The organism is Mycobacterium paraense (assembly GCF_002101815.1).
Classification (GTDB): Bacteria; Actinomycetota; Actinomycetes; order Mycobacteriales; family Mycobacteriaceae; genus Mycobacterium; species Mycobacterium paraense.
Genome location: NZ_LQPM01000013.1, coordinates 449,758 through 506,436 on the forward strand (window position 1 = coordinate 449,758; position 56,679 = coordinate 506,436).

54 protein-coding genes and 4 pseudogenes (2 of these 58 cut by a window edge) are annotated in these 56,679 nt (G+C 70.9%); 32 read left to right on the top strand and 26 right to left on the bottom strand.

Annotated elements, in window-relative coordinates; translation table 11 throughout:
- Positions 1–197: the final stretch of an STAS domain-containing protein gene (locus tag AWB89_RS14195; RefSeq protein ID WP_085096459.1), read on the top strand. The gene continues 223 nt to the left of window position 1, outside the view; only the last 197 of its 420 coding nucleotides appear in the window; its start codon lies off the left edge, out of view; its stop codon occupies positions 195–197.
- Here AWB89_RS14195 and AWB89_RS14200 read toward each other — a convergent pair.
- Positions 168–956 carry an RNA polymerase sigma factor SigF gene (locus AWB89_RS14200; protein WP_085096115.1) on the bottom strand — a complete coding sequence of 263 codons (789 nt, stop codon included), beginning with the start codon at positions 954–956 and terminating at the stop codon, positions 168–170. The two genes, AWB89_RS14195 and AWB89_RS14200, sit on opposite strands and share 30 nt — an antisense overlap.
- Entirely contained in the window at positions 953–1,390 is a 438-nt protein-coding gene (locus tag AWB89_RS14205; protein WP_085096117.1) for an ATP-binding protein, read from the bottom strand. Before AWB89_RS14205 ends, AWB89_RS14200 begins: the two co-directional genes overlap by 4 nt.
- A 248-nt stretch (positions 1,391–1,638) precedes the next feature.
- On the opposite strand from AWB89_RS14205, the gene AWB89_RS14210 reads away from it, so the two are divergent.
- The gene (locus AWB89_RS14210) at positions 1,639–2,019 is read left to right on the top strand and encodes a hypothetical protein (protein WP_085174404.1); all 381 of its coding nucleotides are present in this window, start codon (positions 1,639–1,641) and stop codon (positions 2,017–2,019) included.
- A 22-nt stretch (positions 2,020–2,041) separates the two neighbouring features.
- A complete protein-coding gene (usfY, locus tag AWB89_RS14215; RefSeq protein WP_085174406.1) occupies positions 2,042–2,377 on the top strand; it encodes a protein UsfY in 336 nt (111 codons plus the stop codon).
- Between the two features lie 10 nt (positions 2,378–2,387).
- On the opposite strand, the gene AWB89_RS14220 is transcribed toward usfY, so the two are convergent.
- Complete coding sequence (locus tag AWB89_RS14220; RefSeq protein WP_085174408.1) at positions 2,388–2,771, bottom strand: hypothetical protein; 384 nt, start codon at positions 2,769–2,771, stop codon at positions 2,388–2,390.
- Positions 2,772–3,019: 248 nt separating this feature from the next.
- On the opposite strand from AWB89_RS14220, the gene AWB89_RS14225 reads away from it, so the two are divergent.
- Genes AWB89_RS14225 through AWB89_RS14240 form a run of 4 tightly spaced genes read left to right on the top strand, consistent with a single transcriptional unit; the run spans position 3,020 to position 9,419 of the window.
- Positions 3,020–3,685: a TetR/AcrR family transcriptional regulator gene (locus AWB89_RS14225; protein ID WP_085096125.1), complete on the top strand. Its 666-nt coding sequence runs from the start codon at positions 3,020–3,022 to the stop codon at positions 3,683–3,685.
- 42 nt (positions 3,686–3,727) lie between these two features.
- A complete protein-coding gene (locus AWB89_RS14230) occupies positions 3,728–8,305 on the top strand; it encodes an ATP-dependent helicase (protein WP_085174410.1) in 4,578 nt (1,525 codons plus the stop codon).
- 3 nt (positions 8,306–8,308) lie between these two features.
- The gene (gene nei2 / locus AWB89_RS14235) at positions 8,309–9,064 is read left to right on the top strand and encodes an endonuclease VIII Nei2 (RefSeq protein WP_085174412.1); all 756 of its coding nucleotides are present in this window, start codon (positions 8,309–8,311) and stop codon (positions 9,062–9,064) included.
- A 31-nt stretch (positions 9,065–9,095) separates the two neighbouring features.
- Entirely contained in the window at positions 9,096–9,419 is a 324-nt protein-coding gene (locus AWB89_RS14240; protein ID WP_085174414.1) for a DUF732 domain-containing protein, read from the top strand.
- Here AWB89_RS14240 and pstS read toward each other — a convergent pair.
- Both pstS and AWB89_RS14250 read right to left on the bottom strand, forming a co-directional pair.
- Entirely contained in the window at positions 9,414–10,523 is a 1,110-nt protein-coding gene (gene pstS, locus AWB89_RS14245; protein ID WP_085174416.1) for a phosphate ABC transporter substrate-binding protein PstS, read from the bottom strand. The genes AWB89_RS14240 and pstS overlap by 6 nt on opposite strands.
- A gap of 81 nt (positions 10,524–10,604) precedes the next feature.
- Positions 10,605–11,531 (bottom strand): extracellular catalytic domain type 1 short-chain-length polyhydroxyalkanoate depolymerase, encoded by a 927-nt coding sequence (locus AWB89_RS14250; protein WP_085096135.1) that lies wholly within the window; start codon positions 11,529–11,531, stop codon positions 10,605–10,607.
- 162 nt (positions 11,532–11,693) lie between these two features.
- Here AWB89_RS14250 and AWB89_RS14255 point away from each other — a divergent pair, with 162 nt between their 5' ends.
- From AWB89_RS14255 to AWB89_RS14265, 3 genes are all read left to right on the top strand, one after another.
- Positions 11,694–12,050, top strand: a complete 357-nt coding sequence (locus AWB89_RS14255; protein WP_085096137.1) for a DUF732 domain-containing protein — start codon at positions 11,694–11,696, stop codon at positions 12,048–12,050.
- Positions 12,051–12,170: 120 nt separating this feature from the next.
- Positions 12,171–12,479: a DUF732 domain-containing protein gene (locus AWB89_RS14260; RefSeq protein ID WP_085096139.1), complete on the top strand. Its 309-nt coding sequence runs from the start codon at positions 12,171–12,173 to the stop codon at positions 12,477–12,479.
- A gap of 82 nt (positions 12,480–12,561) precedes the next feature.
- Positions 12,562–12,774, top strand: coding sequence for a hypothetical protein (locus AWB89_RS14265; protein WP_085096141.1), 213 nt, complete (start codon positions 12,562–12,564; stop codon positions 12,772–12,774).
- A gap of 13 nt (positions 12,775–12,787) precedes the next feature.
- Here AWB89_RS14265 and AWB89_RS14270 read toward each other — a convergent pair whose 3' ends face one another.
- Together AWB89_RS14270 and mgtA are read right to left on the bottom strand one after the other, a co-directional pair.
- Positions 12,788–15,706 (bottom strand): arylsulfatase, encoded by a 2,919-nt coding sequence (locus AWB89_RS14270; RefSeq protein WP_085174418.1) that lies wholly within the window; start codon positions 15,704–15,706, stop codon positions 12,788–12,790.
- Positions 15,703–18,312: a magnesium-translocating P-type ATPase gene (gene mgtA, locus AWB89_RS14275; RefSeq protein WP_142282535.1), complete on the bottom strand. Its 2,610-nt coding sequence runs from the start codon at positions 18,310–18,312 to the stop codon at positions 15,703–15,705. Before mgtA ends, AWB89_RS14270 begins: the two co-directional genes overlap by 4 nt.
- Positions 18,313–18,511: 199 nt before the next feature.
- On the opposite strand from mgtA, the gene AWB89_RS14280 reads away from it, so the two are divergent.
- Positions 18,512–19,114 (top strand): DUF5994 family protein, encoded by a 603-nt coding sequence (locus AWB89_RS14280; RefSeq protein ID WP_085096147.1) that lies wholly within the window; start codon positions 18,512–18,514, stop codon positions 19,112–19,114.
- Between the two features lie 12 nt (positions 19,115–19,126).
- Here the strand turns inward: AWB89_RS14280 and AWB89_RS14285 are convergent, their stop codons facing one another.
- A complete protein-coding gene (locus AWB89_RS14285; protein ID WP_085174422.1) occupies positions 19,127–19,546 on the bottom strand; it encodes a CBS domain-containing protein in 420 nt (139 codons plus the stop codon).
- 163 nt (positions 19,547–19,709) lie between these two features.
- On the opposite strand from AWB89_RS14285, the gene AWB89_RS14290 reads away from it, so the two are divergent.
- Positions 19,710–22,031, top strand: coding sequence for a heavy metal translocating P-type ATPase (locus AWB89_RS14290; protein ID WP_085174424.1), 2,322 nt, complete (start codon positions 19,710–19,712; stop codon positions 22,029–22,031).
- On the opposite strand, the gene AWB89_RS14295 is transcribed toward AWB89_RS14290, so the two are convergent.
- The 6 genes from AWB89_RS14295 to AWB89_RS14320 all read right to left on the bottom strand — a co-directional run bounded on the left by AWB89_RS14295 (position 22,020) and on the right by AWB89_RS14320 (position 29,631).
- On the bottom strand, positions 22,020–23,153 hold the full coding sequence (locus AWB89_RS14295; protein ID WP_085174426.1) for a PPE family protein: 1,134 nt from the start codon (positions 23,151–23,153) through the stop codon (positions 22,020–22,022). The genes AWB89_RS14290 and AWB89_RS14295 overlap by 12 nt on opposite strands.
- A 69-nt stretch (positions 23,154–23,222) precedes the next feature.
- Entirely contained in the window at positions 23,223–24,356 is a 1,134-nt protein-coding gene (locus AWB89_RS14300) for a PPE family protein (protein WP_085174428.1), read from the bottom strand.
- Between the two features lie 196 nt (positions 24,357–24,552).
- The gene (locus AWB89_RS14305) at positions 24,553–25,356 is read right to left on the bottom strand and encodes an MBL fold metallo-hydrolase (protein ID WP_085174429.1); all 804 of its coding nucleotides are present in this window, start codon (positions 25,354–25,356) and stop codon (positions 24,553–24,555) included.
- Between the two features lie 211 nt (positions 25,357–25,567).
- Positions 25,568–26,428, bottom strand: coding sequence for a pseudouridine synthase (locus tag AWB89_RS14310; RefSeq protein WP_085096159.1), 861 nt, complete (start codon positions 26,426–26,428; stop codon positions 25,568–25,570).
- A complete protein-coding gene (locus tag AWB89_RS14315) occupies positions 26,425–28,149 on the bottom strand; it encodes a glycerol-3-phosphate dehydrogenase/oxidase (RefSeq protein ID WP_085174431.1) in 1,725 nt (574 codons plus the stop codon). Before AWB89_RS14315 ends, AWB89_RS14310 begins: the two co-directional genes overlap by 4 nt.
- Before the next feature lie 51 nt (positions 28,150–28,200).
- Positions 28,201–29,631: an NAD(P)H-quinone dehydrogenase gene (locus AWB89_RS14320; protein WP_085174433.1), complete on the bottom strand. Its 1,431-nt coding sequence runs from the start codon at positions 29,629–29,631 to the stop codon at positions 28,201–28,203.
- A gap of 84 nt (positions 29,632–29,715) precedes the next feature.
- On the opposite strand from AWB89_RS14320, the gene AWB89_RS14325 reads away from it, so the two are divergent.
- Positions 29,716–30,195 carry a gamma-glutamylcyclotransferase family protein gene (locus tag AWB89_RS14325; RefSeq protein WP_085096166.1) on the top strand — a complete coding sequence of 160 codons (480 nt, stop codon included), beginning with the start codon at positions 29,716–29,718 and terminating at the stop codon, positions 30,193–30,195.
- 201 nt (positions 30,196–30,396) lie between these two features.
- On the top strand, positions 30,397–31,227 hold the full coding sequence (locus AWB89_RS14330) for an alpha/beta hydrolase (RefSeq protein ID WP_085174570.1): 831 nt from the start codon (positions 30,397–30,399) through the stop codon (positions 31,225–31,227).
- On the opposite strand, the gene AWB89_RS14335 is transcribed toward AWB89_RS14330, so the two are convergent.
- Both AWB89_RS14335 and AWB89_RS14340 read right to left on the bottom strand, forming a co-directional pair.
- On the bottom strand, positions 31,224–32,393 hold the full coding sequence (locus AWB89_RS14335) for a M20 family metallopeptidase (RefSeq protein WP_085096168.1): 1,170 nt from the start codon (positions 32,391–32,393) through the stop codon (positions 31,224–31,226). The two genes, AWB89_RS14330 and AWB89_RS14335, sit on opposite strands and share 4 nt — an antisense overlap.
- Positions 32,390–33,574 (bottom strand): amidohydrolase, encoded by a 1,185-nt coding sequence (locus AWB89_RS14340; protein WP_085174435.1) that lies wholly within the window; start codon positions 33,572–33,574, stop codon positions 32,390–32,392. Before AWB89_RS14340 ends, AWB89_RS14335 begins: the two co-directional genes overlap by 4 nt.
- Before the next feature lie 173 nt (positions 33,575–33,747).
- Between AWB89_RS14340 and AWB89_RS14345 the strand changes: the two genes are divergently transcribed.
- The gene (locus AWB89_RS14345; RefSeq protein WP_085096172.1) at positions 33,748–35,214 is read left to right on the top strand and encodes a PPE family protein; all 1,467 of its coding nucleotides are present in this window, start codon (positions 33,748–33,750) and stop codon (positions 35,212–35,214) included.
- On the opposite strand, the gene AWB89_RS14350 is transcribed toward AWB89_RS14345, so the two are convergent.
- A complete protein-coding gene (locus AWB89_RS14350) occupies positions 35,211–35,828 on the bottom strand; it encodes a cutinase family protein (RefSeq protein ID WP_142280140.1) in 618 nt (205 codons plus the stop codon). The genes AWB89_RS14345 and AWB89_RS14350 overlap by 4 nt on opposite strands.
- Positions 35,829–35,928: 100 nt before the next feature.
- Between AWB89_RS14350 and AWB89_RS14355 the strand changes: the two genes are divergently transcribed.
- The gene (locus AWB89_RS14355) at positions 35,929–36,735 is read left to right on the top strand and encodes a purine-nucleoside phosphorylase (protein WP_085096174.1); all 807 of its coding nucleotides are present in this window, start codon (positions 35,929–35,931) and stop codon (positions 36,733–36,735) included.
- Positions 36,656–38,248, top strand: a pseudogene (locus tag AWB89_RS14360) (phospho-sugar mutase); the annotation flags it as partial. The gene AWB89_RS14355 and the pseudogene AWB89_RS14360, both read left to right, overlap by 80 nt.
- Before the next feature lie 4 nt (positions 38,249–38,252).
- Here the strand turns inward: AWB89_RS14360 and upp are convergent.
- Positions 38,253–38,876: a uracil phosphoribosyltransferase gene (upp, locus tag AWB89_RS14365; protein ID WP_085174437.1), complete on the bottom strand. Its 624-nt coding sequence runs from the start codon at positions 38,874–38,876 to the stop codon at positions 38,253–38,255.
- Positions 38,877–38,989: 113 nt separating this feature from the next.
- Here upp and AWB89_RS14370 point away from each other — a divergent pair, with 113 nt between their 5' ends.
- Genes AWB89_RS14370 through AWB89_RS14380 form a run of 3 tightly spaced genes read left to right on the top strand, consistent with a single transcriptional unit; the run spans position 38,990 to position 42,205 of the window.
- Positions 38,990–39,823, top strand: a complete 834-nt coding sequence (locus AWB89_RS14370; RefSeq protein WP_372515367.1) for an alkaline phosphatase family protein — start codon at positions 38,990–38,992, stop codon at positions 39,821–39,823.
- Between the two features lie 52 nt (positions 39,824–39,875).
- Positions 39,876–41,165, top strand: a complete 1,290-nt coding sequence (satS, locus tag AWB89_RS14375) for a protein export chaperone SatS (RefSeq protein ID WP_085174439.1) — start codon at positions 39,876–39,878, stop codon at positions 41,163–41,165.
- A 56-nt stretch (positions 41,166–41,221) separates the two neighbouring features.
- Positions 41,222–42,205 carry a VWA domain-containing protein gene (locus AWB89_RS14380; protein ID WP_085174441.1) on the top strand — a complete coding sequence of 328 codons (984 nt, stop codon included), beginning with the start codon at positions 41,222–41,224 and terminating at the stop codon, positions 42,203–42,205.
- A 4-nt stretch (positions 42,206–42,209) separates the two neighbouring features.
- On the opposite strand, the gene AWB89_RS14385 is transcribed toward AWB89_RS14380, so the two are convergent.
- Both AWB89_RS14385 and AWB89_RS14390 read right to left on the bottom strand, forming a co-directional pair.
- Entirely contained in the window at positions 42,210–43,217 is a 1,008-nt protein-coding gene (locus AWB89_RS14385; protein ID WP_085174576.1) for a VWA domain-containing protein, read from the bottom strand.
- Between the two features lie 51 nt (positions 43,218–43,268).
- A complete protein-coding gene (locus tag AWB89_RS14390) occupies positions 43,269–44,303 on the bottom strand; it encodes a cupin (protein WP_085174443.1) in 1,035 nt (344 codons plus the stop codon).
- 202 nt (positions 44,304–44,505) lie between these two features.
- Between AWB89_RS14390 and AWB89_RS28450 the strand changes: the two are divergent.
- The 4 genes and pseudogenes from AWB89_RS28450 to AWB89_RS14405 all read left to right on the top strand — a co-directional run.
- A pseudogene (locus AWB89_RS28450) lies at positions 44,506–44,664 on the top strand (GntR family transcriptional regulator); the annotation flags it as partial.
- 18 nt (positions 44,665–44,682) lie between these two features.
- Positions 44,683–45,120, top strand: coding sequence for a GntR family transcriptional regulator (locus tag AWB89_RS14395; protein WP_263993530.1), 438 nt, complete (start codon positions 44,683–44,685; stop codon positions 45,118–45,120).
- Positions 45,121–45,152: 32 nt separating this feature from the next.
- Entirely contained in the window at positions 45,153–46,298 is a 1,146-nt protein-coding gene (locus tag AWB89_RS14400; RefSeq protein WP_085174445.1) for an amidohydrolase family protein, read from the top strand.
- 83 nt (positions 46,299–46,381) lie between these two features.
- The gene (locus AWB89_RS14405) at positions 46,382–46,780 is read left to right on the top strand and encodes a DUF4189 domain-containing protein (RefSeq protein ID WP_142280135.1); all 399 of its coding nucleotides are present in this window, start codon (positions 46,382–46,384) and stop codon (positions 46,778–46,780) included.
- A 4-nt stretch (positions 46,781–46,784) separates the two neighbouring features.
- Here the strand turns inward: AWB89_RS14405 and AWB89_RS28290 are convergent, their stop codons facing one another.
- Together AWB89_RS28290 and AWB89_RS27980 are read right to left on the bottom strand one after the other, a co-directional pair.
- Positions 46,785–47,051, bottom strand: a complete 267-nt coding sequence (locus AWB89_RS28290; protein ID WP_277621914.1) for a DivIVA domain-containing protein — start codon at positions 47,049–47,051, stop codon at positions 46,785–46,787.
- Positions 47,037–47,162 (bottom strand): annotated as a pseudogene (locus AWB89_RS27980) (DivIVA domain-containing protein); the annotation flags it as partial. The pseudogene AWB89_RS27980 and the gene AWB89_RS28290, both read right to left, overlap by 15 nt.
- A 133-nt stretch (positions 47,163–47,295) precedes the next feature.
- Here AWB89_RS27980 and AWB89_RS14415 point away from each other — a divergent pair.
- Entirely contained in the window at positions 47,296–47,580 is a 285-nt protein-coding gene (locus AWB89_RS14415; RefSeq protein WP_085096189.1) for a GlsB/YeaQ/YmgE family stress response membrane protein, read from the top strand.
- Between the two features lie 40 nt (positions 47,581–47,620).
- Here AWB89_RS14415 and AWB89_RS14420 read toward each other — a convergent pair whose 3' ends face one another.
- The 3 genes from AWB89_RS14420 to AWB89_RS14430 are packed head-to-tail and all read right to left on the bottom strand — an operon-like array spanning position 47,621 to position 50,393.
- The gene (locus tag AWB89_RS14420) at positions 47,621–48,703 is read right to left on the bottom strand and encodes an adenosine deaminase (RefSeq protein ID WP_085174451.1); all 1,083 of its coding nucleotides are present in this window, start codon (positions 48,701–48,703) and stop codon (positions 47,621–47,623) included.
- Positions 48,700–49,998 carry a thymidine phosphorylase gene (locus tag AWB89_RS14425; protein ID WP_085174453.1) on the bottom strand — a complete coding sequence of 433 codons (1,299 nt, stop codon included), beginning with the start codon at positions 49,996–49,998 and terminating at the stop codon, positions 48,700–48,702. Before AWB89_RS14425 ends, AWB89_RS14420 begins: the two co-directional genes overlap by 4 nt.
- Positions 49,995–50,393 carry a cytidine deaminase gene (locus AWB89_RS14430; RefSeq protein ID WP_085174455.1) on the bottom strand — a complete coding sequence of 133 codons (399 nt, stop codon included), beginning with the start codon at positions 50,391–50,393 and terminating at the stop codon, positions 49,995–49,997. Before AWB89_RS14430 ends, AWB89_RS14425 begins: the two co-directional genes overlap by 4 nt.
- A 231-nt stretch (positions 50,394–50,624) precedes the next feature.
- On the opposite strand from AWB89_RS14430, the gene sdhC reads away from it, so the two are divergent.
- The 4 genes from sdhC to AWB89_RS14450 are packed head-to-tail and all read left to right on the top strand — an operon-like array spanning position 50,625 to position 53,974.
- Entirely contained in the window at positions 50,625–50,963 is a 339-nt protein-coding gene (sdhC, locus tag AWB89_RS14435; protein WP_241519317.1) for a succinate dehydrogenase, cytochrome b556 subunit, read from the top strand.
- Positions 50,960–51,427 (top strand): succinate dehydrogenase hydrophobic membrane anchor subunit, encoded by a 468-nt coding sequence (locus AWB89_RS14440; protein ID WP_085096199.1) that lies wholly within the window; start codon positions 50,960–50,962, stop codon positions 51,425–51,427. Before sdhC ends, AWB89_RS14440 begins: the two co-directional genes overlap by 4 nt.
- A 10-nt stretch (positions 51,428–51,437) precedes the next feature.
- Complete coding sequence (gene sdhA, locus AWB89_RS14445) at positions 51,438–53,192, top strand: succinate dehydrogenase flavoprotein subunit (RefSeq protein ID WP_085096201.1); 1,755 nt, start codon at positions 51,438–51,440, stop codon at positions 53,190–53,192.
- Positions 53,192–53,974, top strand: a complete 783-nt coding sequence (locus tag AWB89_RS14450) for a succinate dehydrogenase iron-sulfur subunit (RefSeq protein ID WP_085174457.1) — start codon at positions 53,192–53,194, stop codon at positions 53,972–53,974. The genes sdhA and AWB89_RS14450 overlap by 1 nt, the downstream gene beginning before the upstream one ends.
- A gap of 17 nt (positions 53,975–53,991) precedes the next feature.
- Here the strand turns inward: AWB89_RS14450 and AWB89_RS14455 are convergent, their stop codons facing one another.
- Entirely contained in the window at positions 53,992–55,056 is a 1,065-nt protein-coding gene (locus AWB89_RS14455) for a GGDEF domain-containing protein (RefSeq protein ID WP_085096204.1), read from the bottom strand.
- A gap of 37 nt (positions 55,057–55,093) precedes the next feature.
- Between AWB89_RS14455 and AWB89_RS14460 the strand changes: the two are divergent.
- The 3 genes and pseudogenes from AWB89_RS14460 to AWB89_RS14470 form a co-directional block, all read left to right on the top strand.
- A pseudogene (locus AWB89_RS14460) lies at positions 55,094–55,738 on the top strand (carboxymuconolactone decarboxylase family protein); the annotation flags it as partial.
- Between the two features lie 9 nt (positions 55,739–55,747).
- On the top strand, positions 55,748–56,479 hold the full coding sequence (locus tag AWB89_RS14465; RefSeq protein ID WP_085174461.1) for a helix-turn-helix domain-containing protein: 732 nt from the start codon (positions 55,748–55,750) through the stop codon (positions 56,477–56,479).
- 46 nt (positions 56,480–56,525) lie between these two features.
- Positions 56,526–56,679 carry the beginning of an alpha/beta hydrolase gene (locus tag AWB89_RS14470; RefSeq protein ID WP_085174463.1) on the top strand. The gene runs 938 nt beyond the window's last position, so 154 of the gene's 1,092 nt are visible here — the first part of the coding sequence; the start codon lies at positions 56,526–56,528; its stop codon lies off the right edge, out of view.

A 56,679-nucleotide genomic window follows, 5' to 3' on the forward strand; every position in this document is an offset into this window, starting at 1 on the left:
TCAACGTGACGTGCTCGGCGGCCCAGGTGCACTGGGCGATGGTGCCCAGCCCCGTGGTGGAGCGGTTGTTGCGCATCTGCGACCCCGACGGCACGCTCCCGGTGACGACGCCGCAGTCCGAGCAGCTGCTGAAGCCGGCCCGGGCCGACGGCTCGGGGTCGCGCCCGCTACTGCAGCTGGTCCCGCAGCCGCGTTAGCGACTTGGCCAGCAGCCGGGACACGTGCATCTGGGAGATGCCCACCCGTTCGGCGATCTGAGTCTGCGTCATCGACTCGAAGAACCTGAGCACCAACACCATTCGTTCCCGCTCGGGCAGCGCCTCGAGCAAGGGGCGCAACGCCTCCCGATCCTCGATGCGGTCCAGGCCGGCGTCCACGTCGCCCAGGGTGTCGGCGATGGCGCGGGCGTCGTCGTCGTCGCTGCCGCCACCGGTGTCGATGGACAACGTGTTGTAGGAGCTGCCCGCCACCAGGCCCTCGACGACCTCGTCGCGCTCCATCCCGAGCTCCGAGGCGAGCTCGGTCGCGGTCGGCGCCCGGCCCAGCCGCTGCGAGAGGTCGGCGGTGGCGGTGCCCAGCCGCAGGTGCAGTTCCTTCAGCCGCCGCGGCACCTTGACCGACCAGCTGTTGTCACGGAAGTGCCGGCGGACCTCCCCCATGATCGTGGGGACCGCGAAGGAGACGAAGTCCGATCCGGTCTCGACGTCGAAGCGGACGACGGCGTTGACCAGGCCGACCCTCGCCACCTGGACCAGGTCGTCGCGCGGTTCGCCGCGGCCCTCGAACCGCCGCGCGATGTGATCGGCCAGCGGCAGGCAGCGCTCCACGATCTTGTCGCGCTGGCGCTGGAATTCCATGGACTCGGCGGGGACGCCGGCGAGCTCACGGAACATGTCCGGGACGTCGGCGTACTCGTTCGGCCGCGAGACCGAACCGCCTGCAGCTCGCGCTGTCACCTGCTAGAGGCCGCCCGTCGCGCGGTCAGCGTGATACCGAAAACGCTGCCCGTTTCGTTGGGCTCGCGACCGTCGTGGAAGGTCTGGACTTCGTCGGCCAGGGAGGTCAGGACATGCCAGCTGAAGCTGCCGGGCGCCACCACGTCGTGGGTGTCGCACGCCGCGGAGGCCTCCACCACCAATTCGTCGTCGTGCGGGTCGACCACGACGACCAACGTGGCATCCGGTGTCGCCGAGCGGATCAGGCGGGTGCACACTTCGTCGACCGCGAGCCGCAGGTCGGCGACCGCGTCGAAGTCCAAGTCCTCGAAGGTGCCGATGGCACCGACGAGCGTGCGCAGCATCGCCAGGTTCTCCAGGCGTGCCGCGACATGCAATTCGACGGCGCGATGGCCGCGTTGACGCCTGTTGGCGCGCGAACCCGCATCGGTCATATGGTCTCCCGGCAATGTCGGCTCGACACTACTACTGCCGCGCAGCCCGCCGTCGACCGTCGGTTCCAAGCGGTTGGTCATGCGGCACGACCGGGATCGCGCTGGTCATGATGATCACTGGGGCGGTAGGCAGCAACGGTTCCGGCATTCATGGTTTAGAGCTGATACCCACTTGCGACGGCGTATAACCCAAGCAAGGCGCGTTAGCTGCTTAACAGTCGCGGCGCGAAAGACCTACACTTATCTGCATGAAGCAGGCTCTGCTTCGCGCAGTTGTGCTTCTCGCGTCGTGGTCGATCGGACTGCTGGTGGCGGCCCGGGTCGTTCCTCATGTTTCGGTGTCTGTGTCGGGCTTCGTCGTCGCCGTGGTGGTGTTCACGGCCGCGCAGGCCACGCTGTCCCTGGCGATCGTCAGGTTGCCGCGCGCGTACGCATCGCTGCTCCTCGGGGCCTCCGGCCTGGTGTTGACGCTCGTCGCGCTGGCGCTGGCCGTGGTCTTCACGCACGGGCTCACCATTCACGGCGTCGCCTCCTGGGCCGCCGCAATCGTGCTGGTGTGGCTGATCACCACGATCGGGGCGATCTCGCTGCCGGAGGTGCTCGCCCGCGATCCGGCCGTCCCGGCCTGAGGGGACGACGAAGGGAGGCGTTATGGGCGACAGGCATCACGACCCGACGGACCATTATCGGACCACGCAACCGCACGCCGGTTTCTCGATGAAGGACAACCTCTACTGGCCCGGGTTCATCCTGCTGATCGTCGCGTTGGGCGGGATGATCAGCACGACGGCCGCCGCCGCCTACGGCCACTACGAATGGCTCGCCACGACGAGCCTGGTCGCCGTGCTCGGCGTGATCGCGGCGGCGCTGTGGTTCGTCGTGGAGCATCGGCGGGTGGCCCGCATCGACGAGCAATGGCACCGCGTCGCGGATGCCGGCGCCGCACCGCGCCCTCGCGCCGCCAGCCAGGGGCCGGCCGGGTCCTGAGCTGCCCGAACTACAAAGCCAGCACCGGCCCGGCGATGGGCGAAACACCCAGGCCGAGCGCCGCCACCATCAGCGTGAACAAGAACCAGCCGGCGCCATGCCAACCCCACCAGGTGCCGTGCGCCTTCCACACCCGGTACGTGCGCAGGAAGGCCCACAGCCCGCCGGCAAACAGGATCAGCGGCCCACCGAAGGCCAGCATCGTGCGCTGCGGAGCGCCGCAGGCCACCGTATCCACGCCCGTCCCCGGGCAGGTGCTGACCCACAACGCCGCCAGGACCACGAAGCCGACACCGGCGGCCGCGGCCAGCACGGCAAACCGGATGGCGGCGTGCACCTCGCCGTCCTCCTGCCCCAAGCGGTCGCCGAATGACCGCTCATCCGCTTTGTGCATAGCTGCCCCTCGTATCCCACTGCCAGCTGCTTTTGGTCCATCGTTCGGCGCGCCGAATTAGTTACCGACCCCCGTCGCGGCGCTCACCAAAAGGCGAAAGATCGCATGGCTACAGATACCCGGCGCGAAACCACGGTAAACGGATGTCGCGCCCGGATGGCCCCGCCTGACCAGGGCGTTCGGTGCCGATCGGCCGGCAAGGCGCTGGTGTGGCGGCCGTCTCATTTCCTATGGGTACTATCTGACACATGCCGACAGCCAGGAGGCGGTTATCCCCCGAGGATCGACGCGCCGAGCTGCTCGCTTTGGGGGCAGAAGTCTTTGGGAAGCGACCCTACGACGAGGTCCGCATCGACGAGATAGCCGAGCGCGCGGGGGTGTCCCGCGCGCTGATGTACCACTACTTCCCCGACAAGCGGGCGTTCTTCGCCGCGGTCGTCAAGGACGAGGCCGACCGGCTGTACGAGGCGACCAACAACCCGCCACCCGCCGGCCTGACCATGTTCGAGGAGATCCGGATGGGTGTGCTGGCCTACATGGCCTATCACCAGCAGAATCCGGAGGCCGCGTGGGCCGCCTACGTGGGCCTCGGCCGGTCCGACCCGGTTCTGCTCGGCATCGACGACGAGGCCAAGAACCGCCAGATGGAACACATCATGTCCCGCATCGGCGAGGTCGTCAGCGGGATGCCGGACACCAACGCGCTGGAAGCCGATGTCGAGCGGGACCTGCGGGTGATCCTGCAGGGCTGGCTGGCGTTCACGTTCGAGATCTGCCGTCAGCGCATCATGGACCCCACGACCGACGCCGACCGGCTGGCCGATGCCTGCGCGCACGCGCTGCTGGATGCCATCGCGCGGGTGCCGGAGATTCCCAAGGAGCTGTCGGAGGCCATGGCCACCGCGCGCCTCTGACGGGGCCCGCACTTTGTCGGTGCGCATTGGCACCATGGTGAGGTGAGCACCCCCGCCGAGCCCCGCCCCGACCCGCTGGGCCGGTTCAGCGCGATCACGCGCGAGTGGTTCCAGTCCACCTTCGCCGCGCCGACCACCGCGCAGGCGCAGGCGTGGGACGCGATCGCGCGGGGCGACAACACCCTGGTGATCGCCCCGACCGGGTCCGGCAAGACGCTCGCGGCGTTCCTGTGGGCCCTCGACAGCCTCGCCGGGTCGGCCGAACGGCCGGCCGGCACCCGGGTGCTGTACGTGTCCCCGCTCAAGGCGCTCGCGGTCGACGTCGAGCGCAACCTGCGCACCCCGCTGGCGGGGCTCACCCGCATCGCCGAGCGCCATGGGGTCGCGGCCCCGGACATCAGCGTCGGCGTCCGCTCCGGCGACACCCCGCCCGCCGCGCGCCGTCAGCTCATCGCGCGCCCGCCCGACGTGCTGATCACCACCCCGGAGTCGCTGTTCTTGATGCTGACCTCGGCCGCGCGCGAAACCCTGGCGGGCGTGCAGACGGTGATCGTGGACGAGATCCACGCCATCGCGGGCGGCAAGCGCGGCGCGCACCTGGCCGTCTCGCTGGAGCGGCTCGACGAGCTGCGGGACGGGCCGCCCGCTCAGCGAATCGGGCTGTCGGCGACGGTGCGGCCGCCCGAGGAGCTGGCGCGGTTCCTGTCCGGGCAGTCGCCCACCACCATCGTCGCCCCGCCGTCGGCCAAGACCATCGAGCTCACCGTGCAGGTGCCGGTGCCCGACATGGCGAACCTGGCGAACAGCAGCATCTGGCCCGACGTCGAGGCGCGCCTGGTCGACCTGATCGAAGCGCACTCCTCGACCATCGTGTTCGCCAACTCCCGGCGCCTGGCCGAGCGGCTTACCGCGCGGCTCAACGAGATTCACGCCGAGCGGTGCGGCATCGAGCTGGCCGGACAGGCCAACCCGGGGGTCCCGGGTGGGGCGCCGGCGCACCTGCTGGGCAGCGGCCAGACCTACGGCGCCGAGCCGGTGCTGGCGCGCGCCCACCACGGTTCGGTCAGCAAGGAGCAGCGCGCCCTGGTCGAAGAGGACCTCAAGCGCGGGCTGCTCAAGGCGGTGGTCGCGACGTCGAGCCTCGAGCTGGGCATCGACATGGGCGCGGTCGACCTGGTGATCCAGGTGGAGGCGCCGCCGTCGGTGGCCAGCGGCCTGCAGCGCATCGGGCGGGCCGGCCACCAGGTCGGCGAGGTGTCCCAGGGGGTGCTGTTCCCCAAGCACCGCACGGACCTGATCGGCTGCGCGGTGACGGTGCAGCGGATGCTCGCCGGCCAGATCGAGACCATGCGGGTGCCGGCCAACCCGCTGGACATCCTGGCGCAACAGACCGTCGCGGCCGCCGCGCTGGAGCCGCTGGACGCCGACCGGTGGTTCGACACCGTGCGGCGGGCCGCCCCCTTCGCGACGCTGCCGCGCAGCGTGTACGAGGCCACCCTGGACCTGTTGAGCGGCAAGTACCCGTCCACCGACTTCGCCGAGCTGCGGCCGCGCCTGGTCTACGACCGCGACGCCGGAACCCTGACCGCCCGGCCCGGTGCCCAGCGGCTGGCGGTCACCTCCGGCGGCGCCATCCCGGACCGCGGGTTGTTCACCGTCTACCTGGCCTCGGAGGCCGAGAAGCCGTCGCGGGTCGGCGAACTCGACGAGGAGATGGTCTACGAGTCGCGGCCCGGTGACGTCATCTCGCTGGGCGCCACCAGCTGGCGGATCACGGAGATCACCCACGACCGGGTGCTGGTGATCCCCGCGCCCGGGCAGCCGGCCCGGTTGCCGTTCTGGCGCGGCGACGACGCCGGGCGCCCGGCCGAGCTCGGCGCCGCGCTGGGCGCGTTCACCGGCGAGCTGGCCGGACTGAAGCGTGCGGCGTTCGACAAGCGTTGCGGCGCTTTGGGTTTCGACGCCTACGCCACCGACAACCTGTGGGGGCTGCTGGACGAGCAGCGGAGCGCGGCCGGGGTGGTGCCCACCGACACCACCCTGCTGGTCGAGCGGTTCCGCGACGAGCTGGGCGATTGGCGGGTGATCCTGCACTCGCCGTACGGGCTGCGGGTGCACGGGCCGCTCGCGCTGGCGGTGGGGCGGCGGCTGCGCGAACGCTACGGCCTCGACGAGAAGCCGACCGCCTCCGACGACGGCATCGTGGTGCGCCTGCCCGACACCTTTTCCGATTTCGCGTCCGACGCGGGCACTGACGCCCCACCCGGCGCCGAGCTGTTCGTCTTCGACGCCGACGAGATCGACCCGATCGTCACGGCCGAGGTGGGCGGCTCGGCGCTGTTCGCCTCGCGGTTCCGCGAATGCGCGGCCCGCGCGCTGCTGCTGCCGCGCCGGCACCCGGGCCGCCGTTCGCCGCTGTGGCACCAACGCCAGCGCGCGGCCCAGCTGCTGGACGTCGCGCGAAAGTACCCCGACTTCCCGGTGGTGCTGGAGACCATCCGCGAATGCCTGCAGGACGTCTACGACGTGCCCGCCCTCGTCGCGTTGATGACGGGCATCGCCCAGCGCCGGGTGCGGGTGCTCGAGGCCGAAACGGTGAAGCCCTCCCCGTTCGCGGCCTCCCTGTTGTTCGGCTACGTCGGCGCGTTCATGTACGAGGGGGACACCCCGCTGGCCGAGCGCCGGGCCGCGGCGCTGTCGCTGGACAGCACGCTGCTGGCCGAGCTGCTCGGCCGCGTGGAACTGCGCGAACTGCTCGACCCCGACGTCATCGCCGCGACCGGCCGGCAGCTACAGCACCTGTCGGCCGACCGGGCCGCCCGCGACGCCGAGGGCGTCGCCGACCTGCTGCGGCTGCTGGGCCCGTTGAGCGCCGACGAGCTGTCGGCGCGGGCCGGGGGCGCCGACGTCGGGGGCTGGCTGGAGGGGCTGCGGGGCGCCCGGCGCGCGCTGACGGTGTCCTTCGCCGGGCGCAGCTGGTGGGTGGCCATCGAGGACATCGGGCGGTTGCGCGACGGGGTCGGGGCCGCGGTCCCGCTGGGCGTCCCGGCGGCCTTCACCGAGGCGGTGGCCGACCCGCTGGGCGAGCTGCTGGGCCGCTACGCGCGCACGCACACCCCGTTCACCACGGCCGAGGCCGCCGCCCGGTTCGGCCTGGGGCTGCGGGTCACGGCCGACGTGCTGGGCCGCCTGGCCGCCGACGGCAAGCTGGTGCGCGGCGACTTCGTCGCCGCGCCGGACCCGTCCGCGGCGCCCGGCGCCGCAGGGGGCGGCGAGCAGTGGTGCGACGCCGACGTCCTGCGCATCCTGCGGCGGCGCTCGCTGGCGGCGCTGCGCGCCCAGGTGGAGCCGGTGAGCACCGCCGCCTATGGGCGATTCCTGCCCGCCTGGCAGCACGTGTCGTCGCCGCAGTCGGGCATCGACGGGCTGGTCGCGGTGATCGACCAGCTGGCCGGCGTCCGGGTGCCGGCCTCGGCGCTGGAGCCGTTGATCCTGGCGCCCCGGATCCGGGACTACTCCCCCGCGCTGCTCGACGAACTGCTCGCCACCGGCGAGGTCACCTGGTCGGGCGCCGGGTCGATTTCGGGCAGCGACGGCTGGATCGCGCTGCACGCGAGCGATTCCGCGCCGCTCACGCTGTCGCCGCCCGCCCCGCTCGAGCTCACCGACGCCCACCGCGCGATCCTGGACACGCTGGCCGGCGGCGGCGCGTACTTCTTCCGGCAGCTGACCGAGGCCGGTGTCCCCGACCCCGCGCTCAAAGCGGCGCTGTGGGAACTGATCTGGGCCGGCTGGGTCACCGGGGACACGTTCGCGCCCGTCCGCGCCGTCCTGGGCGGCGCCGGAGCCCGCAAGCGCTCCGCGCCCGCGCACCGCACCCAGCGGCCGCCGCGGCTGAGCCGCTACAGCGTCGCGCACGCGCAGCAGCGCAGCACGGACCCGACCGTGGCCGGGCGGTGGTCGCTCGCGGCGGCCCCGGAGCCGGATTCCACGGTGCGCGCCCACTATCAGGCCGAGCTGTTGCTGACCCGCCACGGCGTGCTCACCCGGGGCGCGGTCGCGGCCGAGGGGGTGCCGGGCGGCTTCGCGACGCTCTACAAGGTGCTGAGCACGTTCGAGGAGGCGGGCAGGTGCCAGCGCGGCTACTTCGTCGAGTCGCTGGGCGGCGCCCAGTTCGCCGTCGCCTCCACCGTCGACCGGCTGCGCAGCTACACCGACGGCATCGACCCCGAACGGCCCGAATACCGGGCCGTCGCGCTGGCCGCCGCCGACCCGGCCAACCCCTACGGCGCCGCGCTGCCGTGGCCCGCCCCGGGCGCCGACGGCGCGCGGCCCGGCCGCAAGGCGGGGGCGCTGGTCGTGCTGGTCGACGGCGAACTGACCTGGTTCTTGGAGCGCGGCGGGCGGTCGCTGCTGACGTTCACCGACGACCCCGCGGCCGACCATGCCGCCGCCGTGGCGCTGGCCGACCTGGTCGCCGCCCGTCGCGTGGCGTCGATCCTGGTCGAACGCATCGACGGGGCGCCGGCGCTGCAGCCGCACGAGGGACCCGCCCGGGTCGCGGACGCCTTGCGCGAGGCGGGATTCGCCCGCACCCCGCGCGGAATGCGGCTGCGCTGAACCATGCCCGAGGGCGACACCGTGTGGCATACCGCCGCGATGCTGCGCGAGCACCTGGTCGGTCGCACGCTGACGCGCTGCGACGTCCGGGTGCCGCGGTTCGCCACCGTCGACCTGACCGGGCAGGTCGTCGACGAGGTGCTCAGCCGCGGCAAGCACCTGTTCATCCGGGTCGGGGAGTCCAGCATCCACTCGCATCTGAAGATGGACGGCAGCTGGCGCGTGGGTAACCGGCCGGTGCGGGTGGACCACCGGGCGCGAATCATTCTGGAGGCCAACGGCATTCGCGCCGTGGGCGTCGACCTAGGGGTGCTGGAGATCCTGGACCGCGACCGCGACGGCGACGCGGTCGCGCACCTGGGACCCGACCTGCTGGGCCCTGATTGGGATCCGGTGCGCGCCGCCGCCAACCTGGTGGCACGCCCCGACCGGCCGATCGGCGAGGCGCTGCTGGACCAGCGGGTGCTGGCCGGGATCGGCAACGTCTATTGCAACGAACTGTGTTTCGTCAGCGGACACCTGCCCACCGCGCCGGTCAGCGCCCTGACCGACCCGCGCCGGCTGGTGAGCCGCGCCCGGGACATGCTGTGGACCAACCGCTTCCGCTGGAACCGCTGCACCACCGGCGACACCCGGGCCGGCCGGCAGCTGTGGGTCTACGGGCGCGCCGGGCAGCCCTGCCGCCGCTGCGGCACCGGCATCCACTTCGACGACGGCGGCGAGCGGGTCGCGTACTGGTGCCCTTCCTGCCAGCGCTGAACTTCCCATCGCGGCATGCAATGATCTTCCGGTGTCATCGACCACCTGGATAGTGCGCGGGCTGGGCGCGGTTGTCACGCTGCTCGGCGTGGCGGCGCTGCCCTGCCCGGGCGCGTGCGCCGACGCGGTCGACAACGCGTTCGTCACGGCGGTGAAGAACAAGGGCATCCAGTTCGCGTCGCCGCAAGCCGCGATCGTCGCCGGCCACGAGGTCTGCGACGAACTCGATCTCGGCAAGCAGAAGTCGGACATCGCCAACGAGGTGATGACCAACAGCAACCTGGACGGCTATCGCGCCGGGTACTTCATCGGCGCCAGCGTGGCGGCGTACTGCCCGCGGTACCGCGCGTCATGAGATGGCGTCGACCGCGGTCGACAACCGCGGCTTGAACTCCTGCGGGATGGGGATGTACCCGTTGTCCGCCAGGCCGTCCTGCCCGGCGCCGATCGTGCTGCGCAGGAACGCCTTCACGGCGGCCCCGACCTGCGGGTCGGGATACTTCGAGCAGACGATCTCGTAGGTCGCCAGCACGATCGGATAGGCGTCGGGCTGATTCGGCCGGTAGAAGGAGATGGTGTCGAGGGCCAGGTCGTTGCCCTGCTTGATGAACCAGGCGGCGGAGATCGTCTTGCCCACCGAGTCCGCGCCGATCGCCACGGCGTCCGGACCGGCCGACGTGATGACCTTGGCCATGTTGAGATGCTGCGCCTGGGCGAACGACCATTCGTTGTAGGTGATCGCCCCCTCGGTGCTCTTGACGGCGGCGGCGGCCCCGTCGTTGCCCTTGGCGCCCTCGCCGACGCCGCCCTTGAATGCCTTGCCGGCGCCCTTGCCCCACGCGCCGTTGGACGCGGTGTCGAGGTAGCGCTGGAAGTTGTCCGTGGTCCCGGACTCGTCGCTGCGGAACACCACGCGGATCGGCTCGGCCGGCAGGCTCACACCGGGGTTCAGCGCCTGGATCGCGGGGTCGTTCCAGCTCGTGATGCCGCCGTTGAAAATCCTGGCCGCGGTGGGGCCGTCGAGGCTCAACCCGGTCACACCGTTGACGTTGAAGGCGATCGCGATGGGGCCGAACACCACCGGCAGGTTCCACGCGGGCGAGCCGCATCGTTGCTGCGCCCGCGCGTACTCGTCGGCGCTCAGCGGCGAGTCCGAGCCGGCGAAATCGGTCTGGTTGCCCAGGAATTCGCTGATGCCGGCGCCGGAACCGTTGGGCGTGTAATTCAGGGACTGCCCGGCGCAGGCCTGTTCGAAGGCCCTGACGAATCGGGTCATCGCGTTCTGCTGGGCGGTGGAGCCGCTGGCCCGCAGCGTCGGCTTGCCGCCGCAGGCGACCTTCGCCGGCGACGCGCTCGTCGCGCCTCCCCCGGCGCTGTGATGGTCGCCACCGCAGGCCGACAACAGCGCCGCGGCGGTGACCAGAACGCCGGCGAAGACGCCAAATCGATTGAACTTCAAGCGAATTCCTGCGAATAGACCGGATGAGACGATCGCCGCCATGAGGCATAGTAACAAGATCGGCCCGCCGCCGCCTCCGGGCTAATCGCGCGCGTGGGCGAGGAAAAACTGGGCGATGACCTCGGAGGCGTCCAGCGCACGCGAGGTGCGCCCGATGATCGCCTGGGGCAGATACTGTTTGCCTCCGGGCCACGTGTGTCCGCCGTTGTCGATCTGGTAGAAGACCACCTCGGTCGACGCCGCGCACGGCGCGGCGTCGTAGCGGTGCACGACGGTGCCGTCGCCGACGTTCGGCAGGACCTGCTGCGACGGATCGCCTTGGCAGCCATCGACCGAGCGCCACGCGTTCACCATGCTGTTCGCCGCCACCGAGTGGCTGACCCCGCCGCGGCCCCGCACGTCCCCGCCGTTGAAAGGCACCAGCGGGTCGGCGGTTCCGTGTGCCGCCAGCACCGACACCGGCCGCGACGGATGGCAGGCCACGCCGGTGCCCAGCGTGCCCGCCACCGGCGCGATCGCGGCGAAGACGTCGGCACGGTCGCACGCCAGCCTGTTGGTCATGAAGCCGCCGTTGGACATTCCGGTGGCGAAGACGTGCCCGGGCGCGATGTTGTAGTCGCTTCGCAGCTTTCCCGCCAGCGCGACGAGGAACCCGACGTCGTCGACGTGGTGGCGATCCGCCGGGGAGGCCCCACGCCCGTCGGCCCAGCTCTTGTCGTAACCGTCGGGGTAGGCCACCAGCAGGTGGTTGGCGTCGGCGACCGTGTCGAAGTCGGTCAGGCCCCGCTGCCCGGTCCCGGTGCCGCCGCCGCCGTGCAGGCTGAGCACCAGGCCGACCGGATCGCCCGGCGGCACGTGCAACGTGTACGTGCGGTCCATGCCGCCGGAACGCAGGGTCGCGGACAGGTCTTGGGCGGCGGCGGCCGCCACGTGCCGCTCACCGCAGCCGGCCACCGAAACCGCGAGTGCCGTCAGGACGGCGAGCGTCAGCCAGCGGGCGTACGGCATGCCGTCAAGTTACCGAGCGCGCTCGGACGACATAACCAATGTTGCGATGTTCGCAAGATCTACGATGATTGGACGATGCCAAGCTGTAACCTACTTGCAACGTTCTAGGTCGAACCTTCAGTCGTCGAACACCGGATCTTAGAACCCTTGGGGGTATCAAAAATGACGAGCGCCCGCAGCCGCAAGGCCCGCCTGCTGCTCCCGCTGCTGGCGGCCGGGTTCCTACCCGCCGTCGGGCTGCTCGGCCCGCTGGCCACGGCCCCCGCCGCGCACGCCGACGGCAACGACGACGCGTTCATCGCGGCGTTGCACGCCCACGGCATCGCCCACGACTCGCCCAAGTCGGCCATCGCGGCCGGCCATCTGGTCTGCCACCAGCTCGACATGGGCAAGACGCAGGAGCAGATCGCGACGGACGTCATGAACAGCAGCACCCTGGACGGCGACAACGCCGGGTTCTTCGTCGCCCTGGCCGAACGCGCGTACTGCCCGCAGTACGCGGACGTCCCCACGGCATAACGCGCCGTACCGCGCAACGTCGTCGGGTTTCTCTCGCCCTGATCGCAATTTGCGGTCGTTGCTCCTGTGCGAAGCTGTAACGTGCAACATTCGCGCAACGGGGCAAAGGGAGGACGGGACATGTCACGCGTGGGGGCCGCCCTCGTGGTCGCGCTGGCCGCGCTCGCGGCGTTCGAGGCGGCCCCGGTCGCCCGTGCCGACGCCGTCGACGACGCCTTTCTGGGCGCCCTGACCGCCAAGGGCATCCACTTCGGGGCCCCGGAAAAGGCCATCATCGCCGGCCACGAGGTCTGTGACGAGCTCGACAACGGCAAGACTCCCGCCCAGGTCGCCTCCACCGTGCAGTCCAACAGCGGCCTCGACGGCTATCACGCCGGCTACTTCGTCGGCGCGGCCATCCGGGCTTACTGCCCCGTGCATTCTTCTTAACGAAATCGAAACGCCGCGCTAGCGGATCCGCGACTTTGGGACCCCTAAAGTTTCCGGTACCAACTAGCGCGGAGACCAACGAGTGGTATCGAAAATCCTTGCCTGCGCCGCCCTCACTTTCGGGGCTGCGGTGGCGATCGCGGCGCCGGCCGGCGCCGATCCCAGCGTTTTCAACGACCTCAGCTGCAGCTGCCCGCAGACCGTCTCCAACGGCGGGGCCTCCGTGGCGGATCAGATCGATCGGGGCATTCAATCCGGCCTTGCCGGCGCGAATGTCGTTCGGGCCCAGCAGTAGTTGATCCGCGGGGTCAGCCCGCGGCGCCCCGCCCGACGGACTGGACGGCGGCGTGCTCGTGCAGCGCCCGCTCGGCTTCGGGCGCAACGGGTTTCAGGTCGAAGACGACGTCCTTCACCGTTCCGGTGAAGGCGTAGGGCGCCTTGTCCTCGTACTGGCGGTCGACCACCAGGCCGTTGTCGCGGCTGATGTCCATCCCGGCGTAGGACGTAAAGGCCAGCGGCACCGTCCTGGGCATCTCGCCCTCGCCGATGAGTCGGTCGCCGGCCCACAGCGTCACCTTGCCGCCGGAGCCCGGCACCGGCTGCTCCGATTCGAACAGCATCCGCACCGTCACCTCGCCGATCGGGATCGGCTCCGTGGACACCTGACGGTAGGTGTCCACGCCGAGCAGCGAATAGGTGTGGCGCAACCGCCGATCCTCGTCGACCCACAGGGCGAACCCGCCGATGAAGTCGCCGTTGGCGACAATCACGCCCTGCGCGCCGTCGTCGGGGACCACCAGCCGCGCCTCGATGGCGTAGGACCGGCCGAAGATGCGCGGCACGGTGCCGCGCTGGATGTTCTGCACGCCGCCCTTGAACGTGAACCGGGTGGTGGTGGGCAGCGGCGGCAGGCTGCCGAACATCACCGCGAGGCCACCCAACAGCGGCAGCACCCGGTTGCGTTCGGCCTCGGCCCACCACAGCCGCGTCAGCTCGGCGAGTTTGTCGGGATGCTCGGCCGCAACGTTTTTCGCCTGCGAGAAGTCGTCGGGCAGGTAGTACAGCTCCCACACGTCGTCGTCCGGGTCGTAACGGCCGGGCGCGAACCGCTGCAGAGTCTCCGGCGACAAATCCCACGGCGCCTTGTCCAGTCGGGTGCACGCCCACCAGCCGTCCTGGTAAATGGCGCGGCTGCCGAACATTTCGAAGTACTGCACCGTGTGCCGCTCCTCGGCCGTCGCCCCCGCTGGCTCGAAGGTGTGGGCGAAACTGACGCCGTCCATGTCTTCCTGCTCGAAGCCGTCGACGTGGGTCGGCTCGGGCAGGCCGATGGCCTCCAACACGGTGGGCACCACGTCGATGCAGTGGGTGAACTGAGACCGCATCGCGGCGTCGGGCCGGATCCGGGCCGGCCACGCGACCACCATGGGGTCGCGGGCGCCGCCGAGGTGGCTGGCCATCTGCTTGCCCCACTGAAACGGGGTGTTGTTGGCGTGCGCCCAGGCGCTGGCGAAATGCGGCGCCGTGTGCTCGTCGCCCAGCGCCTCGATGCCGCCGTACTGCTCGATGAGCTCGAGCTGATGGTCGGCGTCGAGAAGCAGCCCGTTCAGGAACGTCATCTCGTTGAAGGAGCCGGTGACGGTGCCTTCCATGCTGGCGCCGTTGTCGCCCCAGATGTAGAAGACCAGCGTGTTGTCGGACTCGCCGAGGTCCTCGATGGCGTCGAGCAGCCGGCCGACGTTCCAGTCGGCGTTCTCCGAGAACCCGGCGAACACCTCCATCTGGCGGGCATAGAGCCGTTTCTCGTTGTCGGACAGGCTGTCCCACGCGGGGAACAGGTCGGGCCGCTCGGTCAGCTCAGTGTCGGGCGGGATGACCCCGAGCTCCTTTTGCCGTTCGAACGTCTTGCGCCGGTAGACGTCCCAGCCCTCGTCGAACTTTCCGCGGTAGCGGTCGGCCCATTCTTTGAACACGTGGTGCGGTGCGTGGGTCGCGCCGGTCGAGTAGTACATCAGCCACGGCTTTTCGGCGTCCTGGGCCCGCACGGTGTGCAGCCACTCGACCGCCTTGTCGGTGAGGTCGTCGGGGAAGTAATAAGGTCGGCCGTCTTGAAGGGCCGAGCCCTGCGGCACCCCGATCACCGTGTTGTCCTGGGTGATGATGGGGTCGTACTGACCCGCGGCGCCGGTCAGAAAGCCCCAGAAGTGGTCGAAACCCCAGCCCAGCGGCCAGTTGTCGAACGGTCCCGCTGCGCCCTGGACGTTGTCGGGGGTCAGGTGCCACTTGCCGAAACCGCCTGTGACGTAACCGTTGTCGCGCAGGATGCGCGGCAGGGCGGCGCAGCTGCGCGGCTTGACCGACGAGTAGCCCGGGAAGGGTCCGGGGAACTCGCAGACCGAGCCGAAGCCCACCCGGTGGTGGTTGCGCCCGGTCAGCAGCGCCGCCCGGGTCGGCGAACACACCGCGGTGACATGAAAGCGGTTGTAGGTCAACCCGCTTTGCGCCACCCGGGTCAGCGTCGGGGTGCGGATCGCGCCGCCGAAGGTGTCCGGGCCGCCGAACCCGGCGTCGTCGATGAGCACGATCAGCACGTTCGGCGCGCCGTCGGGCGCCTTCGCCCCGGGAACGATCGTCCAGTCGCCGACGGAGTCGGCCATGGTGCGACCGATGGTGCCGCCGAAGCCGCGTTGCGGCAGTGGCAGTTTGGTGCGGTCGGGATTGAACTTCCCCATCGCCTCCTCCAGCGCCGCGCCCAGGCTCCGCAGCGTGGAATGGCTCAGCTCGGCAACGGATTTCATCGGCGAGCCGGCCAGCGCCTGCTCGACGGCCAGCCGGCCGCCCGCGGGCGTCACGGCGATGACGAGGCCGCTGCCGGCGGCCAGCGCCGCGCCGATCTTGTCGGCCAGCCCGCTCTTGATCCGGTGGTTGGCGAACGTGCCCGCCAGCGCCCCGGCCGCCGCGCCGACCGCGGCGGAAGCCAGCAGGGCCGGCGAGAACAGGCCGACCGCCAGGCCCGCCCCGGCGCCCCACGCCGCGCCCCGGCGGCCGAGCCGGTTCCCCGTGTCCACCAGGACCGGACTGCCGTCGGCGTCCTTGCCGACCAGCACCGCGCCGCGCAGCGGGACGTCCTTGGCTTTGGTCGCCTCGGTGAGGGCTTGGAAATCCCGGCGAGCCGAGTCGAGATCCTGGTAGCCGGCGACGATGACCAGCGCGTGCTCTTCGCTCATGAACCCGGAGCGTAGTGGAAGCGCGCGGCGCGGCGCCGGATGCGATGGGCGTCGCCCCGGGTGCGCCGCGGTTGCCCGTTGTGATTCATCGGCTCGGCGTAGAACATCAGCTTGGCGAGCTCCACCAGCACCAGGTAGATCGCGACGAATCCGCCCAGCACGGCGAAGAACTGCCACGGCAGCGGCGTGAAGCCCAGCGTGTGGGCCAGCGGTGAGATCGTCAGCGCCACGCCCACCGCGACCACCGTGAGGCTGGTGACCGCCAGCTGGACGCTGGGCCGGCTGCGGAAGAACGGCACCATCCGCGTGCGGATCGCGAAGATGATCAGCGTCTGCGTCGCAAGCGATTCGACGAACCAACCGGTGCGGAACTCGATGGCGCCGGCGTGCAGCACGCCCAGCATCAACCCGAACGTCAGGAAATCGAACAACGAGCTGATGGGCCCGAAGATCAGCATGAACCGGCGGATGAACGCGACGTTCCAGTGCGACGGGGCGTGCAGCTGTTCCTCGTCGACCCGGTCGGTCGGGATCGCCAATTGCGAGCTGTCGTAGAGCAGGTTGTTCAGCAGGATCTGGCTGGGCAGCATCGGCAGGAACGGCAGCAGCGCCGAGGCGGCGGCGGCGCTGAACATGTTGCCGAAGTTGCTCGAGGTGCCCATCAGCACGTACTTGATGGTGTTGGCGAAGATCCGCCGGCCCTCGGCGACGCCGGTGGCCAGCACGCCCAGATCCTTTTCCAGCAGCACCACGTCGGCCGCGTCCTTGGCGACGTCGGTGGCGCTGTCGACCGAGATCCCGACGTCGGCGGCGTGCAGGGCCAGCGCGTCGTTGACGCCGTCGCCGAGGAAGCCGACCGACCGGCCGTTGCGGCGCAGCGAGACGATCAGCCGCGCCTTCTGCTCGGGCGAGATGCGGGCGAAGATGGTGTGGTTTTGCGCGGCCTCGACGAACCCCTCGTCGTCGAGGGGCTCCAGCTCGGCGCCGGTGACCGTGCCCTTGGACACCAAACCGAGGTCGGCGCAGACCTTTTCGGCGACGCGTGCGTTGTCACCGGTGGCGATCTTGAGTTCGATGCCCAGCGCCGCCAGCTGCGACAGGGATTGGCGCGCAGCGGCTTTCGGTTCGTCGGCGAAGACCAGGAAGCCGGCCAGCGTCAGGTCGCGTTCGTCGTCGCCGGTGATCCCCGTCAGCTCGGGGGCGGGCCGGGTGGCGACGGCGACCACCCGGCGCCCCGCGGCGAACAACCCGGCGAGGGTCTCCCGCGCGACCGCGGCCGCCGCCGGACAACGGTCCAGCACCTGTTCGGGGGCGCCCTTGACCACGAGCAGTCGCGTTCCGTTGTCGTCGACCAACACCGACGACGCGCGACGCTCGTGGTCGAACGGCAGCATCGCCACCCTGCGCACCGCCTCGCCCACCAACTGTTGCGGCCGGGGCGATTCCCACAGCGCGGCGTCGAGCGGATTGGCGCTCACCCCACCGGATTCCGGGTCGACGTCGGTGGCCAGCAACCCGAGCCGCCGGACCGGTTCGGCGGGCTCGCCCGCGGGGTCGATCGCGTCGACCAGGCGGATCCGGCCCTCGGTCAGCGTGCCGGTCTTGTCGGTGATGAGGATGTCGATGTCACCCAGGTCTTCGATGCACACCAGGCGCTTGACGAGGACCTTCGCCTTGGCCAGCTGCCGCGACCCGGTCGCCAGGCTGGTGCTGACCACGGCGGGCAGCAGCTGCGGCGTGATGCCGACCGCGATCGCCAGCGAGAACAGCACCGAATCGATGATCGGCTTGGCCAGCAGCAGGTTGCTGGCCAGGATGACGACCATCAGCGCGATCGCGACCTGCAGCAGCAGATAGGAAAACCGGCGCAGGCCCACCTGGAAGTCGGTCTCGGGTTGCCGCTTGTCCAAACCCGCTGCGATGCGGCCGAATTCGGCGCTTTTACCGGTGGCGTACACCACGCCGGTGCCCTCCCCGGCGCTGACGATGGTGCCCATGAACGCCAGGTCCGTCGATTCGGCCAACTCGGCGCCGGGGGGCACCGCCTCGGGCGATTTCTCCGAGCCCATCGACTCCCCGGTCAGGATGCTCTCGTTGCATTCCAGGCCGCTGACGTCGATCAGGCGGACGTCGGCGGGCACGGCCTCCCCCAGCGACAGCCGGATCACGTCGCCGGGAACCAGGTCGGTGACGCTGACCGAGACGAACGTCGAGTCGCGCCGCACCAGCGCGTTGTGGTGCACCCGGCCGTGCAGCTCGGCGGCGGCGTGCTCGGCGCGGTATTCGTTGACGAAGCCCAAACCGATGCTGGCGGCGAGGATTATGCCGATGATGACCGCCTGCATGCTGTCGCCGAGGAAGTACGACACGATGGCGGTGCCGGCCAGCAGGATGAGCACCGCGCTGCGCAGCTGCCGTCCCAGCACCGCGAGCGCGTTGACGTGGTGGGTCCGCACCGCGTTCGGGCCGTGCCGCGCCAGCCGGGCGGCGGCCTCGGCGCTCGACAGGCCGCCGGCCGAACTGTCCAGCCAGCCCAGGACCTGCTCCACCGGAGCGCCGGCGACCTGCTTGGCCGTCAGCGCCGCCGAATCCAGCACAGTGGTCACGAAACCTCCTAAGCCCGCGTGGCAGCACGCCAATCATGGCGGCGACGGTGCCCGCGCGACAGGGGCTTAAGTCGTCTTCCGCGGGCCGCGAACCTACCGAAAGTCCCTGGCGCAACCTGCCGTTCACACTCGGGACACACCGCGGCCACCCGCGAGCTTCGAGTCGCGGGCGGGTCGCTTTGCCCGTAGCCTGAGCGCGATGGAGCACGAAAATCGGTTGGGGCTCAAGCCCTATCGGTCCGCGTCTGAACACCTCGACGGGGCCTGGTGGCCGCGGTCGACGAACCTCGCGGACGAACTACCGGCCCTGGTGGCGTCGCTGTCCGACCGGCTCGGACGGGTCGTCATGGTGGGCTACCGCCGCAACGGCTGGCACGAGACCCCGGCATTGATCGAGATCGCCGGCGACACGATCGAATTGCTGGGCTTCACCAGCGACGAGCCGACCAGCGTCATCCTGTTCGGCGAGGACGGCCGCCACGTCACGTTGCACGTGATCCGGCCCGACACCGGCGAAGACGCCGCCCGGCGGGAGCTGCAACGGGCCGCGGTGCCCGCCGACCCCGACCTTCCGGCGGCGCGTTCCGCGGTCGCGCGGTCCGTCGCCGAGGTCGCGGACAAGCTGGCCCGCCACGAGGGGCTGGCCGACGAGGCGCGAGCCGCCCAGATCAAGGGCTGGTGCGAGCAGGCCGCCCGGCAGTTCGTCGACGCGCCCGTGCAGACGTTCGTTCCGATCCTCGTCGAGCACATCGTTCGCAACCGCATGATCGAGTCGCGCGCGGCGGCCGCGGCCACCGGCTGAGGCCGCCGCCGGCTAAATGTCGGCGCCGTAGGCGCCGTAGGCGCCGAGCAGGTCGCGGGCCGAGACGATGCCGGCCAGCGCCCCGTCCTGTTCCACCAGGACGTGGCGGATGTAGTGATCCATCATCCGGCCCGACACCTGATCGACCGTCGCGGCGGCGTCACACCACACCAGCTTGGTGCTGGCGACGTCGGCGGCCGCGACCCTGGCCGGATTCTGCCCGCGGGCGACCACCCGAACGACGTCGCGCTCGCTGACCAGCGCCGCCGGCCGGGTGTCGTCGCCAACGACGACCGCCCCGGCGTCGAGGGCCACCAGGGCCTTCGCGACGTCGGCAACCGTGGCGTCGGCGGCGACGCGCGCCACCGGCTCGCCGATGAGGGTGGATATCGGGATGGCACCCGCGGAGGTCGGGGCAGGCAATTCGGTCACGGCAGCAATGTTCACCGGAACTTGTCCGGCCTTTCTAGTGACCTCAGTCCCCAATTCAGGTGGCGGTGGTACTCGCAATTGCTGGCCTCAAGACGTGCCAGTGATGTGACACCCGGCCCTAGTCAGCCCGGCAAATGCGGTCCACGCTGGCGACAAGGCGGGTATGCCCGAAGGGAACGGTGTGGGCGGCAAGGGATTTGCGGTTTTGGTGGCGCTGAGCGTCGGTGCGTTGGCATCGGGCGGGATCGCGTGGCTGGCGGGCGCGCGCAACCTCGCCGACGCGTGCTGGATGGCGGGGACGGTCGCGGCCCTGGTGCCGGCGACGATGTGGGTGCTGGCGGCGCTGCGCCGCGGCCGGTTCGGGGTCGACCTCATCGCGGTGCTGTCGCTGGTCGGCACGCTGCTGGTCGGCGAGTACCTCGCCGGGGCGTTGATCGCCGTGATGCTGGCCGGTGGCCGGGCGCTGGAGGCCGCGGCCGAGCGCCGCGCGTCGCACGACCTGCGGGCCCTGCTCGAACACGCCCCGCGGTTCGCCCGCCGCCGCGTCGGTTCGACCGTGAGCACGATCGACCTGGCCGACGTGGCGGTCGACGACCTGCTGGTCGTCGGCCCCGGCGAGGTGGTTCCCGTGGACGGGCGCGTCGCCAGCGCCGCGGCGGTGCTCGACGAGTCGGTGCTGACCGGCGAGCCGCTGCAGGTGGAGCGCGGTATCGGCGAACCGGTGCGCAGCGGGGCGGTCAACGCCGGCGGCGCGCTCGACATGCGCGCCACCGCCACCGCGGACGACAGCACGTACGCCCAGATCGTGCGGCTGGCCGCGCAGGCCGGGGCCGAGAACGCGCCGGTGGTGCGGCTGGCCGACCGGTATGCGGCGTGGTTCTTGCCGCTGGCCCTGCTGGTCGCCGGCGGGGCGTGGCTGGCCAGCGGGTCGCCGGTGCGGGCCGTCGCCGTGCTGGTGGTGGCGACGCCGTGCCCGCTGCTGCTCGCCGCCCCGGTGGCGATCGTGTCCGGGCTGTCGCGGGCGTCGCGGCGGGGCGTGGTGGTCCGCGGCGGCGCGGCGCTCGAGAACCTCGGGCACGCAACGACTTTGGTGATGGACAAGACGGGCACGCTGACCATGGGACGCCCGGTCGTGATCGATGTCGCGGCCGCGCCGGGCCGCGATGCCATCGACATCCTGCGGCTGGCGGCCTCGGTGGATCAGCTGTCCCCGCACGTGCTCGCCGAGGCGATCGTCACCGAGGCGCTCGCCCGCGGCCTGCGGCTGTCGCTGCCCACCCAGGTGGTCGAGGAACCGGGGCGCGGCGTCACCGCCACCGTCGGCGACCAGCGCGTCTACGTCGGCAAACTCGGCGGCGACACGTCCGCGGAGTGGGCCCGCGCGGCGGTGAACCGCGCCCTGCTGGACACCGCCGCGATCGCCTGGGTCTGCGTCGACGGGCGACCGGTCGGGGCGGTGCTGCTGCGCGACCCGCTGCGCCGCCACGCACCGAGGACCGTGCGCCGGTTGCGCGGCGCCGGGCTGAAGCGGCTGGTGATGCTCACCGGTGACCGCGCCGAGCCGGCCCGCGAGGTCGCCGTCGTCCTGGGGCTCGACGACGTCTACGCCGAGCAGAGCCCGGCCGACAAGGTCGCCGCGGTGCGCGCCGAACAGGGCCGCGCGGTCACCGTGATGGTCGGCGACGGGGTGAACGACGCCCCCGCGCTGGCCGCGGCCGGCGTCGGCGTCGCGATGGGCGCGCGCGGGGCCACCGCCTCCTCGGAGGCCGCCGACATCGTGCTGACCACCGACCGGCTGGAGCGACTCGCGGATGCCATGGACATCGCGCGGTGGTCGCGGCGCATCGCCGTGCAGAGCGCGGTCGTCGGCATGGGCCTGTCGCTGGCCGCGATGGCCGTCGCCGCCCTCGGGTGGCTGCCGCCGGCCGCCGGCGCGCTGCTGCAGGAGGGCATCGACGTGGCGGTGATCGCAAACGCGCTGCGGGCCCTGCGCGGGAACCCGGCCCTCGATGTCGACCTGCCCGCGCAAACCGAACGGATGCTGCACCGCTTCGACGCCGAACACGACGAGCTGCGCGACACCGTCGGCCTGCTGCGGGAGGCCGCCGACCGGCTGGCCGAGGCGCCGGATCAGGCTGCGCTGCAGGCGATTACGCGTGCCCACGGACTGCTCGTCGACCGCATTCTTCCGCATGAACGCGCCGAGGAAACCCAGCTGTACCCGGCGCTGGCCCATCCGCTGGGCACCGGCGAGGCCACCGCCACGATGAGCCGGACTCACGCCGAGATACAGCGGCTGTCGGACCGGATCGGCGCGCACCTGGCCCTGACCGAAGGCGGCGGCCGCATCGCCGCGGACCAGGTCGACGACCTGCTCGCCTGCCTGTACGGCCTGTACGCGTTGCTGCGCCTGCACTTTGTGCAGGAGGAGGAGAACTACTTCACCCTCACCACCGACGAACCCGCCCAGGGGTCAACCCGCTGAGGGCGGCCGGGTCATGAAGGTGCCCTTGATCTCCAGCCCGATCTCGATGTCGTCGTACTTGCCGCCCTCGCGCTTGCCCTTCTTGCGCGGCGTGACCGGCGGCATCATCGGCGGCGGCATGAACGGGAACCCGGATTCCCCGGCCGGAAGCGGGGACACTGCCGCCGCGAGCTGCACCGGTGTCTTCGCGGCGGCCAGCATGCCGACGGTGGCGGGCGGGAAGGTCAGCCGGCCCATCGAAACCCCGACGCCGATCGCCCCCGTGGGCGCCGCCGCCGATCCGGCGGCCCTGACCGCGCCGGCCAGGTCCGCCCCGGCCGCCGACAGGGCCGACTCGCCCTCCGCCAGCCCCTGGCCGATGTCGCCACCGACGCCCTGCAGCGCCTGCGCGGTGTTCAGCTGCGCCAGGTAGCTCAGCAGGTTGATGGGGATCCCGCCCGCGATGAACTGGTCCGCGTAGGTGTTGGCCAACCCGAACCACCCGGTCTGCGGGTTGAAGCCGAAGGGGGTGCCGACGATCGACTCCAGGATCTGGCCGATCGACTGCGCCGGGGCCGCGGCGGCGGGCGCGGCGCCGGCCTGCGCGGCCGCGGCGGCAGGATTGGCGATCGCCGGGGGCGAGGCGAACTGGGGCAGCCGGGTGGCCTGGGCCGACGTCGCCGCGTAGCGATACATCGCCGCCGAGTTGTTCACCCACATGGCCTCGTACTGGGCGTCGGTCTCGGCGATCGCCACCGAGTTGGTGCCGAGCCAGTTGGTGGCGATCAGCTGGGCGAGCCGGGTCCGGTTGGTGGCGACCTGGACCGGGAAAACCACTGTCCGGCACGCCAATTCGAATGCCGCCGCCACGGCCTGCATCGAGGAGCCGACCCGCTCGCACTGCTGTGCGGTGGTGCTCAACCACGCCAGGTAGGGCTCGACGGCCTGCATCGTCGCCGCGGCGGACGGGCCTTGCCAGGTTTCGGTCATCGACGACAGCACCGAGGAGTAGTTGGGCAGGGATTCCTCCAGCTCGATGCCCAGCCGCTCCCATGCGGCGGCGGCCTCGATCAGCGAGCCGGCACCCGGTCCGGAATGGATCAGCGCCGAGCTGATCTCTGGCGGCAACGTCCCGAAGTCCATGACGTCTCAACCCGCCAACTCGGTGGCAGTTCCCAACTGCCTTACGCGGCAGGACATTGTGGTTGTCCCTCAGCCCGCCGATGGCGGTGGGCGCATCACTTTCCCCTTGACCTCCGCGCCGACCTGCAACTCCTCGGGGGTCGGTTGTTTCCTCTTGCGCCAGCCGCTGCCCGCCGAGACGGGCGGCGGCATCAACGGCGGCAGCATGGGGAACCCGGCGTCCGCGCCGTCCAAAGGCGCTGCCGCCGAGGCGAGTTGGACCGGAGTCTGCGTGGCGGGCAGCAGCCCCACCACGGCGGGCGGCGCGGTCAGCTTGCCGATCGACACCCCCACGCCCATCGCCCCGGTGGGCGCCGATCCGGCCGCGCCGACTGCGCTGGACAGGCTCGCCCCCGCCGCTCCCAGCGCCGACTCGCCCTCCGAGAGGCCCTGGCCGATGTCGCCGCCCACGCTTTGCAGCGCCTGCGCCGAGTTGCTCTGCGCGACGTAGCTCAGCAGGTTGATCGGGAATCCGGACGAGATGAACTGGTTCGCGTAGGTGTTGGCCAGCCCGAACCACCCGACGTTGGGGTCGAATCCGAACGGGGTGCCGACGATCGACTCCAGGAACTGGCCGATCGACTGCGCCGGGGCGGCCGCGGCGGTGGACGTGGCGGTGGCCTGGGCGGCCGTCCCCGCCGGGTCGGTGATCGCCGGCGGCGACAAGAACTGCTGCAGGTCTAGCGCCTGCGTCGTCGCCGCCTGATAGCGGCTCAGCGCCGCGGAGTTGGTGGCCCACATGGCCTGGTACTGGTCTTCGGTCGCCGCGATGGCCGGCAGGTTGCGGCCGAACGCGTTGGTGGCGACCAGTTGCGACAGCCGCGTCCTGTTGGCGGTGACCGCCGCGGGCTGCACCACGTTCGCTTGCGCGGAGTTGAAGGCCGCCGCGGCGGCCTGGGTCGATTCGGCCAGCTGCTGGGATTGCTGCGCGGTGTTGCGCAGCCAGGTGACGTAGGGCTGGACGGCGTCGACCATCGCCGCCGAGGACGGGCCCTTCCACGACTCACTCAGCGCGGCCAACGCCGCGGTGTAGGTGCTGGCGGAGTTCTCCAATTCGGTGGTCAGGGCCTGCCAGGCGGCGGACGCTTCGATCAGCGAGCCCGCTCCCGGTCCGGAGTGGATGAGCGCCGAGGTCACCTCGGGGGGCAGCGCTAGAAGATCCATGACATCTCACATTCCGTATGCGGGCAACGACCCGGCAAAGTCGCGTTGACCGCGCCGCGACCGGCGCTGAAACACTGCGCGTCGACGCTCACCGCTGGCCCCCAGATCTCTGTTCGTTCGAGTACCGGATGAGTCGAACGATATCCGACGAGGTTAGCCAGCGAAGTAAATCAGCAGCTAGGCGGCCCCGCGCCCGTCACAGGGTCGCCGTGGCGCCGCGGTCCAATTCGACGATCCGATCGCCCATGCCGCGCCGCTTCATCTCCGCGACGAAGTCGGCCAGCGGCGAGGCGAACACGCCGTAGTCGTCGAAGTGGACGGGGATCATTGTGGGCAGCGCGAGCTTTGCCACCAGCTCCGCGCCCTGGCGGCCGTCCATGGTTACCGTCAGCCCGAACGGAAGCCGCCCGCCGGCCGGCAGCCGCGTCCCGCCGAGGTGCAGGATGCCGGCGTCGATCGAGTCGAAGCGCACGGGAATCTCGTCGAGCTCCTCCACCAGCAGGGTGTCGCCGGACACGTAGAGCCGGCGCACCGAGCGGTCGGCGCCGACGAATTCCAGCATGGTGCCCATCACCGGCGGCAGCAGCCGATGGGCCCCCAGCGGCGCGTGCCTTCCCGGCAGCGAGGTGAGGTGAATCATGTTGCCGCCCTTGGTGATCGTGTGCCGCTGCCACGTCGAGAGGCCGAGCGCGTGGCCGAAGCCACGGCGGTGCAGCCGCTTGGCGGCGTGGGGCGTGGTGACGATCGGCAGCCCCTTGTCGAGGCCCTTCTGTGAGACCCGGTCCCAGTGATCGCCGTGCATGTGCGACAGCACCACGGCGTCGATAGGCGGCAGTTCGTCGATGCTCAGCGCCGGTTCCCGCAGCCGCCTGGACACCAGCCCGTAGCCCAGGTAGGCGTGTTGCCCCCGGTGCAGGAAGTTCGGGTCGGTCAGCAGCGTGAGCCCGCCGGCGCTGATCAACGTCGTGGCGTTGCCCACGAAGGTGACGGTGATGTCCATCACCGCGGGCTACCCGGTCCCGCGGGGTTCACGCGGCCAGAATGACGGACGCGTCTAATCCGCCGAAACCAAGACCCGCGACCTCGTAGCTACCCCTGATCGTCGCCGCCCAGCGGTCCTCCGCCCGGCAGGCCCCTGCCACGTGGCCATGCTCCCGGGGGGAGGCATCGAGTAATCGTGTACCTCATCCGTGGCGCGGATCTCGGCCCGGCTACGGGCCCGGGCGGCGGCTGACGAACTCGCGGCGCACACCCGTCAGCGGATCGTCGAACTCGATGCGCTGCGCCAGCAACCGCAGCGGTGTGCTGAAATCGTCGGGTGGCACGTCAAACACGTTGGGGTACAACGGATCCCCCTCGATCGGCAGCCCGAGCGAGGCCATCTGCACCCGCAGCTGGTGCGTGCGCCCGGTGCGCGGGGTCAGCCGGTACAGCCCGTCCGGTGAGACCAGCTCCACCAGCGTCTCCGCGTTCACCGCGCCCGGCTCGCAGAACGCCTGCAAAACGCCCCGGCGCTTCACGATCCGGCTGCGCACCACCCGCGGAAACACCAGGGCGGGGTCGACGGCCGCGCGCGCCAGATAGGTCTTGCGCACCGCACCCGCCGAAAACAGCGTCTGGTAGGCGCCGCGCACCTCGCGGCGCACCGTGAACAGCAGCACCCCGGCCGTCAGCCGGTCGAGCCGGTGCGCGGGGCTCAGCTCGGGCAGCCCCAGCTCGCGGCGCAGCCGCACCAGCGCGGTCTGCGCGACGTGCCGGCCCCGCGGCATGGTGGCCAGAAAGTGCGGCTTGTCGACGACGACGATGTCGTCGTCGCGATGCAGCACGGGGACCTCGAAGGGCACCGGGACCTCGTCGGGCAGCTCGCGGTAGAGGTAGACGAACGACCCGGCGCGCAGCACCGTCGCGTCGTCGACCACCGCGCCGTCGGCGTCCACCACCTCCCCGGCCAGCACCTTCGCGCGGGCGGGCGCGCCGAAGCGCTCGGTCAGCTCGGCCAGCACCGGGCCGCCGCGCAGCCGCACCCGCGCCGGGCCGAGGCCGTCGCGCACCGGCAGCGGCGCGGGCCTCAACTGAGCGGCACCGGCTCGAGGATCTCGGCGCGCGCCTCGGGCGCGCTGGCCCGCAGCTCGTCGGCCGACACGTCGTCGGGCTGGGCCTGCGACAGCACCTCGGCCTCCACCCGCGCGGTGTAGTTGGCCACCTCGCGGTCGATGTCCTCGGCGGTCCACCCCAGCACCGGCGCCACCACCTCGGCAACCTCGCGGGCGCAGTCGACGCCGCGGTGCGAGTACTCGATGGAAATGCGCATCCGGCGCGCCAGGATGTCCTCGAGGTGCAGGGCCCCCTCGGTGGTGACGGCGTAGAGGGCCTCCACCCGCAGGTAGCCCGGCGCCTCCTTGATCGGGCTGAGCAGGTCGGGGGTTTCGGCCGCCAGCTCCAGCACCTCGCCGATCAGCGAACCGTAGCGGTCCAGCAGGTGGCGCACCCGGTACGGGTGCAGACCCTTCAGCGTCCCGACGTGTTCGACCTGGTTGACCAGCGCGAAGTACCCGTCGGCGCCCAGCAGGCTGACCTTCTCGGTGATCGACGGCGCCACCCGGGCCGGCACGAACTGCGCGGCGGCGTCGATCGCGTCGGCGGCCATCACCCGGTAGGTGGTGTACTTCCCGCCGGCGATCGCGACGAGCCCGGGCGCGGGCACCGCGACGGCGTGCTCGCGGGACAGCTTGGAGGTTTCCTCGCTCTCCCCCGCCAGCAGCGGGCGCAGCCCGGCGTACACGCCGTCGATGTCGGCGTGGGTCAGCGGGGTGGCCAGCACGGTGTTGACTGTCCCCAGGATGTAGTCGATGTCGGCCTTGGTGGCCGCCGGGTGCGCGAGGTCGAGGTTCCAGTCGGTGTCGGTGGTGCCGATGATCCAGTGGCTGCCCCACGGTATGACGAACATCACCGACTTCTCGGTGCGCAGGATGATCGCGACGTCGCTGACGATGCGGTCCCGCGGCACCACGACGTGCACGCCCTTGGACGCGCGGACCTGAAACCGGCCGCGCTGCTTGGACAGCGCCTGGATCTCGTCGGTCCACACCCCGGTCGCGTTGACCACGACGTGGCCGCGGACCTCGGTGATCGACCCGTCCTCGGAGTCGCGGACCCGCACGCCGGTCACCCGGTCGCCCTCGCGCAGCAGCGCGACCACCTGGGTGGAGGACCGCACCACCGCGCCGTAGTGCGCCGCGGTGCGCGCGACCGTCATCGTGTGGCGCGCGTCGTCGACGACGGTGTCGTAGTAGCGGATCCCGCCGATCAGCGAGGTGCGCTTGAGGCCCGGGCTCAGCCGCAGCGCACCCGCCCGGGTCAAATGCTTTTGCGCGGGAACGGATTTCGCGCCGCCCAGGCGGTCGTAGAGGAAGATGCCGGCGGCGGTGTAGGGGCGTTCCCACACCCGGTGCGTCAGCGGGAACAGGAAGGGCATCGGCTTGACCAGATGCGGCGCCAGCTTGGTCAGCGACAGCTCGCGCTCGTACAGCGCCTCGCGCACCAGGCCGAACTCCAGCTGCTCGAGGTAGCGCAGCCCGCCGTGGAACATCTTCGACGACCGGCTCGAGGTGCCCGACGCGAAATCGCGCGCCTCCACCAGCGCCACCTTGAGCCCGCGGGTGGCGGCGTCCAGCGCGCAGCCGGAGCCGACCACCCCGCCGCCGATGACGACCACGTCGAACTGCTCGGCGCCCAGCCGCTCCCAGGCCAGCGTGCGTTGCTGCGGTCCCAGGGCGTCGATCTGGTCGCTCACTGCGGGGGCTCCTGTCCGGTTACTCGTCGGTAGCGCTACCCAGGCTAGTGGCTAATCCAGATCGTCGTGGGCCATCAGCCGGCGCGCGGCCTCGGTGATCGAACCGGACAACGACGGGTAAACGGCCAGCGTCTGCGCCAGTTCGTTGACCGTGATGCGGTTTTGCACGGCTACCGCGATCGGCAGGATCAGCTCGGAGGCGATCGGCGCCACCACCACGCCGCCGATCACCACGCCGGTGGACTTGCGGCAGAACATCTTGACGAACCCTTGCCGCAGGCCCGACATCTTCGCGCGCGCGTTGGTGCGCAGCGGCAGCATGATCGTCCGCGCCGGCACCGAACCGTCGTCGATCATCGACTGCGGCACCCCGACGGCGGCGATCTCGGGCCTGGTGAACACCGTCGCGGCCACCGTGCGCAGCCGGATCGGGCTGACGCCCTCGCCCAGCGCGTGATACATCGCGATCCGGCCCTGCATGGCCGCGACGGACGCCAACAGCAGCAGCCCCGTGCAGTCGCCCGCGGCATAGATGCCGGGCACCGACGTGCGCGACACCCGGTCGACCCGCAGGTAGTCGCCGCGGCCCAGCTCGATGCCGACCCGTTCCAGCCCGAGGCCGCCGGTGTTGGGCACCGAGCCGATGGTCATCAGGGCGTGGCTGCCCTCGACGGTGCGCCCGTCGGTCATGGTGACCAGCACCCCGGCATCGGTGCGGGTGACCGACTCGGCGCGGGCGTTCTTGACCAGCTGGACGCCCCGCTCGGAGAACGACTCCTCCAGCACGAGCGCCGCGTCGGCGTCCTCGTACGGCAGCACCCGGTCGCGGCTGGCCGCCACGGTCACCGGGACGCCCAGCTCGGTGTAGGCGCTGACGAACTCGGCGCCGGTGACCCCCGAGCCGACCACGATCAGGTGCTCGGGCAGCGCCTCCAGGTCGTAGAGCTGCCGCCAGGTCAGGATGCGTTCGCCGTCGGGCTGGGCCGACGGCAGGATCCGCGGGCTGGCGCCGGTGGCGATCAGCACGACGTCGGCCTCGTGCTCGCTGGTAACGGGGCCGTCGGGCCCCAGACCAGGATGGGTGGCCCTGATGCGGTGCTTGGCCAGCCCGGGCGTCGGGTCGATCAGCTCGCCGCGGCCCGCGACCACGTGCACGCCCACGGCGAGCAGCTGGGCGGTGATGTCGGCCGACTGGTCGGCGGCCAGCGTCCGCACCCGGGCGTGGATCTGCGGCAACGAGATCTTGGCGTCCTCGATGTCGATGTCGAAGCCCAGCCGCGGGGCGCGGCGCAGTTCGGTGCGCAGCCCGGTGGAGGCGATGAACGTCTTCGACGGCACGCAGTCGTCCAGGACGGCCGCCCCGCCGACCCCGTCGGAGTCGATCACGGTGACGTGGGTGGTGTCGGGGTGTGAGGTGGCGGCGACCAGGGCGGCTTCGTAACCGGCCGGCCCCCCACCGAGGATCACGATGCGCGTCACCACAAGGCCTAACCTAACCGCGCGCCGGGAAGCCCGCTAAACGCTCGGGTGAATACCGCGCGAGCGTGCGACGTTTAAGCTTTCTCCGTGCCGCTCTACGCCGCGTACGGGTCGAACATGGATCCCGAGCAGATGCTCAAGCGCGCACCGCACTCGCCGATGGCCGGAACCGGCTGGCTGCACGGGTGGCGGTTGACGTTCGGCGGGGAGGACATCGGCTGGGAGGGGGCCCTGGCGACCATCGTCGAGGACCCCGGTTCGAAGGTGTTCGTCGTGCTCTACGACATGACGCCGGCCGACGAGGTCAACCTCGACCGCTGGGAGGGCTCCGAGTTCGGGGTGCACAAGAAGATCCGGTGCCGGGTCGAGCGGATCTCGTCGGACACCACCACCGATCCCGCGCTGGCGTGGCTGTACGTGCTGGACGCCTGGGAGGGCGGGCTGCCGTCGGCGCGCTACCTCGGCGTGATGGCCGACGCCGCCGAAATCGCCGGTGCGCCAGAGGATTACGTGCACGACCTGCGGAACCGGCCCGCCAGCAACATCGGCCCGGGGACCAGCGGCTAAGACCCCGCGGGCGGGGAAATTCATTCGCCTGCCGGCGAAGCGCAGGGTAGACAGGCAGGCCGGAACTCGTTGAACGGCCCGTCGCTCGATGCGGCGACCGAGGAAGGGAACTCGCCCGTGTCAATCCTGTCCGTGCCCATGGTCGCCGACGCCGTCGCGCGAACGCTCGCGGCGACGATCCGGCCCGGCCCCAAGGCCGCCGTGCGCCTCCCCGAGATCGGGGGCCGGACCTGCGAAGTCAGCATCCCGACCGGGCTGGGCCCGGTCCGCGCCACCGTCTACCACCCGGCCATGTCCGAGACCAGGCCGCCCGTCTACGTCAACGTGCACGGCGGCGGATTCGTGATCGGGCACCCCGAACAGGACGACCCGTGGTGCCGATACCTGGCCGCCAACGCCGGTGTGGTCGTGGTCAACCCGGACTATGTCGTGGCGCCGCGACACCGCTTCCCGGCGGCGCCGCATCAGGTCTACGAGATCGTCTGCTGGGCGGCCGACCGCGCACGCGAGTGGGACGGGGGGCGACTGTGCGTCGGTGGGCAAAGCGCGGGCGGCAACCTCAGCGCCGCGGCCGCGCGGCTGGCGCTGGAGAACCACGGCCCGCGAATCGCTCTGCAGGTGCTGCATTACGCGCCGCTTGACCTGGTGACGCCCGCCCGTGACAAGGCCTCCCCGGTGGGCCGCCGGGCGGTGCTGAAACCGTGGATGGGCGAGGTCTTCGACACCGCCTACATACCCGACCCGGCTCAGCGCCGCCACCGCCTCGCCTCCCCGGCGTGGGGCGACAACGCCGCCGAAATCGCCGGCATAGCACCGGCTTTGGTCGTGACGGCCGAACACGATCGGCTCCGCGACGAGGCCCGCGCCTACGCGGACAAGCTCGACGCCGTCGGGGCGCTGGCGGAGTACTACGAGGTGGCCGGGGTGGACCACGGCTACAACATCATGAGCGACGCCCTCGACGTCACGCGGCGAAGCTACGCGCACATCGCCGGCCACGTCGCGCGCGCCACCTCGACGCGCGCCGGCTAGAAGAGCGCCGCCTGCTCGACGATGTTGACCATCACGCGCAGCCCGATGGCCAGGGCCCGCTCGTCGAGGTCGAAGTTGGGCTGGTGCAGATCCAGCTGCGGGCCCTCGCCCGGCCACACGCCCAGGCGGGCCATCGCGCCGGGGATCTCCTCGAGATACCAGGAGAAGTCCTCGCCACCGCCGGACTGCCGGGTGTCGGCCAGCGCGTCGGGGGCGACGGCCTCGATGGCGTGGGTGAGGATGCGCGTCGAGACGTCCTCGTTGACCACCGGCGGCACCCCGCGCCGGTAGGCAAGCGTGTGCTCGATCGCCAGCGGCGACAGCAGCGCCGTCACCGTCTCGCGGATGATGTCCTGCATCGCGACCCAGGTCTGGCGGCTCGCGGTGCGCACGGTGCCGGCCAGCACGCCGGTCTGCGGGATCGCGTTGGGGGCCACCCCGGCGTTCACGGCGCCCCACACCAGCACCGTGCCATTGCGCGGGTCGATGCGCCGCGACAGCACCCCCGGCAGCCCGGTGATCAGCGTGCCGAGGCCGTAGACCAGGTCGGCGGTCAGGTGCGGCCGCGAGGTGTGCCCGCCCGGCGAATACAGCGTGATCTCCAGCTGGTCGGCCGCCGAGGTGATCGGGCCTTGCCGCACCGCGACCTTGCCGACCTCGAGCCGCGGATCACAGTGCAGCGCGAAGATCCGCGACACCCCGGACAGCGCCCCGGCGGCGATCGCGTCGATCGCCCCGCCCGGCATCAGCTCCTCGGCGGCCTGGAAGATCAGCCGCACCCCGATCGGCAGCTCCGGCACCGACGCCAGCGCGAGCGCGGTGCCCAGCAGGATGGCGGTGTGCGCGTCGTGCCCGCAGGCGTGCGCGACGTTGGGCATCGTCGAGGTGTAGGGCGCGTCGGTCCGCTCGGCCATGGGCAGGGCGTCCATGTCGGCCCGCAGCGCGATCCTCGGTTCGTGCTCGGGGCCCAGGTCGCAGACCAGCCCGGTCCCGCCGGGCAGCACCTTCGGGTTCAGCCCCGCGTCCGCCAGCCGCTCGGCGACGAACTGCGTCGTCGCGTACTCCTGGCGTCCCAGCTCCGGGTAGCGGTGGATGTGCCGGCGCCACGAGACCAGGTCGTCGTGGTGTGCGGCCAACCACGACTCGGCGCTGTCGACCAGGCTCATGCGCGCACCCCTCGCCGCTGTTGGGCCTCCAGCACCCGGTCGCGTTCGCCGGGGGTCTGGGCGAGGTGAACGACGGTGCGCGCCAACATGATCGCGCCGTCGACGACGGCGCGGTCGGCGCTGGGACCCGCGGCGGCGGCGGCGAAGGCGCGCTGATGCACCGTCGCGCCGCCGGCGTCGACGCCGATCACCGGATGGATGCCGGGCAGCACCTTCGTCACGTTGCCCATGTCGGTGCTGCCCATCGGCAGCGCCGTCTCGAATTCGGCCGCCACCGGCTCGCGGCCGAGCCGGCGCATCTCGTCCCGGAAGATGTCGGCCAGCCAAGGGTCCGGGTTGAGCTCGGCGTACGGCGGGGCGGGGCAGTCGATCTCGTACTCGCAGCCCGCGGCCAGCGCGCCCGCGGCGAAGCACGCGTACATCCGGCCCTCCAGCTGCCGCAGCGAGTCGGAATCGAACGCCCGCATCGCGTACTGCAGCGTGGTGTGCCCGGGGATGACGTTGACCGCCTGCCCGCCGTTGGTGACGATCCCGTGCACCATTTGTCCCGGCGCCAACTGCTGGCGCAGCAGCCCGACGGCCACCTGCGCGACGGTCAGGGCGTCGGCGGCGTTGAGCCCGAGGAACGGCGCGACGGCCGCGTGCGATTCCTTGCCCCGGTAGTCCACCGTCACTTCCGACAACGCCAGCGAGCGGGCCGCGGCGATGTCCGTCGGCCCGGGATGCACCATCACCGCCACCGCGACGTCGTCGAACGTCCCGGCCTCGAGCAGCAGCGCCTTGCCGCCGCCGGCCTCCTCGGCCGGAGTGCCCAGCAGAGCGACCCGCAGCCCCAGGTCGTCGGCCACCTCGGCCAGCGCCAGCGCGGCCCCCACCGCCGACGCGGCGATGATGTTGTGGCCGCAGGCGTGCCCGATCTCGGGCAGCGCGTCGTACTCCGCACACACCCCGACGACCAGCGGCCCGCTGCCGAAGTCGGCGCGGAACGCGGTGTCCAGACCGCCCGCGCGCGGGGTGATCTCGAAACCGCGCTCGGCGACCAGCGCCTGCGCCTTGGCGCAGCTGCGGTGCTCGGCGAACGCGAGCTCGGGCTCGGCATGGATGGCGTGGGACAACTCGACGAGGTCGGGGCCGCGTCGCCGCACGACATCCTCAACGCTGTCTAACGGGGCGGTTGGCACCCTCGCAGTATCCCACCGCCGCGATCCGGCCCCGTCATCCGAAGTCGTTCCGGCATCCCGCGCGCACGAACCAAACCGTTTACTATGATGTTCGCCACTGATTGGACTAAAAGTATGAAACTCTGCTATCTATATGACATCCGTTTAAATCAGTCCCAGCCGAAGGATCCGCGATGAGCTTTTTGGTGCTGCCCCCGGAGATCAACTCGCTGCGCATGTTCGTCGGTGCGGGGTCGGCACCGATGTTAGAGGCCGCGGCGGCCTGGGACGGCCTGGCCTCCGAGCTCGCCTCGGCGGCGTCGTCGTTCGCGTCGGTGACCTCCGGGCTCACGCAGCAGGCCTGGCAGGGCCCGGCGTCGGCGGCGATGATGGCGGCGGCGACGCCCTACGCGGGTTTCCTGAGCGCGGCCGCCGCCCAGGCCCAGAACGCGTCCGCGCAGGCCCAGTCCGTCGCCGCGGTGTTCGAGTCCACGCTGGCGGCGACCGTGCACCCGGCGGTGGTGGCGGCCAATCGCACCGACCTGGTGTCGCTGGTGGTCTCGAACCTGTTCGGGCAGAACGCGCCGGCGATCGCGGCCACCGAGGCCGAGTACGAACAGATGTGGGCCCAGGACGTCGCGGCAATGGTGGACTATCACGCCGGCGCGTCGGCGGCCGCCGCCCAGCTGCCGCTGGCGCTGCAACCCCTGGACAGCATCTTCGGGTTCCTCGACAACATCCCGGGATTCAACTTCCTCGGCATCGGCAACTCGAAGCTGCTGACCCTGGGCATCGGGAACACCCAGGCGTGGAACCTGGGCAGCGGCAACAACGGCCAGATCAACCTGCTGGGCAGCGGCAACCTCGGCGACGTCAACTTCGGCAGCGGCAACTTCGGCTTCTGGAACCTGGGCAGCGGCAACATCGGCAGCCTCAACTTCGGCAGCGGCAACAACGGCAACTGGAACCTGGGCAGCGGCAACATCGGCGGCTTCAACCTCGGCTTCGGCAACACCGGCAGCAACAACTTCGGCTTCGGCAACTTCGGCTCCGGGAACTTCGGCTTCGGCAACAGCGGCACCGGAAACATCGGCATCGGCCTCACCGGCAACCATCAGATCGGCTTCGGCGGCCTGAACTCCGGCACCGGCAACATCGGCTTCGGCAACTCGGGCACCAACAACATCGGCTTCTTCAACTCCGGCAACGGCAACATCGGCTTCGGCAACTCGGGTCAGTTCAACTCGGGCATCGGCAACTCGGGCAACTGGACCACCGGGCTGTTCAACTCCGGATCCACCGACACCGGGATCTTCAACTCCGGCGACTACAACACCGGCGGCTTCAACGCGGGCAACTACAACACGGGCTTCTTCAACTCGGGCAGCATCAACACCGGGGTCTTCAACTCCGGCGACCTCAACACCGGGGTGGGCAACCTGTTCACCGGGTCCGGCGTCAGCTCGGGTTTCGGGAACCTCGGCGACGGCAGCTCGGGCTTCAACAACTCCGGCGACAACGCCTCCGGGATCGGCAACGCCGGCGACTACGTCTCGGGCCTGTTCAACTCCGGCATCGCCGAGATCAGCGGCATCCTGAACAACGCGCCGACGGGCTTCACCTCGGGCATCTACAACCTGCGCAACGTCCTGGCGGGTTAGACCAGCCCGGCGATGAACCCGGCCGCCTGGCCGGGGTACGGCGGCGCTTCGTAGACGTGGTGCGCGTCGCGGTCGCGACCGCCGACGACGCAGACCGGATCGCCGTCGCTGCACAGGTCGATGGCGCGACCGGCGAACGCACCCGTCGTCGACAGTGGCGTGTTGAAGCGGTTGCCGGGGTTGCCGAACACCGCGACCGCCCGCACCTTGTCGGCCAGCCCGGGATCCAGCGCGGGAGCCGAGCCGAAGTTGCCGATCCGCTGCCCGATGGGCGGCACCCCCGCCAGCATCGACACCGCGGAGGCGCCCTGCGAGAAACCGCCGAGCACCAGCTGCGTCGCCGGGCACTGCGCGACCATCTGGGCGATGTGGTCGCGCGCGTCGTTGGCGCCGTCGGCGGTGGTCAAAAAGTTATAGCTGGCAGGGTAATTCACCGGGTAGGCGTCGACGCTGCGCGCGCCGAGGGCGGGCTGCAGCGCGGCGAACAGCGCGTCGCCCACCGCCCCCAAGCCGGGTGGCTCGGCGGTGCCGCGGGCGAAGATGAGCTGGACATCGGGACACGCGTCGGCTCCCGCCGCCGGCGCCGGTCCGCTCGCGAGAGCGGCCACCGACACCGCGACGGCACCGACGACGGCACAGACCCGACCAAAAATCCACCACCGAGGACGACGCATACGCCAGATCCTCACATACGCCGGGCTAAGCTCGCCGACTGTGGCCGAACCCCTGGGCGATCCCGACGAGCTGGCGCGGCTGGCGGCGCGGGCCATCGCCGAGCGCACCGGGGTCGGGCAGCACGACGTCGCCATCGTCCTGGGCTCGGGCTGGCGGCCCGCGGCGGCGGCGCTGGGTTCGCCGACCGCCACGCTGCCCCAGGCCGAACTGCCGGGTTTCGCGCCACCGACCGCCATCGGGCACACCGGCGAGCTGTTGTCGATGCGCATCGGCGCGCAGCGGGTGCTGGTGCTGGTCGGCCGCGTGCACGCCTACGAGGGGCACGACCTGTGCCACGTCGTGCACCCGGTGCGGGCGGCCTGCGCGGCGGGCGTGCGCGTCGTCGTGCTGACCAACGCCGCGGGCGGGCTGCGCCCCGACATGGCGCCGGGTCAGCCCGTGCTGATCAGTGACCACCTCAACCTCACCGGCCGCTCGCCGCTGGTCGGGCCGCGCTTCGTCGACCTGACCGACGCCTACGCGCCGCGGCTGCGCGAGCTGGCGCGCCAGGGCGACCCGGCGCTGACCGAGGGCGTCTACGCCGGGCTGCCCGGGCCGCACTACGAGACCCCCGCGGAGGTCCGGATGCTGCAAACGCTGGGCGCCGACCTGGTCGGCATGTCGACGGTGCACGAGACGATCGCGGCGCGGGAGGCCGGCGCCGAGGTGCTGGGCGTTTCGCTGGTGACCAACCTGGCGGCGGGCATCAGCGGCGCCCCGCTCAGCCACGCCGAGGTGCTGGCGGCCGGCGCCGCGGCGGCCGGCCGGATGGGCGCCCTGCTGGCCGACGTCGTGGCGCGGTTGTAGCGGCGTGGCAGCGGCGCGCCCACTTCGATTCGGCACCGCGGGGCTGCGCGGCCCGGTGCGCGACGGGCCCGACGCCATGAACGCGGCGGTGGTCGCGCGCGCGACGTGGGCGGTGGCGCGGGTGCTCGCCGAGGACGGCCTGGCGGGTGCGCCGGTGATCGTCGGCCGCGACGCCCGGCACGGCTCGGCGCCGTTTGCCGCGGTGACGGCCGAAGTGCTTGCCGCGCAGGGCTTTCCGGTTCTCCAACTGCCGGGCCCGGTGCCCACCCCGGTGGTCGCGTTCGCGGTGCGGCACACCGGCGCCGCGGCCGGGGTGCAGATCACGGCGTCGCACAACCCGCCGAGCGACAACGGCTACAAGGTGTACTTCTCCGGCGGCATGCAGATCGTCTCGCCCACCGATCGCCGGATCGAGGCCGCGATGGCGGCCGCTCCCCCACCCGACGAGATCGTTAGGCGCCCAGTGGAACCCGCGGGCACCGAGCTCATCGAGCGCTACCTCGAGCGCGCGGCCGGGGTGCGGCGCGGCACCGGCTCGGTGCGGGTGGCGCTGACGCCGTTGCACGGGGTCGGCGGCGCGGTGGCGGTGGAAGCCTTGCGGCGCGCGGGATTTCACGAAGTACACACCGTCGGGGCGCAGTTCGCGCCCGACCCCGACTTCCCGACCGTCGCGTTCCCCAACCCCGAGGAGCCCGGCGCCAGCGACGCGCTGCTCACCCTGGCCGCCGAAACGACGGCCGACGTCGCGATCGCGCTGGACCCCGACGCCGACCGGTGCGCGGTCGGCATCCCCGCGACCTCGGGCTGGCGGATGCTGTCCGGCGACGAAACCGGGTGGCTGCTGGGCGATTACCTGCTGTCCCGCGAACCCGACGCCGGCGCCGCGGTGGTGGCCAGCACCGTGGTGTCGTCGCGGATGCTGGCGGCGATCGCCGCGCACTACGGCGCGACGCACGTCGAGACCCTCACCGGCTTCAAGTGGCTGGCGCGCGCCGACGCGAGGGCGCCGGGCAAAAAGCTGGTGTACGCCTACGAGGAGGCGATCGGCCACTGTGTCGACCCGGATGCCGTGCGCGACAAGGACGGCATCAGCGCCGCGGTGCTGGTGTGCGACCTGGTGGCGGCGCTGCGGGCGCAGGGCCGTTCGGTGCCCGACCTGCTCGACGACCTGGCCCGCCGCCACGGCGTGCACGACGTCGCGGCGGTGTCGCGCCGCCTCGCCGACGCCGACGAGGCCGCCGGGGTGATGCGGCGGCTGCGCGCGGGCCCGCCACGCCGGCTGGCCGGCTTCGCCGCCGCGCTCACCGACCTCGCCGACGTCACCGACGCCCTGATCTTCGCCGGCGGCGACGACGCGACGTCGGCCCGGGTGGTGGTGCGGCCGTCGGGTACCGAGCCGAAGTTGAAGTGCTACATCGAGATTCGCTGCGCGCCGGCCGACGACCTGCGGGCCGCCCGCCAGCGGGCGCGGGCGTTGCGGGACGAGCTGTCCGCGGAAGTGCGCGGCTGGTAGGCGCTCAGCGCGGCCCGAATTGGCGGTCACCCGCGTCGCCGAGGCCGGGCACGATATAGGCGATCTCGTTGAGCCCCTCGTCGACCGCGACCGTGAAGAGCCGCGCGCCCGGCGCCGCTTTCTCCAGCGCCGCAATGCCTTCGGGCGCGGCCACCACGCACAGCACGGCGATGTCCGAGGCGCCGCGGCGGTGCAGCAGGCCGATCGTGTGCGTCAGGGACCCGCCGGTGGCCAGCATCGGGTCGAGCACCAGCACCGGCGTTTCACTCAGGTCGTCGGGCAGCGACTCCATGTACCCGCTCGGCAGGTGGGTTTGTTCGTCGCGGGCCACGCCGACGAACCCCACCCGGGCCTCGGGCAGCAGCGCAAGCGCCTGTTCGACCATGCCGAGGCCGGCGCGCAGCACGGGCACCAGCAGCGGCGGGTCGGCCAGCCGCACCCCGAGGGTCTCGGCGAGCGGCGTGCGGATCGGGAACGTCTCGCGGCCGGCGTCGCGGGTGGCCTCGTAGACGAGCATCGCGGTCAGCTCGCGCAGGGCCGCCCGGAAGTGGGCGTTGTCGGTGCGTTCGTCGCGCAACGCCGTCAGCCGCGACAGCGCCAGTGGGTGATCGACGACGCGCACCTCCACGGGATGTGACCCTATATAACGATTGCGACCGGCAACGCTGACACGCTCGCGCGACGCCGTCCGCGCGGCGAATCCGCTCATATACTCCCGACGTGCTGAGCACAATCAAGAGCCTGGTCGGCGCGGCCGTGCTGGCGGCCCTGGTGGTGATCCCGTCGGTGAACCGGGTGGACCTCACCGTCGCCGCGCTGCCGCAGCCGTCGCACGTGGTGATCGTGATCGAAGAGAACCGCGCCGCGGCCCACATCATCGGCAACAAGGCGGCGCCGTTCATCAACGCGCTGGCCGCGGGCGGGGCCAACATGGCCCAGTCGTTCGCCGAAACGCACCCCAGCGAGCCGAACTACCTGGCGCTGTTCGCCGGCAGCACGCTGGGGGTGACCAGCGACACCTGCCCGGTCAACGGCGGCGCGACGCCCAACCTGGCCACCGAATTGCTTTCCGCCGGTTACACATTCGCCGGTTACGCGGAGGGCCTGCCCGCGGTCGGCTCGACCGCCTGCAGCGCCGGCAAGTACGCGCGCAAGCACGTGCCGTGGGCCAACTTCACCAACGTGCCGGCCGCCGACTCGCTGCCGTTCTCGGCCTTCCCGATGGGCAATTACGCCGCGCTGCCGACGGTGTCGTTCGTCATCCCCAACAACGACGACAACATGCACGACGGCTCGATCGCGCAGGGCGATGCCTGGCTGAGCCGTGAGCTGTCGGGCTACGCCAACTGGGCGGTCGCCAACAACAGCCTGCTCATCGTGACGTGGGACGAGGACGACGGCGGGCCGCGAAACCAGATCCCGACCATCATCTACGGCGGGCACGTGCAGCCCGGCACCTACAACGAGCAGATCAACCACTACAGCGTGCTCGCCACGCTCGAGCAGATGTACGGGCTGCCCAAGATCGGCTACGCCGCGACAGCCGCGCCGATCGCGACCATCTGGGCCGCGTAACGGGCTGGCCCGCTGGCCCGCTGCTCACCGGCCCGTCGCTATTGTGTGCCGCATGGCTGCTGACCTCGTGCCCATCCGCCTGAGCCTGTCCGAAGGCGACCGCTACACCGTGTGGGCGCCCCGCTGGCGCGACGCCGGCGACGAGTGGGAGGCGTTTCTCGGCAAGGACGAGGACCTGTACGCGTTCGACAACGTTGCCGACCTGGTCGCGTTCGTGCGCACCAACACCGACAACGACCTGGCCGACCACCCGGCGTGGCAGGACCTGACCGCGGCGCACGCGCACAGCTTCGAACCCGCCGAGGACCGCCAGTTCGATCTGGTCGCCGTCGAGGAGCTGGTGTCGGAGAAGCCCACCGAGGAGTCGGTCGCCGCGCTGGCGGGCACGCTGGCGATCGTGTCGTCGATCGGCTCGGTGTGCGAGCTGCCCGCGGTGGCGAAGTTCTTCAACGGAAACCCGTCCCTGGGCACGGTGGCCGGCGGGATCGACACCTTCACCGGGAAGGCGGGCCAGAAGCGCTGGAATGCGATCGCCGAGGTCATCGCGCGCAGCTGGGACGACGTGCTCGGCGCGATCGACAAGATCGTCAGCACCCCGGAGGTCGACGCCGACGATGCGGCCAAGGCCGCCGAGGAACTGGCCGAGGAGCGCGACGAAGAGGGCGACGAAGAGGCGACCGAAGACGCGGTTGCCGAGTCCGCGGAGGACGAGCCGGACGCCGACGAGGAGCCCGCCGAAGACGAGGCCGACGAAGAGGACCGCGCCGCCGGCGACACCGTCGTGCTGGGCGGCACCGAGGACTTCTGGGTCCAGGTGGGCATCGACCCCATTCGCATCATCACGAGTTCCGACACGTTCTACACGCTGCGCTGCTACCTGGACGACCGCCCGATCTTCCTGGGCCGCAACGGCCGCATCAGCGTGTTCACCTCCGAGCGGGCCCTGGCCCGCTACCTCGCCGACGAGCACGACCACGACCTGTCCGACCTGAGCACCTACGACGACATCCGCACCGCCGCGACCGACGGCTCGCTGTCGGTCGACATCACCGACGACAACATCTACGTGCTGAGCGGGCTGGCCGACGACTTCGCCGACGGGCCGGACGCACTGGATCGCGATCAGCTGGACCTGGCCGTCGAGTTGCTCCGCGACATCGGCGACTACTCCGAGGATTCCGCGGTGGACAAGGCGCTCGACCCCGCCCGGCCGCTGGGCAAGCTGGTGGCCTCGGTGCTGGAGCCGGGGTCGGTCAGCAGGCCCGGACCGCCGTACTCCGCGGCGGTGCGGGAGTGGGAGAAGTTGGAGCAATTCGTCGAGGGGCGGCTCCGACGGGAATAGGGCGCGAATAGCCCTCGCGTTTGACGGGTCCCCGAGACTGCTCTTTACTGGCGCAGGTGTCACTTCCCGGCATCGGCCCGCTGCCCCTGTACGGGTTCCAGCGCCCGGCCATGCTGCTGTTCGCCTTGGTCCCGCTGGCGCTGCTCGCCTTCTACGTCGTGGTGCAGGCCCGGCGCCGGCGGCGGCTGCGCCGGTTCACCGAGTCCGAGGTTCCGCAATCGTGGTGGCGGCACCTGCCGATCGCGGTCTCGCTGCTTTCGCTGCTGCTGTTGACCGTCGCCCTGGCCACGCCCACGCACGACATGCGCATCCCGCGCAACCGCGCCTGCGTCGTGCTCGTCATCGACATGTCGAATTCCATGCGCGCCACCGACGTCGAGCCCACCCGGCTCAAGGCGGCCGAGCAGGCGGCCAGCCAGTTCGCCGGCCAGCTGACGCCGGGGATCAACCTCGGGCTGGTCGGGTTCGCCGGGACGCCCTACCTGCTGGTGCCGCCGACCCCGCAGCACCAGGCGACCCTGGACGCGCTGAAGAAGCTCGAGTTCGGCGACGGGACGGCCACGGGTGAGGCGATCTTCACCGCGCTGCACGCGGTCGGGGCGGCGGCCATCGCCGGCGGCGACACCCCGCCGCCGGCCCGCATCGTGCTGCTGTCCGACGGTGGCGAGAACAAGCCGACCGATCCCAGCGACCCGCACGACGGCGCCTACACCGCCGCGCGGCTGGCCAAGGACCAGGGCGTGCCCATCTCGACGATCTCGTTCGGCACCAAAGGCGGCGAGATCGAGATGAACGGCCAGCGGGTCGCCGTGCCCGTGTCGACCGACCAGATGCGCACCATCGCGCGGCTGTCGGGCGGGCAGTCCTACACCGCCACCAACATCGCCGAGCTCAACAAGAGCTACAACGCGATCGAGAACGACATCGGCTTTCGCATGGTGCCCGGCCCCGGCAGCGCCGGGTGGCTGCGCCTGGGCGTCATCGCCGCCCTGATCGCCACGGCGCTGGCGCTGTTGATCAACCGGCGATTGCCGATCTGACTCGCTAGGCGGGCAATCGGCTGTTGAGGGCGAGGCCGGCCAGGATGGCGCCGGCCAGGATCACCGCCCCGAGCAGCATCCAGGCGAGGCTGGCGTCGCCCTTCACCGTCTCGTAGCCGATCTGGCGCTGCAGCGTCGAATAGACCTGCTCGAGCGATTCCAGGCTGTCGGCGTGGAACGCCTGACCGTCGGTGATCTTGGTGATCTCCTGCAGCGTCTGGTCGTCGACGGGGACCGGGATGGTGGCGCCCTCGTAGTCGACGGTGCCATACGGCGTGCCGAAGGAGATCGTGGAGATCTGCACCTCCTCGGCCTTGGCCGCGCGCGCCGCGGTGAACGCGCCCTGCGGGGCGTTGGGGTCCAGCGGCACGTTCTCGGCGCCGTCGGACTCCAGCACGATGCGCGCCGGGGGCGGCCCCTCCCCGCCGCCCATCACCGAGCCGACGGTCGCGATCGCCTGCAGCGCGGTGAAGATGCCCTCCCCCGTCGCGGTTTTCGGAGCCGGCTTGAGGCTGTCGATCGCCGCCTTGACCGCCTGGCGGTTCGTCGTCGGGGACACCAGCAGCGACGCGTTCGCCGCGAACTCCACCAGCCCCAGGTTGATGGCCGGCGTCAGCTCGTCGGCGAATTTCTTGCCGGCCTCCTGCGCGGCGGCCAGCCGGTTCGGGGGGACGTCGGTGGACGCCATCGACTCCGAGACGTCGATGACCAGCACGACGACGGCGCGGTTCAGCGGAATCCGGATGTCGGACGTCGGCCCGGCCATCGCGGTGGTCAGCAGCGCCAGCGACGCGGCCAGCAGGATCGTCGGCACGTGCCGCCACCGGCCGGAGCGCACCGGCGCGACGCGCTCCAGCACCTCCATGTTGGCGAACCGCAGCACCCGGCGCCGCCGGGCGAACTGCACCGCGACGTAGATCCCGATCACCAGCAGGACGACCAGCAGAACCAGGAAGAACCAGGCGTTCTGGAAGCCCGTCAGCGACACCGGACCCAGCAGCGGCAGCTTCATGTCCAGCCACACTATGCGGCGAACGGCGACCCTGCACGGGGCCGGGCCGGGTCAGCCCGCGACGAGGTCGCGGCGCTGGGTGAACTTGATGTCCAGGCTGCGCAGGTGGGTCTGCAGCCCGGCGTCCTGGATGGGGATCAGGTGGGCCGGGGTGTCCGTCTCGTTGTAGTGGGCGTGCCACATGCCGGGCGGGGTGGTGAAGGCGCCCCCGGCACGCCAGTCGACCCGGATCGGGTCGACGATGTCGCCGCGCTCGTCGAGGCGGGTGCCCAGCAGCGTGTAGCAGCCGCTGGGCGGCGCGTCGAGGATCAGGTCCAGCGCCACCGACTGGTGCCGGTGTGGGCGCTGCTCCTGCTGCGGCGGCAGCACCCCGAACATCGCCCACAGCACGTGGGTGATGGTCATCGTCTGCTCCTGGTTGGCGTTGGCCAGCAGCACGCTGACCCGGCTCTTCTCATTGGCGCCGGGGCGGGCGGCGATCTCCTCCAGCTTGGCCACCGCGTCGGCCCGGCAGAACTTCGTCGCGCGGAACCGCGGCTCGGTGGCCTGCGCGCCGAGGTAGCGCAGCAGCGGCTCGTCGTGGACCCAGTACATGGCCGTCTCGGCGTCGGCGTAGAACACCGAGTGCGTGCCCGCGGGCAGGGTCAAGAAGTCGCCCTTCTCCCACTTGACGAGGTGGCCGTTGATGGCCGCGAAGCCGCGCCCGTACAGCACGTAGTACAGCTGCGAGGTGGCGTTGGGGCTGGCGTCGACCTGCTCGCCGGGGCGGATGCGGACGAAGTTGGCCAGCAGCGCGGGGCTGGTGGCCGGGCCGGTCCGGATGCCCAGCTCTGCCGACAGGTCCAACGGGTACACACCGGTGGGCCGATCGACGTAGATCTCCGGATCGAAGCGGGTAATCGGGACCTGCGGCGCGTGTCCCGATCCGATCGGGTTGGCGGCCTTCGAGTACTCGAAGTAGCACGCGTCGTCGGCCCAGTCTTCGAACCGGCCCTCGAAGCCGTATTCGGCGACGTTGGTCATCGGCGCGGGGACGGTCGGGTCCAGGTTGGGGACGACCGATTGATTCGTTTCCACGAGGGACATGACGAGTACCCTTCGGTTGAGGTGCGTCTTGTATCCTCAATGTATCTATCTTGTATCTCAGCTGTCAACCGCGGTCGGCCGGGTGTTCGTTTGGTGTACCTTCAGGGACGCAACTGGGATACGACTTAGCTGCAAGACGTAGCCGCAAGGAAGGGGCGGGCCGACGGAACCACGGGCGGGCACGGCCAAGGACCGGGCGCTTCAGTACGTCAAGACACGGGTGCTCACCGGCCAATTTCCGGGCGGGGAGCTGATCAGCGAGGGCGACGTCGCCACCGCGCTGGGCATGTCGCGGACGCCGGTGCGCGAGGCGTTCCTGCGCCTCGAGGCCGAAGGGCTGCTGCGGTTGTACCCGCAGCGCGGCGCGCTCGTCGTCCCGGTGTCGCCCGACGAGGCGCGCGCGGTCATCGAGGCCCGGCTGGTGCTGGAGCAGTTCGCGACGGCCAAGGTGGCCGGGCGCGGCCCCGGCGCCCGCGCGGCGATCTACGAACGCCTGGCGGGCGAGCTGAAGCGGCAGCGCGATGCCGCCGCCGCGGACGATTGGCGCGAGTTCCTGGACGCCGACCGCGCCTTCCACACCGTCACCCTGGAGGAGTCCGGGAACGCCATCGTGTCCGGCTTCTACTCGTCGCTGCGGGACCGTCAGATGCGGATGATCGGCGAATCGGCGCTGGGCGATCCCCACCGGATGGCGACGATCATGGACGAGCACCGCGGCATCGCCGAGGCGCTGCGCGACGGCGACCTGCCGCGCGCCCAGGAGGCGGTGCGCGCGCACCTGGCCAGCACCGGACGGGCCATCGGCATCGCGCCTTGACGCGGCGGGGCGCCGGTGGGACAACTGGCGGTGTGACCCGCATCGTCGACTCGGACCAGCACCTCTACGAGGGCCGTGCGCTGTGGTCCGACCACATCGACTCGGCGGCGCGCGACGACGCGCTGAGCCTGGTCGACGACGGGCTCGGCTACACCTGGCTGAGCTGGCGCGGCGGCCGCCTCGCCCTGGCCGACGTCCACCTGCCCGGCGACACGGCGTCCTGTGGGGAGCACCGCAAGCGGCAGCGCGCCGGTGAGCCCGCCGCCTACCGCTACGACGAGGCGCTGCCGGCCGCGTACTGGGAGCCGACGGCGCGCTTGGGCTGGCTCGACGGCGCGGGGCTCGACGAGGCGGTGCTGTTCCCCAACTTCGGCCTGCTGTGGGAGCGCCGCCTCTCGTCGTCGCTCCCGGCGATGACCGCCAACATGACGGCGTGGAACCGGTGGTGCGCGGTGGTGCGGGCCGAGGGCGGCGGGCGGCTGCACCCCGTCGCGCACTTGACGCTGCGCGACCCGGCCTGGCTCGAGGCCGAGCTCGACGCGCTGGCGGGCGCCGGGGTCACGCTGGCCATGATCGGCGCCGGACCGGTGGACGGCCGGGCGCTGTCGCACCCCGCGCACGACCGGATCTGGGCGGCCTTCGCCGACCACGCCGTCACGCCGGTGTTCCACGTCGCCGACCAGGTCCGCGTCTTCGACGATTGCTGGTATTCCGACGATCCGGCCGAGGACCTGGTGCCCGCCACCGAGGCGGTGTTCCTGTGGGTGCCGCCGGCGCTGGCCCTGTCGGACCTGATCCTGCACGGCGTCTTCGACCGGCATCCGCGGCTGCGCTTCGGCGTGGTCGAGCTCAGCTCCGCCTGGGTGCCGCAGTTTCTGCTGATGCTGGACGGCGCCGCCGCGTTCACCGCCCAGCTCAACGGCAAGCCGGTGGCCCCGCTGGCCCGGCGACCGAGCGAGTACTTCCTCGACCACGTGCGGGTGTCCTCCTTCTCCTACGAGAACCCCAAGCAGCTGGCCACCCTGAGCGGTGACGTGTTCATGTTCTGCAGCGACTATCCCCACTCCGAGGGGACCGCCACCCCGCTGGACGACTACCGGCGGATGGGCTGCGCCGAGCCCGACATGCCCGGCCTTTTTCACGGCAACGTCGACGCGCTGCTGCACGCGGCGTTCTAACGCGCCTCAGGGCCGGTTCTCATCGCGGCGAAAGCTACGGCTGCGATGGTGATCTCGCGGGGGCCGTCGCAGAGGTCGTGACCATGAAAAACGTTGTGCTGCCCGCCGTGATCGGCCTCGTCGCCGCCGCCGCGCCGGTGCTGTCCCCGCCGGCGGCCCGGGCCGACATCGACTTCTACTGCAGGCCCGGATGCTGGGGCGCGATCGCGGCGTCGACCTCGGCCGGACAGGTGGCGATCCGGCAGAACTACCGGACCAGAAACCAGGCGGAGGACGCCGCGGTGTTGTGGTGCGACGTCACGGGCAAGACGAACGACTGCCAGGTGGTCGTCTCGGGACTGGGCTGTCTTTCGGTCGCGGAGAGCAGCGACGGCAAAACGCTGGCCGGACGGCAGGCGTTGTTCCAGGACGCGGCCGACGCGGCGGCCCTGGACGCCGCGGGCCCCGGCTCGACGATCGACCTCAACGGCTGCAGCGGCTGACGCCTCAATCGGCGATCCAGCGGACCATGGTGGCGAACGTGTTGAGGATCCGGCGGCCCGTGGACTCGGGGGCGCGGTCGCGCGCGTGCGAAGGGGCGGTGATCGCCGCGCCTGATCCCGGTTGCAGCTGGGCCGCAACGGCTTCAAGGAACGCGTCGACCTCGTCCTTGTTGTAGCCGCGCATCCCGATGGGCGGTTTGGAGAAGGCCACGTTGCGAACCTGCTCCGCGGTGAGGGCGCGGCCGGACGGATCCCGCAACGCCGCCTCCACGACGTCAAGAAATGCGTCGACCTCGTCCTCGTTGTAGCCGCGCATGCCGAGGGGCGGCTTGCCGAAGGCCACGTTGTGGACCTGCTCGGCGGTGAGACGGGCGTGTTCCATCCCCACATGGTCTCACCGCGGAACCGACGGCGACAGACATTGTTTGGGGGCACAAGGGGTTACAAGCCCGGCGGTTCGGGGAACCCGCAATCAGACGGCGCCCACTCGGGGAGCCGCTACGACAGGAGCTGCAATGATCGGATCAATCATCCTGGCGATCATCGTGGGCGCCATCATCGGTGTGGTGGCCCGCCTCGTGATGCCGGGCAAGCAAAGCGTCGGCATGATCATGACGGTCGTGCTCGGCGCCGTCGGTGGCCTGATCGGTTCGGCGGTGGCCGCCCAGTTCGGCTACCACAACGCCAACGGCGGAATCGCCTGGATTCCCTTCTTCATCGGGGTCGCCGCGGCCGTCGTGCTCATCGCGATCTACGAGGCCGTGACGGGCCGCCGCCACCACACCGGCATGCCCCGGTAGGTCGCTTCGACCCGTTTTCCGGACGGCTGGCGATCGACGACTAACCGATCAGCACCGCGTAGCGCGGCTTGATCACCTCGTCGATGATCGCCAGCCGTTCGTCGAACGGGATGAAGGCCGACTTCATCGCGTTGATGGTGAACCGCTCCAGATCGCTCCACCCGTAGCCGAAAGCCTCGACCAGCCGGTACATTTCGAGGCTCATCGTGGTGTCGCTCATCAGGCGGTTGTCGGTGTTGACGGTCACCCGGAAGCGGGTGCGGGCCAGCAGATCGAACGGATGCTCGGCGATGCTCTTGACCGCCCCGGTCTGCACGTTCGAGCTGGGGCACAGCTCCAGCGGAATTCGCTTGTCCCGCAAGATCGATGCCTGCTGGCCCAGCCGCACGCCACCGCCCTCGAGGACCTCGATGTCGTCGACGATGCGCACCCCGTGGCCCAGCCGGTCGGCGCCGCAGAACGCGATCGCCTCGTGGATGGACGGCAGGCCGAACGCCTCGCCGGCGTGAATGGTGAAGCGCGCGTTGTGGTCTCGCATGTACTCGAAGGCATCCAGGTGGCGCGTCGGCGGGTTGCCGGCCTCCGCCCCGGCGATGTCGAATCCGACGACTCCCTTGTCCCGGAACCGGATTGCCAGCTCGGCGATTTCGCGGGACACCGCGGCGTGCCGCATGGCGGTGACCAGCAGCCGCACCTTGATCGGACGCCCGGCCGCGGCGCAAGCCTTCTCGCCGGCGGTGAAACCCTGCAGCACGGCGTCGACGATCTCGTCGAAGGACAGCCCGCGGTCGATGTGCAGCTCCGGGGCGAAGCGCACCTCGGCATAGACCACGGCGTCGGCGGCCAGGTCCTCCACGCACTCGTAGGCGACGCGGTACAGCGCGTCGGGCGTCTGCATCACCGCCACGGTGTGCGAGAAGGGTTCCAGGTAGCGCTCCAGCGAGCCGCTGTGCGAGCGGGTGCGGAACCACTTCGCCAGCTCGTCCACGTCGGTGGCGGGCAGGCCGTCGTAGCCGGTCTCGGCGGCGATGTCGATCACGGTCGACGGCCGCAGCCCGCCGTCGAGGTGGTCGTGCAGCAGGGCCTTGGGCGCCTTCTTGATCTGCTCTAGGTCCAGTTTCACGTGGCGATCCGATCGATGATCAGCGGCCGGCCAGCCGGTTCTGTGTCGCCGACGCTGAAACCGCCGTCCAGCTCGGCCAGCGCGGCGCCGAAGCGCTCGGGCGCGTCGGTGTAGAGGGTAAACAGCGGCTCGCCGGCGGCGACAAGCTCCCCGGGCCGGCGGTGAATCCGGATGCCCGCGCCCGCCTGCACCGCTTCGCCCGGGCGGGATCGCCCCGCGCCGAGCCGCCATGCCGCCTGACCCACTGCCATCGCGTCGATATCGCCCATTGTGCCGCCCCGGCCGGCGGACACGGTCTCCGAACACGATCCGGTCGGCAACGGGACCGACAGGTCGCCGCCCTGGGCCGCGATGAGCCGGCGGAACCGGTCCATCGCGGTGCCGTCGCGCAGCGCCTCGGCGGGATCGCGGTCGGCGATCCCGGCGAGCTCGAGCATCTCGGTGGCCAGCCGCAACGTCAGCTCCACCACGTCGGGCGGCCCGCCGCCGGCCAGCACCTCGAGCGCCTCGGCGACCTCGAGCGCGTTGCCCACGGTGGCCCCCAGCGGGCGGTTCATGTCGGTCAACAGCGCCCGGGTGGGCACGCCGTGCGCCGCGCCGAGCCGCACCATGGTGTGCGCCAGCTCGCGGCTGGCCGCCTCCGAGGTCATCAGCGCCCCGGAGCCGACCTTCACGTCGAGCACCAGCGCGCCCGCCCCCTCGGCCAGCTTCTTGCTCATCACCGAGCTCGCGATCAGCGGCAGCGACTCGACCGTGGCGGTGACGTCGCGCAGCGCGTACAGCTTGGCGTCGGCCGGCGCCAGCTCGCCGGCGGCGAAGATGGCCGCGCCGACGTCGCGGAGCTGCTCGCGCACCCGCCGGCCGGACAGCGCGGCGGAAAACCCGGCGATGGCTTCCAGCTTGTCCAGGGTGCCGCCGGTGTGCCCGAGCCCGCGGCCCGACGCCTGGGGCACGGCCGCGCCGCAGGCGGCGACGAGGGGGACCAACGGCAGGGTGATCTTGTCCCCGACGCCGCCGGTGGAGTGCTTGTCCACGGTCGGCACGGGCAGGTCGCGGAAGTCCAGGCGGTCGCCGGACGCCAGCATCGCCGCCGTCCACCGCGCGAGCTCGCCGGGGTCCATGCCCCGCCAGAAGATCGCCATCAGCAGCGCCGACATCTGTTCGTCGGCGACCCGGCCGTGGGTGTACGCGTCGACGACCCAGTCGATGGCCGCATCGGACAGCCGCCCGCCGTCGCGCTTGGTGCGGATCACCGTCGGCGCGTCGAACGCCGGGTCGTATTCCGGCCCCGTCAAGGGCGTTCCCGGGGCAGGTCGGCGGTGAAGGCGTCGGGCAGCAGCTCGCCGAGGCGGCGGGGCCCGGCCGGATGGTCGATCAGCAGCTCGGGGCCGCCGTGCTCCAGCAGCACCTGACGGCAGCGCCCGCACGGCATCAGCGGGCCGCCGCCGGCGTCGACGCACGCCAGCGCGACCAGCCGGCCCCCACCGGTGGCGTGCAGGGCGCACACCACCCCGCACTCGGCACAGAGACCAAGGCCATATGAGACGTTCTCCACATTGCAGCCGGTGACCACCCGGCCGTCGTCGACCAGCGCGGCCGCCCCGACCGCGAACCGCGAGTAGGGCGCGTAGGCCCCCGCCGCGGCCTGGGTTGCCTTGTCGCGCAGCGCCTTCCAATCGATATCGGGCACCCTCGCCTCCCTGGAATCCCGCTGTCGATGGCCGGCTCGAGACAGTCACCCTAACTCTGACACGACAGTTCGCCTCGCGGACTGTTCGGCACGACCCTCGAGCTGGCAGGGTTAGGCTGAATTGCCCGGCTTGACTGTCGTTTCAACGTTAAGGGCGGTGAGGACTTGGTGAGTACTGCCACCGCGCGCAAGCGGCGACCACCCCGGACCCTGTATCGGGGCGACCCCGGCATGTGGTCGTGGGTGCTGCATCGCATCAGCGGCGCCACGGTCTTCTTCTTCCTGTTCGTCCACGTCCTGGACGCCGCCATGCTGCGGGTCAGCCCGCAGACCTACAACGCGGTGATCCACGACTACCAGACCCCGATCGTCGGCCTGATGGAGTACGGCCTGATCGCCGCGGTGCTGTTCCACGGCCTGAACGGGATCCGGGTCATCCTGATCGACTTCTGGTCGCAGGGGCCCCGCTACCAGCGGCTGATGTTCTGGATCGTCGGCATCGTCTTCCTGCTGCTGATGGTTCCCGCCGGCGTGGTGACCGGCATCCACATCCTGGAGCACTTCCGATGAGCAGCCCCGACCTGCAACTCGGCCGCGGCGAGACGGCGCCGGTCCGGCAGCGCTTCTACGACCGCCCCGCCAGCCTGGACAATCCGCGCTCGCCGCGCCGGCGGGCGGGCATCCCCAACTTCGAGAAGTTCGCGTGGCTGTTCATGCGGTTCTCCGGGATCGCGCTGGTGTTCCTGGCGATCGGGCACCTGTTCATCATGCTGATGTGGGACGACGGGGTGTACCGCATCGACTTCAACTACGTGGCGGCGCGCTGGCATTCGCCGTTCTGGCAGATCTGGGACATGGCACTGCTGTGGCTGGCCGAGCTGCACGGCGGCAACGGGCTGCGCACCATCATCGACGACTACAGCCGCAAGAACTCCACCCGGTTCTGGCTCAACAGCCTGCTGCTGCTGTCGATCGGGTTCACGTTGGTGCTGGGCACCTACGTGCTGGTGACCTTCGACCCGAACATCTCGTGAAAGGCGCGCCGTGATCCAGCAACACCGATACGACGTGGTGATCGTCGGCGCGGGCGGAGCCGGGATGCGCGCCGCGGTCGAGGCCGGCCCCCGGGTGCGCACCGCGGTGCTGACCAAGCTCTACCCCACCCGCAGCCACACCGGGGCCGCGCAGGGCGGCATGTGCGCGGCGCTGGCCAACGTCGAGGACGACAACTGGGAATGGCACACGTTCGACACCGTCAAGGGCGGCGACTACCTCGCCGACCAGGACGCCGTCGAGATCATGTGCAAGGAAGCCATCGACGCGGTGCTCGACCTGGAGAAGATGGGGATGCCGTTCAACCGCACCCCCGAGGGCCGCATCGACCAGCGCCGCTTCGGCGGGCACACCCGCGACCACGGCAAGGCGCCGGTGCGCCGCGCCTGCTACGCCGCGGACCGCACCGGCCACATGATCCTGCAGACCCTGTACCAGAACTGCGTCAGGCACGACGTGCAGTTCTTCAACGAGTTCTACGCGCTGGATCTGGTGCTCACGCAGACCCCGAGCGGCCCGGTGGCCACCGGCGTGGTCGCCTACGAGCTGGCGACGGGCGAGATCCACGTGTTCCACGCCAAGGCCGTCGTGATCGCCACCGGCGGCTCGGGCCGGATGTACAAGACGACCTCCAACGCGCACACCCTGACCGGCGACGGCATCGGCATCGTCTTCCGCAAGGGACTTCCGTTGGAGGACATGGAGTTTCACCAGTTCCACCCGACGGGCCTGGCCGGCCTGGGCATCCTGATCTCCGAGGCGGTGCGCGGCGAGGGCGGCCGGCTGCTCAATGCCGACGGCGAGCGGTTCATGGAGCGCTACGCCCCGACGATCGTCGATCTGGCGCCGCGCGACATCGTCGCCCGCTCGATGGTGCTCGAGGTGCTGGGGGGCCGCGGCGCGGGCCCCAACAAGGATTACGTCTACATCGACGTCCGCCACCTCGGCGAGGACGTGCTCGAGGCCAAGCTGCCCGACATCACCGAGTTCGCCCGCACCTACCTCGGTGTGGACCCGGTGCACGAGCTGGTGCCCGTCTACCCGACGTGTCACTACGTGATGGGCGGCATCCCGACCACCGTCACCGGACAGGTGTTGCGGGACAACACTTCCACCGTCCCGGGCCTGTACGCCGCCGGTGAATGCGCGTGCGTGTCGGTGCACGGCGCCAACCGGCTGGGCACCAATTCGCTGCTGGACATCAACGTGTTCGGCCGCCGGGCCGGGATCGCCGCGGCGAGCTACGCCCGGGGTCACGACTTCGTCGACATGCCGCCGGACCCGGCCGCGATGGTCGTCGGCTGGGTGGGCGACATCCTCTCCGAGCACGGCAACGAGCGCGTCGCCGACATCCGCAACGCGCTGCAGCAGTCGATGGACAACAACGCCGCGGTGTTCCGCACCGAGGAGACGCTGAAGCAGGCGCTCACCGACATCCACGCGCTCAAGGAGCGCTATTCCCGAATCACCGTGCACGACAAGGGAAAGCGGTTCAACAGCGATCTGCTGGAGGCGATCGAGCTGGGCTTCTTGCTGGAGCTGGCCGAGGTCACCGTGGTCGGCGCGCTGAACCGTAAGGAGTCCCGCGGCGGCCATGCCCGCGAGGACTACCCCAACCGCGACGACGTCAACTACATGCGCCACACCATGGCCTACAAGCAGGGCACCGACCTGCTGAGCGACATCGCGCTGGATTTCAAGCCCGTCGTGCAGACCCGCTACGAACCCAAGGAACGGAAGTACTGATGACGGACGCCGAAACTCTGGAACCCCCGCTGCCGCCGGTCCCCGAGGGCGCGGTGATGGTGACGGTGAAGATCGCCCGGTTCAACCCCGGTCAGCCCGAGGCGTTCGCGAAAACCGGTGGCTGGCAAAGCTTTCGGGTGCCGTGCCTGCCCAGCGACCGGATGCTCAACCTGCTGATCTACATCAAGAGCTACCTGGACGGGACGCTGACGTTCCGGCGATCCTGCGCCCACGGGGTGTGCGGCTCGGACGCCATGCGCATCAACGGCGTCAACCGGCTCGCCTGCAAGGTGCTGATGCGCGATCTGTTGCCTAAGAAGCCGGGCAAGCCGCTGACGATCACGGTCGAGCCGATCCGCGGGCTGCCGGTGGAGAAGGACCTCGTCGTCGACATGGAGCCGTTCTTCGACGCCTACCGGGCGGTGAAGCCCTACCTGATCACCACCGGCAATCCGCCGACGCGGGAACGCATCCAGAGCCCCACCGACCGCGCCCGCTACGACGACACCACCAAGTGCATCCTGTGCGCGTGCTGCACCACCAGTTGCCCCATCTTCTGGCACGAGGGCAGCTACTACGGGCCGGCGGCGATCGTCAACGCGCACCGCTTCATCTTCGACAGCCGCGACGAGGCGGCCGCCGAGCGCCTCGACATCCTCAACGAGGTCGACGGGGTGTGGCGATGCCGGACCACGTTCAACTGCACCGAATCCTGCCCGCGCGGCATCGAGGTGACCAAGGCGATCCAGGAGGTCAAGCGCGCGATCATGTTCTCCCGCTGAGCCGCCCGTGGCGCCCGTCAGCAGAGTTCGTGATGATGACTTCGGTTGCCGCCCAACCGCTTGGCCTGGTACATCGCGGCATCGGACGCGCTGATCAACTCCCCTAGCAGAGCTTGCGGTTCGGGCGCGGCGTCGTCGAGACGCGCGCAGGCGGTGCCGATGCTGGCGGTGACGCCCGCGGCGGAGTCCGCGATGGCCGCACATATTCGCGCGGCCAGCGACTCGGCGTTGCAGCCCGAGGAGGTGCCGGCCAACAGGAATTCCTCACCGCCGCTTCGCGACACGACGGCCTGGTTGTCGGCGGCGGCCAGCAGCGCCTGGGCGACCTGGACCAGCGCTTGGTCGCCGGCGGCGTGGCCGCACCGGTCGTTGAGGGCCTTGAAGTTGTCCAGGTCGATCAGCATCACCATCAGGTGGGAATCGATGCCGCGCCGGGCCAGGATCATGCCCAGCGCCTCGTGCTGGAACGTGCGCCTGTTGAGCAGGCCCGTCAACGGGTCGCGGTCGGCGCGCAGCAGGTCGCCCGACAAGGCGCGCACCAGGATTCGGATGGCCAGCGGCAGGGCGATGTTGACCTCGATCACCAGCCACAGATCCACCCCCGCGAGGCTGGGGTGGCCCGATCTCGCCAGCGACAAGGCCTCCCAGGAGCCGACGGCGGCGGCCAGCGCGAAGTTGTACAGCACGAATCCCGTGGTGTGAAAGAACGCCAGGTAGGCGCCGAACGTCGCGAAGGCGACGCACCCGATCAGTGCGGCCAGCGGGTTGGGGTGGGCCAGGCACGCCAAAGCGACGGCGGTGTTGCACGTCATGGCGTACACCAGCGATTGCGTGCGCGTCGGCCAGCGCCAAATCCACAGCAACATTCCCGCCACCCCGCCGGCGAGGGCGACCCACGTCATCGCCACCGGCACCGGTTCGCGGGGACCGTCCGAGCCGGACAGCAGCGCGACGAGGCACAACACCATCGACGCGGAGATCAGGGCCATCACGGCCCGGGTGGCGCCGCTGATGCCCCGCGACGCGAGGTAGCCGGAGAGCCAGTCGTACTGATCGGCGCCCCGGCTAAACAGCGCGGTCATCGTCAACTCGCAATCGCCACCACAGGTCGAGAGACTAGCCGCATACCGCTGGTATGTGTCACAGTTACGCGGGCCGCCCCGTCTAAGGGGTATGACACAGAAAACCCGCATCGAGCCCCTATCCCCCAAGCGCGCCGGGCTGCTGACCCGGACCATGTACCGGGTCGCCAAGCGCCGCTACGGCCAGGTTCCCGAGCCGTTCGCCGTCTCGGCGCACCACCGCAAACTGATGGTCGCCGGCGCCGTGCACGAAACCATGGTCGAGCGGGCGTCCAAGACGCTCCCGGTCGGCGTGCGCGAACTCGCGGTGCTGTGGACCGCGCGCGCGATCGGCTGCTCGTGGTGCGTCGACTTCGGGTCGATGCTGCAGCGGCTGGACGGTCTGGACATCGAGCGGCTCAAGGACATCGACAACTACGCGACGTCGCCACTTTTCAGCGGCGACGAGCGCGCCGCCATCGCCTACGCCGACGCGATGACCGCCGACCCGCACACCGTCACCGACGAGCAGGTGGCCGACCTGCGCGCCCGCTTCGGCGACGCCGGCGTGTTGGAGCTGACCTACCAGATCGGGCTGGAGAACATGCGGGCGCGGATGAACTCCGCGCTGGGCATCACCGAGCAGGGCTTCAATTCCGGGGACGCCTGCCGCATCCCGTGGGAGACGCCGGCGCAGCGCTAGAGTGGCGGCATGCGCGTCTGGGACCTGGGCCCGGGTCGGCTCATGGTGGCCGGCGCATTCTCCGATCTCGCGCTGCACCACCACCCCGCCGTCCAGGTCACGGTCGGCACCCAGGGCCCGCTGACCGTGACCCGGGCGGGCGGCCGGCGCGACGTGTGCCGGCTGGTCGTGGTCGGCAGCGGCGTCCGGCATGCGGTGCGCTCGGAGGCGAGATCCGGCGCCGTGACGCTGTATTTCGGGCTGCAGACGCCGCAGGGCGTCGCGCTGAACGCCGCGGCGCACCAAGGCGTCTGGGTCGTCGAGGACTCCCAACCGCTGGCCGAGGCGGCGGCCGCGGCGCTGGACGGGGACGGCCCGCGCGCCGCGGCGGACCTCCTGGTCGGCCGGCTGTGCGGACGGCGGGACGTACCGCGGTCCGTGCACCCGCAGCTGCGCCGGGCGATCGAAGTCGTGTCGAGCCGGGTGCCGAGCCGCGTCGACGTGGCCGCGGTCGCGAATGCCGTTGCGCTGTCCCCGGATTACCTCGGGCGACTGTGCAAGCAGCAGACGGGGGCGTCGTTGTCCGCCACGATCCGCTGGGCGCGGTTGGTGGCCGCCATGGGCCACGTGATCGAGGGCCGCTCGGTCACCGATGCCGCCCACCTGGCCGGGTTTGCCGACGGCTCGCACGCCACCCGGGTGTGCTGGGAGATGACCGGGTCGGCCCCGCGCGACCTGGCGCGCGCGGTTCGCCAATCCTGACGGATCCGTCCAAGCGCCCCCGGCACGATGGGTCCACGCTTGGGACATGGCAGCACTAGGCATCAAGGCGGCAGTGGTCCACAGCGTGTTCGGGTTGCCCCGGCCGGTCCGCCGACTCCTGGCGGGCCCGCCGGTTCGGATCGACGGCCAGGAGCTGGACCTCGACGCGCAGCTGTTCATCCGCCTCAAAAACCGTTCGG

Coding starts and splice junctions, on each gene's coding strand:
- AWB89_RS14280 (WP_085096147.1), top strand. CDS start 18,512: ATGGAGCACGAAAATCGGTTGGGGCTCAAGCCCTATCGGTCCGCGTCT.
- AWB89_RS14335 (WP_085096168.1), bottom strand. CDS start 32,393: ATGAGCCTGGTCGACAGCGCCGAGTCGTGGTTGGCCGCACACCACGAC.
- AWB89_RS14390 (WP_085174443.1), bottom strand. CDS start 44,303: ATGTCCCTCGTGGAAACGAATCAATCGGTCGTCCCCAACCTGGACCCG.
- sdhC (WP_241519317.1), top strand. CDS start 50,625: ATGTGGTCGTGGGTGCTGCATCGCATCAGCGGCGCCACGGTCTTCTTC.
- AWB89_RS14465 (WP_085174461.1), top strand. CDS start 55,748: ATGCGCGTCTGGGACCTGGGCCCGGGTCGGCTCATGGTGGCCGGCGCA.
- AWB89_RS14250 (WP_085096135.1), bottom strand. CDS start 11,531: ATGCCGTACGCCCGCTGGCTGACGCTCGCCGTCCTGACGGCACTCGCG.
- AWB89_RS14225 (WP_085096125.1), top strand. CDS start 3,020: ATGCCGACAGCCAGGAGGCGGTTATCCCCCGAGGATCGACGCGCCGAG.
- AWB89_RS14305 (WP_085174429.1), bottom strand. CDS start 25,356: ATGGACATCACCGTCACCTTCGTGGGCAACGCCACGACGTTGATCAGC.
- AWB89_RS14290 (WP_085174424.1), top strand. CDS start 19,710: ATGCCCGAAGGGAACGGTGTGGGCGGCAAGGGATTTGCGGTTTTGGTG.
- usfY (WP_085174406.1), top strand. CDS start 2,042: ATGGGCGACAGGCATCACGACCCGACGGACCATTATCGGACCACGCAA.
- AWB89_RS14270 (WP_085174418.1), bottom strand. CDS start 15,706: ATGAGCGAAGAGCACGCGCTGGTCATCGTCGCCGGCTACCAGGATCTC.
- AWB89_RS14260 (WP_085096139.1), top strand. CDS start 12,171: ATGTCACGCGTGGGGGCCGCCCTCGTGGTCGCGCTGGCCGCGCTCGCG.
- nei2 (WP_085174412.1), top strand. CDS start 8,309: ATGCCCGAGGGCGACACCGTGTGGCATACCGCCGCGATGCTGCGCGAG.
- AWB89_RS14220 (WP_085174408.1), bottom strand. CDS start 2,771: ATGCACAAAGCGGATGAGCGGTCATTCGGCGACCGCTTGGGGCAGGAG.
- satS (WP_085174439.1), top strand. CDS start 39,876: ATGGCTGCTGACCTCGTGCCCATCCGCCTGAGCCTGTCCGAAGGCGAC.
- AWB89_RS14210 (WP_085174404.1), top strand. CDS start 1,639: ATGAAGCAGGCTCTGCTTCGCGCAGTTGTGCTTCTCGCGTCGTGGTCG.
- AWB89_RS14205 (WP_085096117.1), bottom strand. CDS start 1,390: ATGACCGATGCGGGTTCGCGCGCCAACAGGCGTCAACGCGGCCATCGC.
- AWB89_RS14455 (WP_085096204.1), bottom strand. CDS start 55,056: ATGACCGCGCTGTTTAGCCGGGGCGCCGATCAGTACGACTGGCTCTCC.
- AWB89_RS14300 (WP_085174428.1), bottom strand. CDS start 24,356: ATGGATCTTCTAGCGCTGCCCCCCGAGGTGACCTCGGCGCTCATCCAC.
- AWB89_RS14345 (WP_085096172.1), top strand. CDS start 33,748: ATGAGCTTTTTGGTGCTGCCCCCGGAGATCAACTCGCTGCGCATGTTC.
- AWB89_RS14415 (WP_085096189.1), top strand. CDS start 47,296: ATGATCGGATCAATCATCCTGGCGATCATCGTGGGCGCCATCATCGGT.
- AWB89_RS14295 (WP_085174426.1), bottom strand. CDS start 23,153: ATGGACTTCGGGACGTTGCCGCCAGAGATCAGCTCGGCGCTGATCCAT.
- AWB89_RS14405 (WP_142280135.1), top strand. CDS start 46,382: ATGAAAAACGTTGTGCTGCCCGCCGTGATCGGCCTCGTCGCCGCCGCC.
- AWB89_RS14385 (WP_085174576.1), bottom strand. CDS start 43,217: ATGAAGCTGCCGCTGCTGGGTCCGGTGTCGCTGACGGGCTTCCAGAAC.
- AWB89_RS14255 (WP_085096137.1), top strand. CDS start 11,694: ATGACGAGCGCCCGCAGCCGCAAGGCCCGCCTGCTGCTCCCGCTGCTG.
- AWB89_RS14440 (WP_085096199.1), top strand. CDS start 50,960: ATGAGCAGCCCCGACCTGCAACTCGGCCGCGGCGAGACGGCGCCGGTC.
- AWB89_RS14450 (WP_085174457.1), top strand. CDS start 53,192: ATGACGGACGCCGAAACTCTGGAACCCCCGCTGCCGCCGGTCCCCGAG.